Genomic DNA, 57671 nt, shown 5'->3' on the forward strand with positions numbered 1-57671 from the left:
AGTCAAGGACATGCCGTTGTACACCCTGTGAGACCTCCCGAGCGCTGAATCGTCGCGCGTCGCGCATGTGCGCCGCGCTCCTTTTTGCTGCGGACTTCTCACTGAAACCGGTGTACTTCTGTGCTCAAAAACTGGGTGGTCGTGCCCACCTGCCTGCCGCTCGTTCTCCGCCGTTGCCACGCGTGCGCGTCCGGGCACTTCCGGGCAAGCGGTAAATTCCGCGTCAACGCAAACCACAAGCTCATCGACGCCTGGCTCCTCGCGCTCTGTACCGCTTGCGGGGAAACCACAAAGCTCACGGTCCTGGAGCGGATGAATGTGCGTTCCGTACGACCTGAGCTGCTGGACCGGCTGCATGACAACGACCCTGGCCTGACAGCTGAACTGCTCCAGGATCCGGCCGTGCGGCGCCGCAATCGCATCGCCCTCGACTGGGACAACGCCTGGCGCCTCGACATCGGCGGAACGGATCACCTGGACCGCGAACTGATCCGCGAGGTGATCGACGTCTCGGTCCGCTTTGCGGCGCGGATCCCTGTCCGGCCGGTGCGACTGATCGCTGAAGGTTGCGGTCTTTCGCGGGCCGAGGTCGAGAGGCTGGTTACGGAGGGGAAACTCGTTTCGGCAGCCCGGCTGAGCGGCAAGCTCTCCGGCGACTTCACCTTCATGCTCAAGCGCTGAGCCCTCCTCGGGACCAGGGGCGAGCCTGTCCGGCAAGATTCGCCGGACAGGCCCAGCGCCAGCACTTCCGCCGCAACGCTCTCGAAGGGGCTCGGTGAATACCCGACAAAGGCGGTGCGCAGAATGTCGGGTGATCGGGACCGGTGTCGCCACACGATGGGGGCATGGACGACACGGCCTTGGTATCCCGCTTCCTCCGCGACGGCTTCGTGAAGTTGGAGGGCGCCGTCGCACCGGGCGTGGCCGCGGACTGCGCGCGGCTGCTGTGGCGAGAGACGGGCTGCGACCCGGACGATCCAGCGACGTGGACGCAGCCCGTGCACTGGGTGGCCGGTATGGCGCAGGGGCCGTTCGCCGCCGCACCCAACTCCCCGTCCCTGCAGCGCGCGTACGACCTGCTCGTCGGCGCGGGACGCTGGGAGCCGCGCTACTCGCTGGGCACGTTCCCGCTGCGCTTCCCGCACGAGGAGGAGCCGGACGACGCGGGCTGGCACATCGAGGGGAGCTATCTGCCGGAGGGCGAGAGCTGGTACTTCACCAATCTGCGCTCCCGGGGCCGGGCGCTGCTGATGCTGTTCCTGTTCAGCGAGGTCGGTGAGGAGGACGCCCCGACCCGGATCCGGGTCGGTTCACACCTCGACGTGCCTAAGGTGCTGGAGAAGTACGGGGAGGATGGGGCGAGCGGGCTGGCCCTTGCGCCCGATCTGGTGGCGGCGTCTGACCACCGGCCACTCGCCCTCGCCACCGGGTCCCCGGGCGACGTCTTCCTGTGCCATCCGTTCCTGGTGCACGCGGCGCAACCGCACCATGGGGTGCGGCCGCGCTTCATGGCGCAGCCACCGCTGATGCCGGCCGCGGCGTACGAACTGGAACGGGCCGACGGCGCGTACTCACCCGTGGAGATCGCGATCCGTCGGGGCCTGGGACAGGACACCCCCGGTCCGGACGGGGACGGCACCGACCGCAGCGCAGCGTAAACGTGCCTCACGGTCATCGCTGGCAAAGTGGCCGTGAGGGAAGAGGAAGGAGACCGGGCATGCTGGAGCGGCTGAACCAGGCCATGGAGCACATCGAGTGCCATCTTGACCAGGCCGTCGAGGTGGAGGAGCTGGCACGCATCGCGGCCACCTCGCAGTACCACCTGCGTCGGATGTTCTCCGCGCTCGCTGGCATACCGCTGTCGGAGTACATCCGGCGCCGTCGGCTCACCCTCGCGGGCGCCGAAGTACTCGCGGGGCGTGAGACGCTGCTGGACATCGCGGTGCGCTATGGCTACAGCTCCGGCGAGGCGTTCGCGCGGGCGTTCCGCGCCATGCACGGCATCGGACCGGGCGAGGCCCGGCGTACCGGCGCCGCACTCAACTCCCAGTCCCGGATGGCCTTCCGCCTCACCATCGAAGGGAGCAGCAGCATGCGATACCGCGTGGTGGACAAGCCGGACTTCACCGTCGTCGGGCTCAAGACCCGGGTACCGCTGGTGCACGCGGGGCCAAACCAGGCGATCACGGACTTTGTCCGCAGGCTCGACCCGCAGACCCTGGAGCGCCTGGAGGGACTGTCGGACCAGGAGCCGCACGGCATCGTCGCGGTCTGCGACGACCTGGACCCCAGCCGCGCCGAGGGCACCGAACTCGACTACCACCACGGCGTGATCACCTCCGTGGCCGCTCCTGAGGGCACGACCACGTTGGCTGTCCCGGCCGGCACCTGGGCGGTCTTCACCACCTCCGGGCCGGCGCCGCAGGCCATCCAGGAGCTGTGGCGGGACGTGTTCACCGAGTGGTTCCCGTCGAACCCGTACCGCACCCGCACGGGCCCTGAGATCCTGCGCACCCGCCTGTCGCCGGAGAAGACCGAGGCCGACGCCGAACTGTGGCTCCCCGTAGAGCCCGAGCACGGCTGAAAGAGGCAGCAGCCCCTGGAGGCAGGCGTGTATGAGCGCTTCGGTTGCCACCGAACCTTCGCTGCGACAGGTCAGCGGTCAGTGGCTGTCCTTTGACACGGAAGACTCATACGACGACGACCGGCCAGCCATCGACAGCACGGTGACAACCTCCGGAGAGCCGGACTCAGTTCCCTACGCCGAGGCTGGACATGAACGCGGACGGGTATCGGTCGCCGCGCGCCGCGCCCGGAGGCACCGCCTTCTCGATCTCGGCGAGGTCGTCCTCGGTGAGGTTCAGCTCCATCGCGGGCAGCGCCTCGGCCAGCCGCTCGCGGGTGCGGGCGCCGACCAGCGGCACGATGTCCTTGCCCTGTGCGGCCACCCAGGCGACGGCCAGCTGGGCGACGGTGCATCCCTTCGCCTCGGCGACCCGGTGCAGCGCCTCCACGAGGGCGAGGTTGTGTTCCACGTTGCCGCTCGAGAACCGAGGGCTGAAGGCGCGGGAGTCGCCGGGGCCGGCGGTGTGGTCGGCGGACCAGTGCCCGGAGATGAGGCCGCGGCTGAGGACGCCGTACGCGGTCAGGATCTCGGCCTCCACCGCGCGCAGGAGCGAGTACTCGATCTGCAGGTCGGCGACCGGGTGCACGGAGTGCGCCCGGCGGATCGTCGCCGCATCGACCTCGGAGAGGCCGAGGTGCCGCACGTACCCGGCGTCGATCATCTCCTTGACCGCGCCCACCGTCTCCTCGATCGGTACCGCCGGGTCCAGCCGGGCGGGACGGTAGATGTCGATGTGGTCGGTGCCCAGTCGGGTCAGCGAGTAGGCCAGGAAGTTCTTCACCGCCTCGGGACGGCTGTCATGCCCGCCGAACTCGGGCCCCGGCCCCCGCAGCATGCCGAACTTGACGCTCAGCCGGTAGCTGTCCCGATCCCGGCCGCGCAGCGCCTCGGCGAGCAGCAACTCGTTGTGGCCCATGGCGTAGAAGTCGGCAGTGTCTATCAGCGTGACGCCGGCCTCCAGCGCGGCGTGCACGGTGGCGGTACTCTCCTCGCGGTCGGCCGCGCCGTAGGCGCCCGACATGCCCATCGCACCCAGGCCCAGCGCGGAAACGGCCGGACCGGTGCTGCCCAGGGTTCGTGTCTGCATCGTGTTCTCCTTCGTCGTCGGTTCAGCACCCACCCTGGGCCTGCGCCGCGACGTACGGGAGCGGAGCGTTCATCATGGGAGCGCCGCTCCCTGGCTCGGCTCGCCCTCGCAAGGAACCATGGGGCCATGGAACGTGATCAGCTCGCCGACTTCCTGCGCCGCCGTCGCGAGGCGATCCGCCCGGCCGAGGTCGGCATCGCCGACGGCCCCCGCGCCGCATCACCGGCCTGCGCCGGGAAGAGGTGGCCATGCTCGCCGGCATGTCGGTGGATTACGTCGTACGCCTTGAGCAGGGTCGCAGCAGTCAGCCCTCGACCCAGCTGCTCGGTGTGCTGGCCCGGGCTTTGCGCCTGTCCGACGACGAGCGCGACCACCTGTTCCACCTGGCCGGCCACCGGCCCCCGCCCGCGGGTGGGGTGACCCGCCTGGCCCGCGCCGGCCTGATCCGCATGCTCGGCCTGCTCGGCGACACCCCGGCCCTGGTGCTGTCCGATCTGGGCGAGATCCTCGCCCAGAACCGGGCATCCGTCCTGCTGACGGGCGACCACACCGGCTTTTCCGGCGACCGGCGCTACGTCGTACACCGCTGGTTCACCGAGCCCCTTGCCCGCGCCGTCTGCCCGCCCGAGGAGCAGGAGTACCACGCGCGCCGGCTCGTGGCCGACCTGCGCGCGGTCGTCGGCCGCCGGTCCGGCGACCCCACGGTCGCCGGACTCGTCGACCGGTTGCAGGCCGCGAGCGCCGACTTCCGCCGGCTCTGGGCCGAGCAAGGTGGCGGTCCGGCGCGCCGACCGCAAGACCTTCCTGCACCCGAGGGTGGGTCGCCTGCTGATGGACTGCGAAACCCTGGTCACTCCCGACCAGGGGCAGCAACTGCTGGTGCTCACCCCGGCGGACGCCGAGACCCGCGAGCGGCTGGACCTGCTGCGGGTACTCGGCAGCCAGGAATTCCCCAAAGGGTGCACGCCGTCGGTGACCCACCAGACGCCGTCGGTGACCCACCAGAAGCCGTCGGTGACCCACCAGAACACGTAACCCGGGCGTCCAGTCCTCTCGAACCAGTCGTAACGCCTGTTGAGCGCCGCGCGGTGCGGACCGGCTGGCAAAGGACAGGCGGTCCGGGCATGACCGAATCGCGGGCATGTACTAGAGTTATCTCGACATCGAGATATCTGCCCAAGGCGTACCGCAGCCGCCGACCGGTAAGGGTGACCTAACTAAGTCTTACCTTAGCGGATGGCCAGGGGGTCGTGGCGGCAGGATGCGGTAGAAACGCGCACATTGAAGAAGGAGACTGTCGTGTCGGCGAACAGCTTCGACGCCCGCAGCACGCTGCGCGTGGGCGACGAGTCGTACGAGATCTTCAAGCTGGACAAGGTCGAGGGCTCCGCGCGCCTCCCTTACAGCCTGAAGGTGCTGCTGGAGAACCTGCTCCGCACCGAGGACGGCGCGAACATCACCGCCGACCACATCCGGGCGATCGGCGGCTGGGACTCGCAGGCCCAGCCCAGCCAGGAGATCCAGTTCACCCCCGCCCGCGTGATCATGCAGGACTTCACCGGCGTGCCCTGTGTCGTGGACCTCGCCACCATGCGTGAGGCCGTCAAGGAGCTCGGCGGCGACCCGGCGAAGATCAACCCGCTGGCCCCGGCCGAGCTGGTCATCGACCACTCCGTCATCGCCGACAAGTTCGGTACGGCCGGCGCCTTCCAGCAGAACGTCGAGCTGGAGTACGGCCGCAACAAGGAGCGCTACCAGTTCCTGCGCTGGGGCCAGACCGCCTTCGACGAGTTCAAGGTCGTCCCCCCGGGCACCGGCATCGTCCACCAGGTCAACATCGAGCACCTGGCCCGCACCGTCATGGTCCGTAACGGCCAGGCCTACCCCGACACCCTCGTCGGCACCGACTCGCACACCACCATGGTCAACGGCCTCGGTGTGCTCGGCTGGGGCGTCGGCGGCATCGAGGCCGAGGCCGCGATGCTCGGCCAGCCGGTCTCCATGCTCATCCCGCGCGTCGTCGGCTTCAAGCTGACCGGCGAGCTGCCGGCCGGCACCACCGCCACCGACCTGGTGCTGACCATCACCGAGATGCTCCGCAAGCACGGCGTCGTCGGCAAGTTCGTCGAGTTCTACGGTGAGGGTGTGGCGGCGACGAGCCTCGCCAACCGCGCCACCATCGGCAACATGTCGCCGGAGTTCGGCTCCACCGCCGCGATCTTCCCGATCGACGGCGAGACCCTGAAGTACCTGCGCCTGACCGGCCGCGACGAGCAGCAGGTCGCGCTCGTCGAGGCGTACGCCAAGGAGCAGGGCCTGTGGCTCGACCCGGCCGCCGAGCCCGACTTCTCCGAGAAGCTTGAGCTCGACCTGTCGACGGTCGTCCCCTCGATCGCCGGCCCGAAGCGTCCGCAGGACCGTATCGTCCTCGCCAACGCCGCGGAGCAGTTCAAGCGCGACGTACTCAACTACGTCGAGGCGGGCGTCACCGGCGGCGACGACCGCAAGCCGGGCGTGCCGCAGCAGGAGAAGCCGCACGGTGTCGCGTCCCCGGTCGACGAGGCGAGCTCCGAGTCGTTCCCGGCCAGCGACGCCCCGGCGTACGGTCACGACGACAACGGCGCCGGCGCTCCGCAGCACGACGACGCCACGGGCGACGCCGTCCCGTCCAACCCGGTCACCGTCACCGCCCCCGACGGTTCGACGTACGAGCTCGACCACGGCGCCGTGACCGTCGCCGCGATCACCTCCTGCACCAACACCTCGAACCCGTACGTCATGGTCGCCGCCGCGCTCGTGGCCAAGAAGGCGGTCGAGAAGGGCCTGACCCGCAAGCCGTGGGTCAAGACCACCCTCGCCCCCGGCTCCAAGGTCGTCACCGACTACTTCGACAAGGCGGGGCTCACCCCCTACCTCGACAAGGTCGGCTTCAACCTCGTCGGCTACGGCTGCACCACCTGCATCGGCAACTCGGGCCCGCTGCCCGAGGAGGTCTCCAAGGCCGTCAACGACAACGACCTGGCTGTTACGTCCGTCCTCTCGGGCAACCGTAACTTCGAGGGCCGCATCAACCCCGACGTCAAGATGAACTACCTGGCCTCCCCGCCGCTGGTCGTCGCGTACGCCATCGCGGGCTCCATGAAGGTGGACATCACCAAGGACGCGCTCGGCACCGACACCGAGGGCAACCCGGTCTACCTCGCGGACATCTGGCCCACCGAGGCCGAGGTCAACGACGTCGTCGCGAACTCCATCGGCGAGGACATGTTCAACAAGTCCTACGCCGACGTCTTCGCGGGTGACGCGCAGTGGCAGGCGCTGCCGATCCCGACCGGCAACACCTTCGAGTGGGACAACGAGTCGACGTACGTCAGGAAGCCCCCGTACTTCGAGGGCATGACGATGGAGACGACCCCGGTCGAGGACATCACCGGCGCGCGTGTCCTGGCCAAGCTGGGTGACTCGGTCACCACCGACCACATCTCCCCGGCCGGTGCGATCAAGGCCGACACCCCGGCCGGCAAGTACCTCACGGAGCACGGCGTCGAGCGTCGTGACTTCAACTCCTACGGCTCGCGCCGTGGCAACCACGAGGTCATGATCCGCGGTACGTTCGCCAACATCCGCCTGCGCAACCAGATCGCGCCGGGCACCGAAGGCGGCTTCACCCGCGACTTCACCCAGCCCGACGCGCCGGTGTCGTACATCTACGACGCCTCGCAGAACTACCAGGCCGCCGGCACCCCGCTGGTCATCCTGGCGGGCAAGGAGTACGGCTCGGGCTCGTCCCGCGACTGGGCGGCCAAGGGCACGGCGCTGCTCGGCGTCAAGGCTGTCATCGCCGAGTCGTACGAGCGCATCCACCGCTCGAACCTGATCGGCATGGGCGTCCTCCCGCTCCAGTACCCCGAGGGCGCCTCGGCGGACTCGCTGGGTCTGACCGGCGAGGAGACTTTCGAGATCACCGGCGTCACCGGTCTCAACGACGGCGGCATCCCGAACACCCTGAAGGTCAAGGCTGTCAGCCCCGCCGGCGAGACGGTCGAGTTCGACGCGAAGCTGCGCATCGACACGCCGGGCGAGGCGGACTACTACCGCAACGGCGGCATCCTCCAGTACGTGCTGCGGTCCCTGATCCGCAGCTAGTCGCCACCGCATGACGCAGAAGGGCCGCATCCCAGCGACGGGGTGCGGCCCTTCTGCGACTCCCGTGCGGCCGGTCCCCCCTGCACCTGAGTCACCCCAGGAGCTCCACCTCGGCGAGGGTCGCCGGTCCGTCCGGTACCAGCCGGTACTTCGCGTACCTGTGTGGGCGGGCGACGGTGAAGACGCGGGTCTGGCGGTCCCAGGCGAAGGACTCTCCCGTACGCCTGTCGAGGTCCCTCCACTTCTCACCGTCCCGCGAGCCCTGGAGCACCCAGCTCCGAGGGGCCTTGGCGCGGTCCGAGGAGGTGAGGGTGTACTGGAAGGCGCGGGTGTCCGGCTTCACCGGCAGGTCGACGCTCTCGAACTGCCCGTTCGTGTCCGAGGAGTTGTCGAAGAGCGGCCCGGTGGCGCTGATCGCGTCCGCCTGCGGCGCGGGCACCTTGTCGTCCTTCGTGAGGGAGACCGGGGCGGCCTTCTCGCCCGTACCCCATGAGGAGGGCTTCGGACCCATGTCGAACTCCAGAGTGCCGCCCCGTGCCAGCAGGTCGTGCGGCAGCGCCGTCGACTTCCAGGGCTTGCCGTTGACCTTCAGGCCCTGGACGTAGACGTTCTTCGCGCTGTTCTTCGGGGCCTTGACCACCAGGTCGCGGCTGTTCTCCAGGTGGACGGTGGTCTTCGTGAAGAGGGGCGAGCCGATCGCGTACTCGCCGCTGCCCATGACCAGCGGGTAGAAGCCGAGCGAGGAGAAGAGGTACCAGGCGGACTGCTCGCCGTTGTCCTCGTCGCCGTGGTAGCCCTGGCCGATCTCGCTGCCGGTGTAGAGACGGGAGAGGACCTCGCGGACCTTCTCCTGGGTCTTCCAGGGCTTGCCCGCCGCGTTGTACATATACGTCGCGTGGTGGGCCACCTGGTTGCTGTGGCCGTACATGCCCATCCGTACGTCGCGCGCCTCCGTCATCTCGTGGATGACGCCGCCGTACGAACCGGCGAACTCGGGGGCCGCCGTCTCCGGGGTGGAGAAGTAGCGGTCGAGCTTGTCGCCGAGGCCGGAGCGGCCGCCGTAGAGGTTGGCGAGGCCGCGGGAGTCCTGGGGCGCGGTGAAGGCGTAGCCCCAGCCGTTGGTCTCGGTGTAGTCGTAACCCCAGATGCGGGGGTCGTACCGGTCGGACGGGACCCGCCAGTCGCCCTTGAGGTCGCGGCCCTGGAAGAAGCCGGCCTTGTCGTCGAAGAGCTTGACGTAGTTGCGGGCGCGGTTGAGGAAGTACGCCGACTCCTCCTTGTAGCGCGCCTTTTTCATCTTCTTGTGGAGCGCCTCGCCCATCTTCGCGAGGCCGTAGTCGTTGAGGTAGCCCTCCAGGGACCAGGAGAGGCCCTCGTGGGTCTCGGTGGAGGCGTACCCGAGGAAGGGGGACGTCTTCATGCCCTTGCGGCCCACGCCGGAGAAGGGCGGCACGACGGTGGCATTTTTGAGCGCCGCCTCGTACGCCGCCTCGGCGTCGAAGCCGACGCCCTTGACGTACGCGTCGGCGAACGCCACGTCGGACGAGGTCCCGGTCATCAGGTCGGCGTAACCCGGCGACGACCAGCGGGAAATCCAGCCGCCGTCCTTGTACTGCTGGACGAAGCCGTCGACGAGCTTGCCCGCCTTCTTGGGAGTGAGGAAGGAGTACGCCGGCCAGGTCGTCCGGTAGGTGTCCCAGAAACCGTTGTTGACGTACACCTCGCCGTCGACGATCTTCGCGCCGGTGTGGGTCGGGGTGTCGGGGCCCGGCTGCTTCGAGAAGGGGCTCGCGTACTGCTGCCGGGGGCGGGCCTTGGTGCCCGTGTTCTCGAAACCGGAGTTCGGATACAGGTACAGCCGGTAGAGGCTGGAGTAGAGGGTCGTCAACTGGTCGCGGCTCGCGCCCTCGACCTCGACGCGGCCGAGGAGGTCGTCCCAGGCGTCCTGCGCGCGGTCCTTGACGCGCTCGAAGGACGTGCCTGCCGGGATCTCGTCGGCGAGGTTCTTCTTCGCCTGGTCCACACTGATGAGTGAAGTCGCCAGCCGCAGGGTCACCCGGCCGTCGGCGCCCGGTTTGAAGCGTAGGTAGCCGGTGACGTCATCGCCTCCACCGCCGCTGAGCTTGCCGCTCCCGGTGACGGGCGCGTCGAAGACGCCGTACACGAAGAGCCTGGTGGCGCCGGTGGACAGGCCGCTCTTGACGTCCGAGAAGCCGGTGAAGGAGCGGGTGGCGGGGTCGAGGGTGAGGCCGCCGTCGTTCGACACGTTGTCGAAGATGACGCTCGCGTCGTCACCGGGATAGGTGAACCGCATCATCGCCGCGTGATCGGTCGGGGTCATCTCGGCCTTCACACCGTTCTCGAAAGTGACCCCGTACTCGTGCGCCTTTGCCGTCTCCTTCTCGTGGCGGAAGGGCAGGGCGCGCGCCTTGCGGGCGGCGTCCGGGGTGCCCGCCACCGCGGACGGCATCAGCTGGAACGTCTGCCGGTCACCCATCCACGGGCTCGGCTCGTGGCTCGCGCTGAACGCCTGGATGGTGGGGAGGTTGTCGCTGTTGTTGCCGCGGGCGTAGTCGTACAGCCAACTGGTGGAGGCCGCGTTGGTCACCGGCGTCCAGAAGTTGAAACCGTGCGGGACGGCGGTGGCGGGGATGTTGTTGCCGCGCGAGAAGGCGCCGCTGGAGTGCGTGCCGCGGGTGGTCGAGACGTAGTCGGAGAGGTGCGCCAGGCGCTTCTCTGGGGCCTTGGGGGAGATGGTGATGTCATCGACCCAGCCGCTGAACTTCGCCGGACCCTTGGGGGAGTCGTACGCCACCAGGACCCGGTCGACGGTCTTGCCGGCCGCTACGGCGCCGATCCGCGACGCCTTGTGGTTCCACTGGTTGACGTACAGCGTCTTGGACGCGCCCTGGCCCTGCGGGGACAGGACCGCGCCGTGCTGGTCGAGGGCGCGCAGATCACTCAGATAGGTGCCGTCAGTGAAGGCCAGGTCGACCGACACGTTCGTGGCGGGGTAGTTGAGGTCGGTCTCGGGGAGGGACGGGAAGACCCGGTACGACAGCTCGGTGTCCCGCGTGACGCGGGTGTCGACGTCGAAGACCTTGTTGTACGAGTACGCCCGGCCCTCGGGCTTGTGCGTGCCGGCGTACCGCAGCGCACGCTTTCCCGTGAAGCCCGCGCCCGCCTTGGCGGTGGGGGAGCCGGAGGGGCCACGGTCGACCTGGCTGCGCATGTCGTCCGGGGCGGGCGTGGAGGTGTCACCGTTCGAGAACTGAACGTCCGCCAGCTGGGTGATGCCCGACGCGCCGTTGTTACGGGTGATGTCGAGCCGGTAATGCGCGTACGCCACTGAGTTCTCGAAGCCGTAGCTCTTCGTCTCGAACCGCTTCGCGAAGGTCTGCCCCTCGCGGGAGTCGAGGACCTTCCACTCCTTGCCGTCGGCGGAACCCTTGAGCGTCCAGTCCTTCGGGTCGCGCTCCGCGTGGTCGTTGGCCGAAGTGAGGGCGTACGTCACCACCTTGGCCGGTTCGTCCAGATCGAACTCGATCCAGCCCGACGGCTCGAAGGCGAGCCACTTGGTGGCCGGCTGGACATCGACGAGGTTCTCCTTCACCTCGCCGCCGCCGGTGTTCTCGCCGCTGGCGCGCAGCTCGACGACCCGGTCGGTCACATTGCCCGGAATTCCGGAGCTGTATCCGCCGTCGACCCCCGAGGTGCGCTTCTCGCCGCCGGGTGCGACTTCCACCGTATTGCGCCAGTCCGGCTGGGGTTCGTCCGCCTCGAACGAGGAGCTGAAGGACGAGGTGGCGGTCTGCTCCGGCGGCGCCGGGCGCTGGGGCTGGGCGGTGGCCGCCGAAGGGGCTGTGACGACGAGCAGGAGGGCGGTCGCCGCGACGGCGGCCGCACTGTGGCCTTGTCCGTACCGAGATCTGTACTGCATGCCGGGCGTTTCCTCCCCTTGGACAACGTTGTCATGAGCAGTGCAACGGGATCCAGTAGGGAGCCAAGTCGCCGATGGTGTCAAGGGTGTTGCATGCGCCAGGGGAGGCGTGGGGGGCGCGCCGTGTACGCGGAGCCGCGCGAGCGATTACGTGCGCGTTCCAGATATCCGCGAGGTCTCAACTCGGGAAAGCTTGCTGCCGAAACTCGCTTTCGATCTTGCTCAGTTGACCGTAAGTGGACTATACCTGTCGGCGTCTGCAACGCCGCTCCGTGGCCGCGGACCAGGGGGACGGGGATCGGTGCGGGGAGGCCGCTGCGGCGGTTGCCAGCACTGTTTGTCCGTACCATCTGCCCAACTCAGCACGACCCAGCGTCATTTGACTGCGGTGGCGGGGCCCTTCGCCTAGGCGAGATAAGTGCGGGCGACCGGTACACCGCCTGAGTCCTGGAGAAGGCGAGGACTTGAGCATGGGATCCACCTCCGCCCACAACAATGAGGGCCTTGGCCGTCGCGATCTGATCAAGCGGTCGGCCGCACTCGGTCTGATCACTGTTCCGACGATGAGCTTCCTGTCGGCCTGCGCGAGCGGTGACAGCGGTGGCGACGAGAAGGTCGAAAAGGGCAAGAAGACCGAGAAGAACCCGCTGGGTGTCAACGAGAGCGCGCCCCTCGAAATTGTGATTTTCGACGGCGGGTTCGGCACGAAGTACGCGGAGGACGCCAAGGCCGTCTACCAGAAGACGTATCCCAAGGCGGAGATCAAGTTCTCTTCGACGCAGAAGATCAGGTCGCAGCTCCAGCCGAGGTTCAACGGCGGAACGCCCCCGGACCTCATCGACAACTCGGGCGCCGAGCAGATGGACATGGGCGTCCTGGTCGGCAAGAAGCAGCTCACCGACCTCACCCCGCTGCTGGACGCGGCGTCCATCGACGACCCGGGCAAGAAGGTCCGCGACACGCTGCGGCCCGGCATCGTCGAGATGGGCCAGTTCGACGGCGACCCCGTCTGGATCATGTACTACGCGTACACGGTCTACGGCGTCTGGTATTCCGAGACCGCGCTGGAGAAGCTCGACGCGACGTACCCGGAGAACTGGGACGACATGCTCGCCCTCTGCGCCAAGGCGAAGAAGAAGGGCATCGCGGGCTGGACGTACGCGGGCAAGCACCCGTACTACCTGCCGTTCTCGCTCTACCCGTTCATCGCCAAGATCGGCGGCCGCGAGGTTCTCGACAAGATCGACAACCTGGAGCCGAACGCCTGGTCGGACCCGGCTGTGAAGGCCGCGTTCGAGGCGTACTACGAGCTCTACAAGAAGGGCTACATCCTCAAGGGCACCCCGAGCATCGACCACATCCAGTCGCAGACCGCCTGGACCCAGGGCAAGGCGCTGTTCATCCCGAACGGTTCGTGGGTGGAGAACGAGGCGTCCAAGACGATGCCGGCCGACTTCAAGCTCGCCGTGAGCGCGCCGTCCAGCCTCGACAGCTCGGACAAGATGCCCTTCGGCACGATCTGGGCGTCCGGTGGTGAGCCGTTCATCGTCCCGAAGTCGGCGAAGAACCCCGACGGCGGCATGGAGCAGTTGCGCATCATGCTCAGCGAGGCGTCGTCGAAGAACTTCACCCAGAGCGTGAAGTCCCTGACCGCCCTCAATGGCGGCACCGACGGCATCGAACTGACTCCGGGTCTGAAATCCGCCACCGCCGCCCTGGAGAAGGCCGGCGACAACGTGGTGAACCCGCGCATGCAGGACTGGTACGTAAAGCTCCAGAAGGAGCAGATCGGTGTCGCCGGTCTGGGCGAGATGATGGCCGGCCGAGCGACCCCGGCGGAGACCATCAAAAAGATCCAGGGCTTCGCCGACGCGGCGGCCAAGGACCAGTCCATCAAGCACTACAAGCACCAGTGAGCCGACCCGGAGGTCCGGGAGCGGACCTCCGGGAGATCACGGAACCAGCGGCGGCACACGCCGGAAGATCGGGGTCGGTAACCATGCAACACGGCAAGTACCGGTTCATCGTGGGGTTTTTGGCGGCCCCGTTGGCGTTGTACGCAATCTTCGTCATCTGGCCGTTCATCCAGTCCATCTACTACTCGTTCACGGACTGGACCGGCCTGAGCCCGGACTTCAAGATGGTCGGCTTCGCCAACTACAGCCGGATGCTGGAAGACCAGATCTTCTGGGATTCGCTGTGGCACAGCCTGTTGTTCGCGCTGTTGCTGCCGCTGGTGACGCTCGGCCTCGCGCTCTTCTTCGCCTTCATGCTCAACGTCGGCGGACGGCGCCGGAAGGGCGCGGCGATCGCGGGAGTGCGGGGCTCGGGCTTCTACAAGATCGCGTACTTCTTCCCGCAGGTGCTTTCGATCGCCATCGTCGCGGTGCTCTTCACCTTCGCGTACAACCCGAACGAGGGCGCGATCAACGGACTGCTGAGGGCCGTCGGCCTCGGCAGCGTCCAGCCGCAGTGGCTGGGCGACCCGGATGTCGCCCTGTGGGCGGTCATGGCGGTGCTGGTCTGGAGCACCGTCGGCTTCTTCGTGGTGCTCTTCTCGGCGGGCATGGCGTCCATCCCCAGGGACTTCTACGAAGCCGCCCTGCTTGACGGCGCGAGCCGGTTCACCACGTTCTTCAGGATCACCATCCCGCTGCTCTGGGACACCGTGCAGTCGGGGTGGGTCTACATGGGAATCCTCGCGCTGGGCGCGGAGTCCTTCGCGGTCGTCCAGATCATGACCGTGGGCCCCGGCGGCCCCGACTACTCGACGACCGTCCTGGTGCTGTACGTCTACCAGACGGCGTTCCGGGACGGCCAGGCAGGCTATGCGACAACGATCGGCGTGGCCCTGCTCGTCATCACCCTGGCCCTCGCGGCCCTCGTGATGCGGGTGGGCCGGCGTGAGCGGCTGGAGTTCTGATGAAGACCACTGACACCCCGCCCGCAGGCATCACCGAAGACCGCCCGCCCGCCCCGAAGGTCTCCGGCCCGGCTCCGGCGAAGCCGAAGAGGGACGTGAGCGGCAGCACGCTCAACGTCTTCTCGCACGGCATCCTGATCCTCTGGGCCTTCATGGTCGTCATGCCGCTGCTGTGGGCGGTCATGACGTCGTTCAAGGACGACGCGTCGATCTTCGAGTCGCCGTTCTCGCTGCCGGACCGGCTGCATTTCGAGAACTGGTCGCGGGCCTGGTCCGAAGCCCACATGAGCGACTACTTCTTCAACACCATCATCGTGGTGGGCGGCTCGCTCATCGGCACACTCCTGCTGGGCTCCATGGCGGCGTACGTCCTCGCGCGCTTCGACTTCCCCGGCAACCGCTTCATCTACTTCCTCTTCGTCGGAGGAATGAGCTTCCCGATCATGCTGGCGCTGGTCCCGCTGTTCTACGTACTGAAGAACATCGGCATGCTGGAGACGCTCCCCGGCCTGATCCTGACGTACATCGCCTACTCGCTGCCGTTCACCGTCTTCTTCCTCACCTCCTTCTTCCGTACGCTGCCGAGCTCGGTGGCGGAAGCGGCGATGATCGACGGCGCCTCGCACACCAGGACCTTCTTCCAGGTGATGCTGCCGATGGCGAAGCCCGGCCTCATCAGCGTGGGCATCTTCAACTTCCTCGGGCAGTGGAACCAGTACATGCTGCCGACGGTGCTCAACAACAACCCGGACAACCGGGTGCTCTCGCAGGGCCTGGTCGAGCTCGCGACCAGCCAGGGCTACAAGGGCGACTGGTCGGGACTCTTCGCCGGCCTGGTGATGGCGATGCTGCCCGTTCTCGCGGCGTACATCATCTTCCAGCGCCAGGTCGTCCAGGGCCTGACCGCGGGGGCCGTGAAGTAGCGAAGCAGCGCCGCGGGCCCCGCCCCGCGACCGTACGAACCGCCCGCCGGCGTCCATGCCGGCGGGCGGTTCGGCGTGCTGTGACGTTCCACCGCCAGGCTCAAGGTCTTGACGGGGGGCAACCCGAAAGGCTCATCTTAGAGTTCACATGTTGGAGAAAGAGGAGAGTCAATGGAGACTCCGGGGTCGCAGACATCCCTGCACCGGGCCAATCTTGAGCGGGTCGTACGGGCCGTACGCATGGCGGGCTCGCTCACCCAGGCAGAGATCGCCAGGGCCACAGGGCTCTCGGCAGCCACGGTCTCCAATATCGTGCGCGAGCTGAAGGACGGCGGGACCGTCGAGGTCACCCCGACCTCCGCGGGCGGCCGCCGGGCGCGCAGCGTCGCGCTCAGCGGCGACGCCGGCATCGTCATCGGCGTCGACTTCGGCCATACGCACCTGCGCGTCGCCGTCGGCAACCTCGCCCACCAGGTGCTCGCCGAAGAGTCCGAGCCGCTGGACGTCGACGGCTCCGCCGCCGAGGGCTTCGACCGGGCGGAACAGCTGGTCAAGCGGCTGATCGCGGCGAGCGGCATCGGCCAGGACAAGGTGATCGGCGTCGGCCTGGGCGTACCCGGACCGATCGATGTCGAGTCCGGAACGCTCGGCTCGACCTCGATCCTGCCGGGGTGGAAGGGCATCAATCCCAGCGAGGAACTGGCCGGGCGCCTCGGCGTGCCCGTGTACGTCGACAACGACGCCAACCTGGGCGCGCTCGGCGAGCTGGTGTGGGGCAGCGGGCGCGGGGTCAAGGACCTGGCGTACATCAAGGTCGCGAGCGGTGTCGGCGCCGGTCTGGTGATCAGCGGCCAGATCTACCGGGGACCGGGCGGCACGGCCGGCGAGATCGGGCACATCACGCTCGACGAGTCGGGCCCGGTGTGCCGCTGCGGCAACCGCGGCTGCCTGGAGACCTTCACGGCCGCCCGGTACGTCCTGCCGCTGCTCCAGTCCAGCCACGGCGCCGATCTGACCATGGAGCGCGTGGTGCAGCTGGCCCGCGAGGGCGATCCGGGCTGCCGCCGGGTGATCGCCGACGTGGGCCGTCACATCGGCAGCGGCGTGGCCAACCTCTGCAACCTCCTCAACCCCAGCCGGGTGGTGCTGGGCGGCGATCTGGCGGAGGCCGGTGAACTGGTCCTGGGGCCCATCCGGGACTCCGTCTCGCGGTACGCGATCCCGAGTGCGGCCAGGCAGCTCTCGGTACTGCCCGGCGCGCTCGGCGGGCGGTCCGAAGTCCTGGGCGCGCTGGCCCTCGTACTCAACGAAATGGGCGATTCGACCCTTCTCGACAGTGCCCTGCCCGCGAACACGCCTGCCTTCACTTAGATAACGAATGGCACCGTTGTCATCTCGTTAAGGATTTACTCCTTGACGCTGCCATCGGGGCGGAGTTGACTTCCAGCCACCTCGGCCGCAACGACGCGGCCTCGTCAGGGAGGTTTCTGAAGTGAACACGCGTATGCGTCGTGCCGCCGTGGCCGTGGCCGCCACCGCAATGGCCGTATCCCTCGCCGCCTGTGGCAGCGCCAAGGAGTCCGGAGACAAGGCGAAGGAGTCGGAGGGCAAGAAGACCGACGCCCTCAAGATAGGCCTGCTGCTTCCGGAGAATCAGACCGCTCGTTACGAGAAGTTCGACAAGCCGCTGATCGAGAAGAAGATCAGCGAGCTGACCGGCGGCAAGGGCGAGGTCGTCTACGCCAACGCCAAGCAGGACGCCACCGTCCAGACGCAGCAGATCGACACGATGATCACCAACAAGGTCGACGCGCTCATCGTGGACGCGGTGGACTCCAAGGCGATCGCGGGCGGCGTGAAGAAGGCCAAGGACCAGGGCATCCCGGTCGTCGCCTTCGACCGCCTCGCCGAGGGCCCGATCGACGCGTACACCTCCTTCGACAACGAAGAGGTCGGCCACGTCCAGGGCAAGGCCCTGCTTGAGGCGCTGGGCGACAAGGCCGACGGCGGCCAGATCGTCATGATGAACGGCGCCATCACCGACCCGAACGCCGCGCTCTTCAAGAAGGGCGCGCTGGCCGAGCTCAAGGGCAAGGTCAAGATCGGCAAGTCGTACGACACCAAGGAGTGGAAGCCGGAGAACGCCAACCAGAACATGGAAGGCGCGCTCTCCGCACTCGGCAAGGACAAGATCGACGGCGTCTACTCCGCCAACGACGGCATGGCGGGCGGCATCATCACCGCCCTCAAGGGCGCCGGCCTCTCCAAGCTCCCGCCGGTCACCGGCCAGGACGCCGAACTCGCCGGTGTGCAGCGCATCGTCGCCGGTGAGCAGTTCATGAGCGTCTACAAGCCGTACGCCCCCGAGGCCGCTGCCGCCGCCGAGATGGCCGTCGCGCTCGCCAAGGGCGAGAAGCTCGACTCCATCGCCAAGGACACCGTGGACAGCCCCACCACGAAGGGCATCCCGACCGTGCTGGTGCCGGTCGTCTCGCTGACCAAGGACAACATCAAGGACACCGTCCTCAAGGACGGCGTCTACACGGTCGCCGAGATCTGCACCCCCAAGTACAAGGCCGCCTGCGACAAGCTCGGGCTGAAGTAGGTCCCCGAAGTCCCCTGCTCCGCAAGGGACTTGCCCGCGGCAGAAGCCTGTCCGGTGCCCCGCCCTCCACAGCCCCGCAGCTACTCGGGCCGGGCACCGGACAGAACACCCCCGCACCCCCCACTTTCTTGCTCGACCTCCGCGCCGCCTTCCCCCGGCGCGGCATCCCCGCCGGTCAGGCGGCGAAGGAGATGGTTCACGTGTCCGCTACGCCCGTGCTGGCGTTGCGAGGGGTCTCAAAGCGGTTCGGTGCCGTCCAGGCGCTCACCGACGTAGAGCTTGAGGTCCACGCCGGTGAAGTGGTCGCCCTGGTGGGCGACAACGGCGCCGGAAAGTCCACGCTGGTCAAGACGATCGCCGGCGTGCACCCCATCGATGACGGTGTCATCGAGTGGGAAGGCAGCGCCGTACAGATCAACAAGCCCCACGACGCCCAAAACCTCGGCATCGCGACCGTCTACCAGGACCTCGCGCTGTGCGACAACATCGACGTCGTCGGCAACCTCTACCTCGGCCGGGAGATCCGCAAGCGCGGCATCCTCGACGAGGTCGAGATGGAGCGCCGCGCCCGCGAGCTCCTCACCACGCTGTCCATCCGCATCCCGAGCGTGCGCATCCCGATCGCCTCGCTCTCCGGCGGTCAGCGCCAGACCGTGGCCATCGCCCGGTCGATGCTCGGCGAGCCCAAGCTCGTGATCCTCGACGAGCCGACCGCGGCCCTCGGTGTCGAGCAGACCGCACAGGTGCTCGACCTCGTCGAGCGGCTGCGTGACCGCGGCCACGCGGTCATCCTCATCAGCCACAACATGGCGGACGTCAAGGCTGTCGCGGACAAGGTGGCGGTCCTCAGGCTGGGCCGTAACAACGGCGTCTTCGACGTCAAGTCCACCTCGCAGGAAGAAATCATTTCCGCCATCACCGGTGCCACGGACAACGCCGTGACCCGCCGTGCGGCGCGCAACGTGGAGGCCCAGAAGTGAGTACCGACAAGACCTCCCCGGCCGTCGGCAAGACGCCCGCCGCACCCGCCGACACGGCCCCTTCGGACACGGCCCCCGCCGACACGGCACCCGTGGACGCGCCGGCTCCCGCCCCCGCCGCCGTCACCGCCGTCGACCCGCGCCTGCTCGTCCGCGAGCAGGGCTTCGCCGGCTACCTCGGCGAGTTCAAGCGCAAGATGCGCGCCGGTGACCTCGGCTCCATCCCGGTCGTTATCGGCCTGCTCGTCATCTGCGTGATCTTCCAGGGCCTGAACGAGAACTTCCTGTCGGCCGGCAACCTCAGCAACATCGCCGTCTCCATGGTCGCCACCGGCATGATGGCCGTCGGCATCATCTTCGTGCTGCTGCTCGGCGAGATCGACCTCTCCGTCGGCTCGGTCAGCGGCGTCTCGGGCGCCATCGTCGCCGTACTCAGCGTCACCAACGGCATCAACGAATGGCTCGCGATCGTCGCCGCGATCACCGGCGGCGCCCTCATCGGCGCCATCCACGGCTTCTTCTTCGCCCGGATCGGCGCCCCCGCCTTCGCCGTCACCCTGTCCGGCCTGCTGTTCTGGCAGGGCTTCATGCTCCAGCTCCTCGGCAGCAACGGCACGATCAACCTGGACTCCGACGGCCTGGTCGGCCAGCTCACGACGTACTACTTCTCGGACGTCGCCGCCGCCTACGGCCTCGCCCTCGTCGCCGTCGTCGCCTTCTTCCTCTCCTCCTTCACCGACAGCCGCCGCCGCGAGGCAGCGGGCGTCCCGTCCCGGCCGCTCAGCGAGATCGCCCTGCGTACGGGGCTGCTCGCCGTGATCGCGTTCGCCGCCGCCGCCACGTTCAACCAGTACAAGGGCCTGCCGCTCGCGGTGCTGCTCTTCCTGGTGGTCCTGGTCGCGTCCGACTTCGTCCTGCGCCGGACCGCGTACGGCCGCAAGATCTTCGCGCTCGGCGGCAGCGTCGAGGCGTCCCGTCGTGCCGGTATCAACGTCACGGCGGTGCGGATCTCGGTCTTCGCCATCGCCGGTACGTTCGCGGCCGTCGGCGGCCTGTTCTGGGCCTCCAAGATCGCCGCCGCCAACCAGAGCGCCGGCGCCGGTGACCTGCTGATGAACGTCATCGCAGCGGCCGTCATCGGCGGCACCAGCCTCTTCGGCGGCCGGGGCCGCACCTGGAACGCGCTGCTCGGCGTGATGGTCATCACCTCGATCCAGTACGGCCTGGCACTCGAAGGCATCGCCACCCCGATCCAGTACATGATCACCGGTGGTGTCCTCCTGGCGACCGTCGTGATCGACTCCGTCACCCGGAAGACGCAGAAGACCGCCGGCCGCGCCTGACCGCGCGGCCCCGGCGTGCCCGGCACCGGATCCCGGTGCCGGGCACGGCCGTGCGTACGCCCGGCCGTAGCCGACGCGTGACGCAGAACGCACCGCCCGATGACCAACGCCGGTGGCGGAACATTAGACTCGACAGACCGGCAAGCAGACAGTTCAACTGCAAGGAGGCACGGGTGGCGCTGCTGACCCGCATTACGGGACCGCGCGATCTGGACCGGCTCACCCCGGAGCAGCTGGACCGGCTGGCCGCCGAGATCCGGACATTTCTCGTGGACGAGGTCTCCAAGACCGGCGGACACCTGGGCCCCAACCTCGGTGTGGTCGAACTGACGATCGCTCTGCACCGTGTCTTCGAGTCGCCGAAGGACAAGATCCTCTTCGACACCGGGCACCAGAGTTACGTCCACAAGCTGCTCACCGGCCGCCAGGACTTCACGAAGCTGAAGATGAAGGGCGGCCTGTCCGGCTACCCGTCGCGCGCCGAGTCCGAGCACGACGTCATCGAGAACTCGCACGCCTCGACCGTCCTCGGCTGGGCCGACGGCCTCGCCAAGGCCAACGAGGTCCTCAAGAAGGAGGACCACCACGTCGTCGCCGTCATCGGTGACGGAGCCCTCACCGGCGGCATGGCCTGGGAGGCGCTGAACAACATCGCCGTCGCCAAGGACCGCCCGCTCGTCATCGTCGTCAACGACAACGAGCGTTCGTACGCCCCGACCATCGGCGGCCTCGCGAACCACCTCGCCACCCTGCGCACCACCGACGGTTACGAGCGTTTCCTCGCCCGCGGCAAGGACCTCCTGGAGCGCACCCCCGTCGTCGGCAAGCCGCTCTACGGAACGCTCCACGGCGCGAAGAAGGGCCTCAAGGACTTCATCGCCCCGCAGGGCATGTTCGAGGACCTCGGCCTGAAGTACGTCGGCCCGATCGACGGCCACGACATCGAGGCCCTGGAGTCCGCGCTCCAGCGCGCCAAGCGCTTCGGCGGCCCCGTCATCGTCCACTGCCTCACCGAGAAGGGCCGCGGCTACCAGCCGGCCCTCGCGGACGAGGCGGACCGCTTCCACGCCGTCGGCAAGATCCACCCCGACACCGGCCTGCCGATCGCCTCCTCGGGCGTCGACTGGACCTCGGTGTTCGGTGAGGAGATGGTCAAGCTCGGCAAGGAGCGCGAGGACATCGTCGCGATCACCGCCGCGATGCTCCAGCCCGTCGGCCTCGACCGGTTCGCGAAGGCCTTCCCCGACCGCGTGTACGACGTCGGGATCGCCGAGCAGCACGGCGCGGTCTCCGCGGCGGGCCTGGCCACCGGCGGCCTGCACCCCGTGTTCGCCGTGTACGCCACCTTCCTCAACCGGGCCTTCGACCAGGTCCTGATGGACGTCGCCCTGCACAAGTGCGGCGTCACCTTCGTCCTGGACCGGGCGGGCGTCACCGGCACCGACGGCGCCTCGCACAACGGCATGTGGGACATGTCGATCCTCCAGTGCGTCCCGACCCTTCGCATCGCCGCCCCGCGCGACGCCGACCAGGTCCGCGCCCAGCTTCGCGAGGCCGTCCAGGTCGACGACGCGCCCACCGTCGTCCGCTTCTCCAAGGGCGCGGTCGGCCCGGCGGTCAAGGCCGTGGGCAAGGTCGGCGGCATGGACGTCCTGCGCAAGCCGGACGACGGCACCGCCGATGTCCTGCTCGTCTCCGTCGGCGCGCTCGCGCCGATGTGCCTGGAGATCGCCGATCTCCTCGACAAGCAGGGCATCACCACGACCGTCGTCGACCCGCGCTGGGTCAAGCCGGTCGACGAGGCGCTCCCGCCGCTCGCCGAGCAGCACCGCGTCGTCGTCACCGTCGAGGACAACAGCCGCGCCGGCGGCGTCGGCTCCGCCGTCGCCCAGGCGCTGCGGGACGCGGGTGTCGACGTACCGCTGCGCGACTTCGGCATCCCGCCGCGCTTCCTCGACCACGCCTCCCGCAAGGAGGTCATGGCCGAGATCGGGCTTACGGCGCCGGACATCGCCCGCCAGGTGACGGGTCTGGTCGCCAAGCTGGACGGGCGGCTGGAGGACGAGCCGGCCGAGGCCGCGCGCGACTGACGTCCCGCCACCTACGAGGAACGGCCCAACAGGAGCTCACGCTCCCGGCGGGCCGTTTTTCGTTTCGATCCGCCAAAAGGGTCAACTCGCAGGGCCAGTACGCATACCGGTCCGTGCCTCCCATCGGGTGAAACCGGGCGGCGGTCCTCGTGGGGACTGACCGGTTCACTCACGATCATGACTGAAACTCGCTCACTTCAAGGTTGGGCGACAGCCGACAGTCGGAGGTACGCCGGTGAGTACGCAGCACGATCCAGGACCGGCCAAAGAGGGCATGTTCCGGACCAAGACGGTCGAACAGTCGATCCGCGACACGGAGGAACCGGAGCACGAGCTCAAGAAATCCCTCTCCGCGCTCGACCTGACGGTCTTCGGAGTCGGTGTCATCATCGGTACCGGCATCTTCGTCCTCACCGGCAAGGTGGCCAAGGAGACGGCGGGCCCCGCGACGGCCTTCGCCTTCATCGCCGCCGGTGTGGTCTGCGCCCTCGCCGCGCTCTGTTACGCCGAGTTCGCCTCCACCGTCCCGGTGGCCGGTTCGGCGTACACCTTCTCGTACGCCTCGCTCGGCGAGCTGGTCGCCTGGACCATCGGCTGGGACCTGGTCCTCGAATTCGCGCTGGGCACGGCGGTGGTGGCGGTCGGCTGGTCCGGCTATGTCCGCTCGCTGATGAGCAACGTCGGCTGGGACATGCCCGAAGCGCTCTCCGGACCCGAAGCGGCCGAAGGATTCGGCTTCGACCTGCTGGCGTTCCTCCTGGTGCTGCTGCTCACCGCCATCCTGGTGGTCGGCGTGAAGCTGTCCGCGCGCGTCACCGCCGTCGTGGTCGCCATCAAGGTGACCGTGGTCCTCATCGTGATCATCGCGGGTTCCTTCTTCATCAAGGCCGACAACTACTCGCCCTTCATCCCCGACTCCGTGAAGCAGCCCGCCGGATCGGGCTGGGACGCGCCCCTGGTCCAGCTGCTGTTCGGTTACGAGCCCACCAACTTCGGCATCATGGGCATCTTCACCGCCGCCTCCGTCGTCTTCTTCGCCTTCATCGGATTCGACGTCGTGGCCACCGCCGCCGAGGAGACCAGGGTCCCGCAGCGGGACATGCCGCGCGGCATCCTCGGCTCGCTGCTCATCTGCACCGTGCTGTACGTCGCCGTGTCGCTCGTGGTCACCGGCATGCAGCACTACAGCCAGCTCTCGGTCAGCGCCCCGCTCGCCGACGCCTTCAAGGCCACCGGGCATCCCTTCTACGCCGGCACCATCAGCTTCGGTGCCGCGGTCGGTCTCACCACCGTGTGCATGATCCTGCTGCTCGGGCAGACCCGCGTGTTCTTCGCGATGAGCCGCGACGGGCTGCTCCCCCGGTTCTTCTCCGTCACGCACCCGAAGTTCCGCACGCCGTACCGCCCGACCATCCTGCTCGGCGTGCTCATCGCGGTCATCGCCGGTTTCACCAGCCTCGAAGAGCTCGCGACGCTGGTGAACATCGGCACCCTCTTCGCGTTCGTCGTCGTCGCCCTCGGCGTGATCGTCCTGCGCCGGACCCGGCCCGACCTGCACCGCGCCTTCCGCACTCCGCTGGTGCCGCTGGTCCCGATCCTCTCGGTGGCCGCCTCGTTCTGGCTGATGCTCAATCTGCCCGCCGAGACCTGGCTGCGGTTCGGCATCTGGATGGCGATGGGCTACGTGCTGTACTTCGCGTACAGCCGAAGCCACAGCCGCCTTGGCCGCGTGGGCGACGACGCCAAGTACTGAGTGAAATCCGGCCACTTCCGGCCGGCACGGTTTCCCCGGCACAGCCCCGGCTCCGTTTGTCCCGTTTCGGCGCGGACCGCGGAGCCGGATAGCTTGGCGCGCATGCTCACGCGGCCGCCGATCCCGTCACCTTCCGCGTCCCCGCCGGTCCTGCCATGCCCGAGGCCGGCCGCCGGCGCCCGGACTGCCGCGCCGCCCTACTGGCGGACCCTGCTGCCCGCCCTCGCGCTGCTGGCGCTCCTCACCCGGCTCCCGTCCCTCCGGCGCCCCCTGTGGAACCCGGACGAGGGCTATCTCGCCGTACAGGCAAGGATGCTGGCCGACGGGGGAGTGCTCTACGACACGGTCGTGGACCGCAAACCGCCCCTGCTGCCGTGGCTCTACGAGACGGCCTTCGCCGTCTTCGGTGACGAATCGCTGCTGCCCCTCCAGCTCTGCGCGGTCGCCGCCCAGCTACTCACCGCCGCGCTGCTCGCCTCGGTTGCCCGCCGCCGCTGGGGCGACGCCGCCGGCCGCACGGCGGGCGCCCTCTACCTGCTCATCTCCATCGGACTCAACCCGGAGGACGCGCAGGCGGCGACGTTCGAGGTCTTCATACTGCCGTTCACCGTGGCGGCCGTCTGGTGCGCCGACCGCGGCCGGTGGTGCGGCGCGGGCGTGGCGGTCGCGGCGGCGTTCCTGACGAAGCAGACGGGCGGCGCGGTCCTAGCCCCGGTCCTGTGGCTGCTGTGGCAGAACGCACCGGCCCGAAGCGCGCTCTTCCGTACGGCCTTCGGCTTCTGCCTGCCGGTGCTGTACGCCGCGCTGCTCACCGGACCCCACCGCTTCCTGTTCTGGACGGTCACCGGTTCGGGGGCGTACGCCACCTTCACCGGCTCCGAACTCCACGTCCTCTTCCGGGGACTGGCGAACACCCTGATCCTGGCCTTCGCCTGCGCCGGACTCATCCCGCCCGTCCTGCGCGTCCTGCGGGTCGCCAGAACCGGAGCGGCCGACCTGTGGCTGTGGTTCCTCACCGCGGCCGGCGCGGTGATCCTCGGATTCCACTTCTTCGGCCACTACTACCTCCAGCTCATGCCGCCGATCGCCCTGCTGGCCACGGCGGCGCTCCAGGTCCTCCCGGCCCGGCGGGCGACCAGGGCAATCCTCATCTCGGCGTGCACGTGCGCGGTGTTCCTGGCCTGGGGCCTGCTGGCGCCCCGGCCCGAGCTCGCGCACGTACAGAAGGTCGCGAAGGCGGTGAAGGTACGGACGGAGCCCCGGGACCGGGTTCTCGTCTGGGGGATACACCCCGAGGCGTACTGGCTCGCCGACCGGGCCCCCGCCAGCCGCTACCTCACAGCGGGCCTGCTCACCAACTACAGCGGCGGCCGCAACGGCCCGCAGGTCGGTGAGAAGTACGCGATGGCGGGCGCCTGGCCCGTCTTCCGCACCGAAATGGCGGCGCGCCCCCCTGCCCTGATCGTCGACGACTCACGCGGGAAACCCTTCGCGCCGCAGCGCGTGCCGACGCTGCGAAGACTGCTGGCGGGCGGGTACGAGGAGCTGACGACGGTCGACGGGGCGGTGCTCTACGTACGTTCCACCCCGGCGTCGTCCGCGTCACCGCGCTGAGGCCGGACGGTACGCGGCCCCGCGCACTGGGCGCCGTACGTCTCCACGCGCCGCCTGAGCTCCCGGTCGGCGGTGACGACGAGCACGGCCGCGCCCCTGCCGGTTTCCTCCGCGACCACCTCGACGATACGGTCGTCGCCGCTGCCGGGCGCGGACTCGACCCGTACGCCGGGCACGGAGACGACGCCACGGGCGGCGCCCTCGACGACGAGGACGACCGTGAGGGGACCGGGGTGGCCGGGGAGGCCGGGAAGGCCCTCCTCGGCGTAGACCTGGAGGCGGTCGCGCAGGCGCTCGGCGGCTCCGTGACGGTCGCGCCACCAGCCGTCGGGCACGGATCCGACGACATTGGCAGCGTCCACAACGACCAGAGTTCTCATACCATCCTCATAGCACGAGCGGGGCGCGTGAAGCAGGCGCGACCAGGCAAAACGCTATGCTTGTTCGATATTCCGGAGATCCGAAAAGCCGATGTACAGAAGGTTGGCCTGACGCCATGAGGCCGCGGAGCGCGCGTAAGACCGAGCGAATTTCCCCGTCCCCCTCGGGCCCACCGCCCGCGACCGGCCCCGCGACCAGCCACTGGCTTCTGCGCGGCAAGGACCACCGGCTCACCGCCTACGCCCCCACCGAGGGCGGACTGCTGCGCTGGACGGAGACCACTCCGGGCGGCCCGGACTGGACGGGCCCGCTGTTCTTCCCGGCCCCCGGCATCGAACACCTCACCCTCGCCCAGGGACCCGACGGTTACGTGCACTTCATCGGCCGGCGCCACAAGGGCGACGCCGTGGACCTCGTGCACGCCATCCAGTACCAGACCGGCCGCCCGCTGACCGCCTGGCACTCCCTCGGCAACCCCTACAAGGAGGCCGAGCGCGGCCTCAGAGTCGGTATCCCGGCCGCCACCGTGAACACGGCGGGCGCGGTGCACGTCTTCGTGCGCAACGCGGGGCGCGGCATCCAGATGCGCCGCCAGGCCGCGAACGGCAAGTGGGAGGGCTGGAAGGACCTGAAGGGCAGCAAGGCCCACGACGGTCCGGCGGCGGTGGCCATGTCCTGCGGCACGGTGGAGCTCCTGGTCCCGGCGGAGGGCAAAACCCTGCGCTGGACGCAGGAGAAGCCCGGCGGCGAGCTGACGCAGGCCGAGGACATTCCGTACACCCCGGCGGTCCGCACGGTCACCGGCCTGGAGACCGCCGACGACCGCGTCACGTACTACTGGAACGACAGCGACTCCAAGGGCATCACCGCCCACCGCCCCGGCGGGGAAACCGTCGCCCTCTCCGGCACGCCCGCACACAGCCCTGTCGCCGCCCTGCGCGCCGGCATAGGCGGCCACGACTGTACGGTCCTCGCCCACCGCGGCCTCGACGGCCGGCCCGTGCTGGCGGCCTGTGTGACGCAGGCCGAGGGCGACGGCGTGTGGTGGACCGCCACGGGCGAGGAATGCGTGGGCGCACCGGCGCTCGCGGTCGACGCGACGGGCCGCGTGGTCCTCGCGGTGATCGGCCGGGACGGCGCGCTGCACGTGGCCCGGCAGAAGCCGGAGGAGACGGGCCTCGCCCTGGCGGCCTGGACCCGTGTCTGACCCGCCCGCGCCCCGACGGACTGAGCCCGGCACACCGATCGGTGTACCGGGCTCAGTCGCGTACAGCAGGGATTACGCGGGGACGCTCGCCACGCCCTGCGGCAGGAACTTCTTGCCGTTCACACGCTCCGAGTAGCCCTCGCGGTCCAGGTACGGCGTGATGCCGCCCAGGTGGAAGGGCCAGCCGGCGCCGGTGATCAGGCAGAGGTCGATGTCCTGCGCCTCGGCGACGACACCCTCCTCCAGCATGAGCCCGATCTCCTGCGTCACGGCCTCCATGACGCGGGTGCGGACCTGCTCCTCGGTCAGGACGGTGTCGCCCTGCTTGAGGAGAGCCGCGACCTCCGGGTCCAGCTCGGGCTTGCCCGAGTCGTACACGTAGAAGCCGCGCTTGCCCGCCTTGACCACCGCCGCCAGGTTCGGCGACACCGTGAAGCGCTCCGGGAAGGCGCGGTTCAGGGTCTCCGAGACGTGCAGACCGATGGCCGGGCCGACCAGCTCAAGGAGCACCAGCGGGGACATGGGCAGACCGAGGGGCTCGACGGCCTTCTCGGCGACCTCGACCGGGGTGCCCTCGTCGATGGTGTTCTGGATCTCGCCCATGAAGCGGGTGAGGATGCGGTTCACCACGAACGCCGGGGCGTCCTTGCAGAGCACAGCGGTCTTCTTGAGCTTGCGGGCGACGCCGAAGGCGGTGGCCAGCGAGGCGTCGTCGGTCTGCTCGCCGCGCACGATCTCCAGGAGCGGGAGAATCGCGACCGGATTGAAGAAGTGGAAGCCGACGACCCGCTCGGGGTGCTTGAGCTTCGACGCCATCTCGCTCACCGAAAGCGAGGAGGTGTTGGTGGCGAGGATCGCGTGCGCCGGGGCGACCGCCTCGACCTCCGCGAACACCTGCTGCTTGACACCCATCTCCTCGAAGACGGCCTCGATGATGAAGTCGGCGTCGGAGAAACCCTCGGCCTTGTCCAGCACACCGGAGACCAGGCCCTTGAGACGGTTGGCCTTGTCCTGGTTGATGCGGCCCTTGCCGAGCAGCTTGTCGATCTCGGCGTGGACGTAGCCCACACCCTTGTCGACGCGCTCCTGGTCGATGTCCGTCAGTACGACCGGCACCTCCAGGCGGCGCAGGAACAGCAGCGCGAGCTGCGAGGCCATCAGGCCCGCGCCGACGACGCCCACCTTGGTCACCGGACGCGCCAGCGACTTGTCCGGCGCACCGGCCGGGCGCTTGGCGCGCTTCTGGACCAGGTTGAAGGCGTAGATGCCGCTGCGCAGCTCGCCGCCCATGATCAGGTCCGCGAGGGCGGTGTCTTCGGCGTCGAAGCCGGCGCTCAGGTCGCCGTCCTTCGCCGCCGCGATGATCTCCAGCGCGCGGTACGCCGCGGGGGCCGCGCCGTGCACCTTGGAGTCCGCGATCGCCTTGCCGCGCGCGACGGCCTGATCCCAGGCCTCGCCGCGGTCGATCTCCGGCCGTACGACCTGAAGCTCGCCGCGCAGCACGGAAGCGGTCCAGATCAGCGACTGCTCCAGGAAGTCCGCGCCCTCGAAGATCGCGTCGGCGATCCCGAGGTCGTAGACCTGCTTGCCCTTGAGCTGCTTGTTCTGGTTAAGCGAGTTCTCAATAATGACCGAAACCGCTCGGTCGGCGCCGATCAGGTTCGGCAGCAGCGCGCAGCCGCCCCAGCCCGGAACGAGGCCGAGGAAGACCTCGGGCAGCGAGAAGGCGGGCAGCGCGGCCGAGACCGTGCGGTAGGTGCAGTGCAGGCCGACCTCGACGCCACCGCCCATCGCCGCGCCGTTGTAGTACGCGAAGGTGGGGACGGCCAGAGCCGACAGCCGGCGGAAGACGTCGTGCCCGCCCTTGCCGATCGCCAGCGCGTCCTCGTGCCGCTTCAGCAGCTCGACGCCCTTGAGGTCGGCGCCGACCGCGAAGATGAACGGCTTGCCGGTGACACCGACGCCGACGATGGAGCCCTCGGCGGCCTCCTTCTCGACCTGGTCGATGGCGGTGTTCAGGTTCGCCAGGGACTGCGGTCCGAAGGTGGTCGGCTTCGTGTGGTCGAAGCCGTTGTCCAGCGTGATCAGCGCGAACAGGCCGGCGCCGCCGGGCAGTTCGAAGTGCCGTACGTGGGCGCTGGTGACGACCTCGTCCGGGAACAGCTCGGCCGCACCCTTCAAAAGCTCAACGGTCGTGCTCACTTGCTGCCTCCGGCGTCCTTGTGGTTCGGGTTCTCCCAGATCACGGTGGCGCCCATGCCGAAGCCGACGCACATCGTGGTGAGGCCGTAACGGACCTCCGGCTGCTCCTCGAACTGGCGGGCGAGCTGCGTCATCAGACGCACACCGGAGGAGGCCAGCGGGTGACCGTAGGCGATCGCGCCGCCGTACTGGTTGACGCGGGCGTCGTCGTCGGCGATGCCGTAGTGCTCCAGGAACGCCAGGACCTGAACGGCGAACGCCTCGTTGATCTCGAAGAGGTTGATGTCCTCGATCGACAGACCGGCCTTCGCGAGGGCCTTCTCGGTCGCCGGGATCGGGCCGTAGCCCATGACCTCGGGCTCCACGCCGGCGAAGGCGTACGAGACGAGGCGCATCTTCACCGGGAGGTCGTTCTCGCGGGCGAAGTCCTCGGAGGCGATGATCGAGGCGGTGGCGCCGTCGTTGAGACCGGCCGCGTTACCGGCGGTGACGTTGCCGTGGACGCGGAACGGCGTCTTCAGGTTCGCCAGCGACTCCAGGGTGGTGCCCGGACGCATCGGCTCGTCGGCGGTGACCAGACCCCAGCCGGTCTCGCCGACCGCGGGGTCGGTGCGGCGCACCGAGACCGGCACCAGGTCCTGCTGGATCTTGCCGTCGGCGTACGCCTTGGCGGCCTTCTCCTGCGAGCGCACGGCGTACTCGTCGGCACGCTGCTTGGTGATGCTCGGGTAGCGGTCGTGCAGGTTCTCGGCGGTCATGCCCATGAACAGGGCGGACTCGTCGACGAGCTTCTCCGACACGAAGCGCGGGTTGGGGTCGACGCCCTCGCCCATGGGGTGGCGGCCCATGTGCTCGACACCACCGGCGATGACGGCGTCGTACGCGCCGAAGGCGATCGAACCGGCGGTCGCGGTGACGGCGGTCAGCGCGCCGGCGCACATGCGGTCGATGGAGTAGCCCGGAACGGACTGCGGCAGCCCGGCGAGGATGCCGGCGGTACGGCCGAGGGTCAGGCCCTGGTCACCGATCTGCGTGGTCGCGGCGATGGCGACCTCGTCGATCTTCGCGGGGTCGAGGCCGGGGTTGCGGCGCAGCAGCTCCCGGATGGCCTTCACGACGAGATCGTCGGCGCGGGTCTCGTGGTAGATGCCCTTCGGGCCCGCCTTGCCGAACGGGGTGCGGACGCCGTCGACGAAGACGACATCCCTGACGGTACGAGGCACGATTGGCTCTCCTCCAGGGTGCGGGGTGGCACTGCTGCACTGCAGCACGCCGCATGGGGTGCTGCGTACCGCCATGCTACTTGCGGGTAACCAAGCTGCCCAGCCCCCACGGCCGGAGCGGCGAACGTCACACGACGAAACCCCCGGCCGAGCACGGCCGGGGGCTCGGATTCGGGGACGCTCAGGTCGCGGCCGTCACGGCCAGCGCCTTGGTCAGCAGCGGCGACACCAGCTCCACCTGCCACTGGCGTGCGCCGTAGGACTCCAGGGAGGCCGCCACCGCGTCCGCCGTCGCGTCCTTCGGCGGCTCCCAGCAGACCCGCCGCACCGTGTCCGGGGTGATCAGGTTCTCCTGGGGCATGTTCAGCTCCTCCGCGAGCGCGGACACAGCGGCCCGCGCGGCCGACAGACGGGCCGCCGCGGCCGGGTCCTTGTCCGCCCAGGAACGCGGCGGGGGCGGGCCGGTGACTGCCGCACCCGGCTGCGGAAGCTCCGAGTCCGGCAGCGCCTTGGCGCGGTCCACGATCCCTTGCCACTGCTCCAGCTGCCGGCGCCCCATGCGGTGGCCGAACCCGGGCAGCACGGACAGCGCCTGTACGTTCGCCGGCACGGCCAGCGCCGCCTCGACGATCGCGGTGTCGCTCAGCACCTTGCCGGGCGACACGTCACGCCGCTGGGCGATCCGGTCCCGCGCGTTCCACAGCTCCCGAACGATCGCCATCTGACGGCGGCGGCGCACCTTGTGCATCCCCGACGTACGGCGCCACGGGTCCTTGCGGGGCGGCGCGGGCGGGGCCGACGCGATGGCGTCGAACTCCTGACGCGCCCACTCCAGCTTCCCCTGCCGGTCGAGCTCCTTCTCCAGCGCGTCCCGCAGATCGACGAGCAGCTCCACGTCGAGCGCGGCGTAACGCAGCCAGGGCTCGGGCAGCGGGCGGGTGGACCAGTCGACCGCGGAGTGGCCCTTCTCCAGGGCGTACCCGAGGACGGACTCGACCATCGCGCCCAGGCCGACGCGCGGGAAACCCGCGAGCCGGCCCGCCAGCTCGGTGTCGAAGAGCCGCGTCGGCGTCATGCCTATTTCGCGCAGGCACGGAAGGTCCTGCGTGGCGGCGTGCAGGATCCACTCGCTGCCGGCGAGGGCTTCGCCCAGGCCGGAGAGGTCGGGGCAGCCGACCGGATCGATCAGCGCACTGCCCGCGCCCTCACGGCGCAGCTGCACGAGGTAGGCGCGCTGCCCGTACCGGTAGCCGGACGCGCGCTCGGCGTCGACGGCTACGGGTCCGGTGCCACGGGCGAAAGCCGCGATGACTTCATCGAGGGCCTCTTGCGAGGCAACCACCGGCGGAATGCCGTCGCGAGGCTCCAACAAGGGGATCGGCGCCGTCTCGACGTCGACCGGGGGGGCGCCCCCGGGGTTTCGCAGGTCTGGCTCTGCTGCGGTCTCTTGGGCGTCGGTCACGTGTAAAGGGTATCTGTACGAGCGAACGCCTGACCTGCACTCGTGCTCGGAACTGCGGGTGACCTGCGAAAACCAGTCGCGGTCCGATGTCTCCCGAATGTGGCCTTTCCGGGCGCCGCAATGGAGTGCGCCCGCCGGCGGAACGTTCCGCCGACGGGCGCATGAGGGGAAGAACCGGTCAGTGAATGATTCCGGTTCGCAGGGCCACCGCGACCATTCCGGCACGGTCGCCCGTGCCGAGCTTGCGTGCGATGCGGGCGAGGTGGCTCTTGACCGTCAGGGCGGACAGCCCCATCGAGACGCCGATCGCCTTGTTCGACTGGCCTTCCGCGACCAGCCTGAGCACCTCGACCTCCCGGCCGGAGAGCTCTCGGTAGCCGCCCGGGTGGCTCGGGGCACCCGGGGGGCGGCGGTGCATTCGTGCGGCCGCGGCGCCGATGGGGGCGGCGCCGGGGCGGGTGGGGTGCCCGATGTTGTTGCGCGTACCGGTGACGACGTAGCCCTTGACGCCGCCCGCGAGGGCGTTGCGTACGGCGCCGATGTCGTCGGCGGCGGAGAGGGCGAGCCCGTTGGGCCAGCCCGCGGCGCGGGTTTCGGACAGCAGGGTCAGCCCGGAACCGTCGGGCAGGTGGACGTCGGCAACGCAGATGTCGCGCGGGCTGCCGACGCGGGGGCGTGCCTCCGCGATGGACGACGCCTCGATGACGTCACGTACTCCAAGGGCCCACAGATGGCGGGTGACGGTGGAGCGGACGCGTGGGTCGGCCACGACGACCATGGCCGTCGGCTTGTTAGGGCGGTAGGCGACCAGGCTTGCGGGCTGCTCGAGGAGAACGGACACCAGGCCTCCTGGGGGAGTGGCGGAACTCGCCGGCTGGGGGTGAAGCCGGGGGGAACCGTGCTGAAGGGTCATCAACCTCTTCGGCAGCAGGGGCGCTCGCCTTTAGGGAAAGATCACGATTTGGTGAGTAACAATTCGGGCAATTCGGACGAGTGATCGATCATGTGAAGAATTGGCGGCCAGGACACACGAAAGGGGGCGCGCCCCCGTCCGTGCGCCCCCACGTCTCCTGCTAAGGCGCCTGCGGGCCCCGCCGCTGCGGCAGCGACACCACACCGGCGTCCACCGGACCCGGCCCGTGGCCGGTCACCGGAGGCAGCCCGGCGATCTGCGCCAACAGATCGCACCAGGCCGCCAGATGCGCCGCCGTGTCCGGCACCCCGACGCGCCCCTCGCGGGGCGTCCACGACGCCCTGATCTCGATCTGCGTGGCGGGCCTGCGCTCGGCCAGGCCGCCGAAGTAGTACGAGCCGGCCCGCGTCACGGTGCCGCTCGCCTCCGCGTACGACAGACCGCGTGCCTCCAGCGCGCCCGTCAGCCAGGACCAGCTCACCTCGGGAAGCAGCGGATCGGCCGCCATCTCCGGCTCCAGTTCCGCCCGTACGAGCGTCACCAGCCGGAACGTTCCGTGCCAGGCGTCGTGCCCCGCCGGGTCGTGCAGCAGCACCAGCCGGCCGTCCGCCAGGTCCTCGTCGCCGTGCACGACAGCCGCCTCCAGCGCGTACGCGTACGGCGCGAGTCGCTGGGGGGCGCGGGTGGGGTCCACCTCCACCTCGGGACGCAGGCGCGCCGAGCGCAGGGCCTCGACCGCCTGACGGAACGCGGGCGGGGCGGAGTCGCCCCCCGCGCCGCCCCTGCCGTCAGCCTCATCCTCATCCGAAAGTCGTCCCTGAGCCGGAGCCATGCGGGGAAGAGTAGGCGGAACGCGAGCCTCGCGCAGGGAAGGACACCCGCCCCGCGACAACCGCTTCGGCCCGCGTGCGAAGATTTGGGCGTGAGTGCCAATGACCGCCGCCCCGTGGGCAGCCCGCAGAGCCAGACGTACGACTCGGCCTTCCTCAAGGCGTGCAGGCGCGAGCCGGTGCCGCACACGCCGGTCTGGTTCATGCGGCAGGCGGGGCGCTCGCTGCCGGAGTACCTGAAGGTGCGCGAGGGCATCCCGATGCTGGAGTCGTGCATGCGGCCGGAGCTGGTCACCGAGATCACGCTGCAGCCGGTACGCCGTCACGGCGTCGACGCGGCCATTTTCTTCAGCGACATCGTGGTGCCGCTGAAGGCGATCGGTATCGACCTCGACATCAAGCCGGGAGTCGGCCCAGTCATCGCCGAGCCGATCCGTACGCGCGCCGACCTGGCCCGCCTGCGCGACCTCACCCCGGACGACGTCGCGTACGTCACCGAGGCGATCGGCATGCTCACGCGCGAGCTCGGGTCCACTCCGCTCATCGGATTCGCGGGCGCGCCTTTCACTCTCGCGAGTTACCTCGTCGAGGGCGGCCCTTCGCGCAACCACGAGCACACCAAGGCGCTGATGTACGGCGACCCGCAGCTGTGGGCCGATCTCCTCGACCGGCTCGCGGAGATCACCGGCGCCTTCCTGAAGGTGCAGATCGAGGCCGGCGCGTCCGCGGTGCAGCTCTTCGACTCCTGGGTCGGCGCGATCGCCCCCGCCGACTACACGCGCTCGGTGATGCCCGCTTCCGCGAAGGTCTTCGACGCGGTGGCGTCGTACGGCGTACCGCGCATCCACTTCGGGGTGGGCACGGGCGAGCTGCTGGGCCTGATGGGCGAGGCCGGTGCGGATGTCGTTGGCGTCGACTGGCGCGTCCCGATGGACGAGGCGGCGCGGCGCGTCGGCCCCGGCAAGGCGCTCCAGGGCAACCTGGACCCGGCCGTCCTCTTCTCGACGCCGGACGCGGTCATGGCGAAGACCGACGAGGTGCTGGCCGCGGCGGCGGGCCTCGAAGGCCACATTTTCAACCTGGGCCACGGTGTCCTGCCGACGACCGACCCCGACGCCCTGACCCGACTCACGGAGTACGTCCACACGCGCACGGCGGCGCGCCAGGGCTGACGCCTGCGGCGGGCTTTCCCCTACCCGCCCCTTCCCGAACCGGGGGCAAGCCCCCGGACCCCTGGACGCCCTCAAACGCCGGGCGGGCTGGATCGCGCTGAGCGCGGCTCAACGAGCCGCGCTCAGCGAGCCCGCGGCCCTGCGGGCCGGCCCGAGCCCCGGCGGGCAACTCCAAGCCTGGCGGGGAACCCCGAGCCTGGCGGGCGGTCTCGAGCCTGGGCGGCGACGCCAGCCCTGGCGGGAACCCCCAGCCCTGTCGGGCAACCCCGAGCCTGGGCGGCGATCCCAGCCCTGGCGGGCAACTCCAAGCCTGGCGGGGAACCTCCAGCCCTGGCGGGCAACCCCGAGCCTGGCGGGGAACCTCCAGCCCTGGCGGGCAACCCCAAGCCTGGCGGGGAACCCCCAGCCCTGGCGGACAACCTCGAGCCTGGGCGGCGATCCCAGCCCGTCGGACAACCTCGAGCCTGGGCGGCGATCCAGCCCTGTCGGGCAACCCCAAGCCTGGCGGGCAACCTCGAGCCTGGGCGGGGACCCCAGCCCTGGCGGCGACCCCAGCCCGGCGGGGACCCCAGCCCGGCGGGGACCATCAGCCCCTGCGGGGACCCCCAGCCCCGGCGGGCGGTCTTCGGCCGGGAAAGCCCCGCAGGGCATCGGGCCCTACGCGCCCGCCTCCCGCACCGCCGCCACCGCCTTGCGCGCCGCGATCAGCACCGGATCCCACACGGGGGAGAACGGCGGGGCGTAGCCCAGATCCAGGGCCGTCATCTGCTCCACCGTCATGCGGGCGTGGAGAGCCACCGCCGCGATGTCCACTCGCTTGCCCGCCCCCTCCCGGCCCACGATCTGGACGCCGAGCAGCCGCCCCGTACGCCGCTCCGCCGTCATCTTCACCGTCATCGGCGACGCGCCGGGGTAGTACCCCGCACGGCTCGTGGACTCGATCGTCGCCGTCACGAACTGCAGGCCCTCCGCCCGTGCGTCCTTCTCACGCAGCCCGGTCCGCGCGATCTCCAGATCGCACACCTTGCTGACCGCCGTACCGACGACACCGGGGAACGTCGCGTAGCCGCCGCCCACGTTCGACCCGATCACCTGACCGTGCTTGTTGGCGTGCGTGCCGAGCGCGATGTGGCGCCGGCGGCCCGAGACGAGGTCGAGCACCTCCACGCAGTCGCCGCCCGCCCAGATGTTGTCGTGGCCCACGACGCGCATGGAGAGGTCGGTGACCAGCCCGCCGTACGAGCCGACCGGCAGGCCCGCGTCCCGCGCCAGAGTGGTCTGCGGTTCCACGCCGATGCCCAGGACCACGACGTCCGCCGGGTAGGTCTCCCCGTCCGTGGCGACCGCCCTGACGCGGCCGTCGTCGCCGGTGAGGACCTTGGTCACCTCGGCGCCCGAGACGGTCGTGATGCCCATGCCGTTCATCGCCTCGTGGACGAGGCGGCCCATGTCCGGGTCGAGGGTGGCCATCGGCTGCTCGCCCCGGTTCAGGACGGTCACCTCGTACCCGCGCCCGACCAGCGCCTCCGCCATCTCCACGCCGATGTACCCCGCCCCGACGACAACCGCGCGCCGCCCCTTCGTCCGCTCCAGCGTGCCGATCAGCGCCTGGCCGTCGTCGAGGGTCTGCACGCCGTGCACGCCCGGCGCGTCGATGCCCGGCAGGGGCGGGCGTACCGGCCGGGCGCCGGTCGCCACCACCAGCTTGTCGAAGCCGGTCCACGACTCGGCGCCCGATTCGAGGTCACGTGAACGGACCCGGCCGCCCGCCACGTCGATGCCGGTGACCTCGGTGCGGATCCGCAGGTCGATGTCGCGCGCGCGGTGCTCCTCGGGTGTACGGGCGATGAGGTCGTCCCGGTCCGGGACGGCTCCACCGACCCAGTACGGGATCCCGCAGGCCGAGTACGACGAGAAGTGGCCGCGCTCGAAGGCCACGATCTCCAGCTCGTCCGGGCCCTTGAGCCTGCGGGCCTGCGATGCGGCGGACATGCCCGCCGCATCGCCGCCGATGACCACCAGTCGCTCCGCCGCTGCCATGCGTGTCCGTCCCCTCGTCAGTGGATACTGCCGTCAGGACACGCTAAGGGTTACTCCTGCGGCCGCGGCCTCTCCTGCGGCTCCCCGGCGGGCGCGAGCACCGGTGCCCCCCCGCTGCGGCAGGCGGCCCCGCAGCAGTCGCCACAGGGCGTACAACAGCGCGAGCGCCGCCGCGAACGGCGCCACCGCGCCGAGCCCCATCGCGACCCACTTCAGGGTCGCGGTGAACGCGTCCCAGCCGCCACCGAGCGCGTCCAGGAAACCGGGGTCGTCGTCCTCCCGCGCGGTCTCCTTCGCTTCGGGCTCGGAGAGTTCGACGGTGATGGTCGCCATGGTCGTACGGTCCTTCAGCGACGCCTGCTGCGCGAGCAGCGCCTCCAGCTCGGTCTGACGGGTGCTCAGCTCGCCCTCCAGCATGACCACATCGCTGAGATCGGTCGCCCGGTCCATCATGTCCCGCACCCGCGCGACGCTCGTCCGCTGCGACTTGACGCGGCTGTCCACGTCCACCACCTGGCCGGTGACGTCCTTGGCGTCGGCCTTGCGGCTGAGGAGCTTGCCGGTGCCGGCGAGCTCCTTCAGTACGGCGTCGTACTCCTCCTGCGGGACGCGCAGCACGATGCGCGAGTAGACGTGGCTGTCGTCGATCCGCTCGGTGGTCTCGTTGCCGACGACGCCCCCGGCGATCTCCGCCGCCGTACGGGCCGTGGCCAGCGCCTTGGTGGCGCTCTCGACCTCGACGGAGAGGGTCGCGGTACGGATGACGTGGGCCCTGGCGAGCGGTGGCTTCCTCGCCCCGGACTGATCGGCGGGTTTCTGTGCCCCCGCCCCGGTCCCGGCCGCCGCATCGGTGTCGGCGCCGCTGCCGGCCGCCCGCTCACCCTGCCCTCCGCCCTTGCTGTCGGCCGCCGCGCCCCGGGCGCTGTCCCTGGCGGCGCCGTTGTCGCTCGCGCCGCATCCGCCGACCGCGAGCGAAGCGGTGAGCAGAGCGGCCGCCAGGACCTTGAGTGACCGGTGCCCGGACGTACGTGCTGCACGCATGTCGGTTCCCCCCGAACGTCGTTGTGGTGTTGCGGGTTCGACGTACGGGGCGGCGGAGGGGGTTGCCGGTTTCCGGTCCCGAAGCGGTCACGGTCAGGACTCGTTCCGGGTTTGAGAGAGTGGACCCCATGAACGTGGAATCTCGTACGGGCCATGTCGTCGTCATCGGCGGTGGCATCTCCGGGCTCGCCGCCGCCCACCGGCTGGCCGGCGCCGGCGCGCGCGTGACCCTGCTGGAGGCGACGGACCGGCTCGGTGGCAAGCTCCTGGCGGGCGAGATCGCGGGCGTGCCCGTCGACCTGGGTGCCGAGTCGATGCTCGCCCGGCGGCCCGAGGCGGTCGCCCTCGCGCGCGAGGTGGGGCTCGGGGACCGGCTCCAGCCGCCCGCCACCGCCACGGCGTCGCTGTGGAACCGGGGCGTGCTCACCCCCATGCCGAAGGGGCACGTCATGGGCGTGCCCGGCGACCCGTCGGTGCTCGGCGGAGTCCTCTCCGCCGACGGCCTCGCGCGGATGCGGCGCGACCACGAGCTGGCACGTACCGAGGTCGGCGACGACATCGCGCTCGGCGAGTACGTCGCGGCCCGCCTCGGCCGTGAGGTCGTCGACCGGCTGGTCGAACCGCTGCTGGGCGGCGTGTACGCCGGTGATGTGTACCGCACCTCGATGCGCGCCGCCGTACCGCAGCTCTTCGAGACGGCGCGGACGTACGACTCGCTCCTCGACGGCGTACGGGAGATCCAGCGCAGGGCCGCCGCGAACCAGCGGACCGGCCCCGTCTTCATGGGTATCGAGGGGGGCGTGGGCACCCTGCCCGACGCCGTCGCGGACGCGGTACGGGCCAAGGGCGGCGAGGTTCTGCTGCGGACCCCCGTGCTCGGGCTGACGCGCGGCGCCGACGGCTGGCAGGTGCGTACCGACGAGCGGGTGATCACGGCCGGCTCCGTCGTCCTCGCGGCCCCCGCCTGGGCCGCCTCCGCGCTGCTCGCCGCCGAGTCACCGGCCGCGGCCGCCGAACTGGCCACCGTCGAGTACGCGTCGATGGCCCTGGTCACCATGGCCTTCCGGCGCCGGGACGTGCAGTCGTCGCTGCCGGAGGGCTCCGGATTCCTCGTGCCGCCCGTGGACGGGCGCACCATCAAGGCGTCGACGTTCTCGACCCGCAAGTGGGGGTGGGTGGACGCCGCCGCGCCCGACCTGTTCGTCCTGCGCACCTCCATCGGGCGCTACGGCGAGGAGGACCACCTGCACCGCGAGGACGAGGAGCTGGTGGAGGTCTCACTGCGCGACCTGGGGGCGGCCACCGGGCTCGCCGCCCGGCCCGTCGCCACCGAGGTCACCCGCTGGATCGGCGGCCTGCCGCAGTACCCCGTCGGGCACCCCGACCGGGTCGCGCGGGTGCGTGGCGAAGTCGCGAAGCTGCCCGGACTGCGGGTCTGCGGGGCGGCGTACGACGGCGTGGGCATCCCCGCGTGCGTCGCGAGCGGGTGGCGCGCCGCCGACGAGATCATGCTCACCCCGGACCCGGCGCGGGGCACGGATCAGGGCGCGGGAGAATAGGGACATGACTGATGCTCCGGAGACTGTGACATCCCCCCGAGGCCCGAACGCCGGCAAGAAGGCCAAGGACCTCAACGACGTCATCCGCTACACCCTGTGGTCCGTCTTCAAGCTGCGCGACGTCCTCCCCGAGGACCGGGCCGGGTACGCGGACGAGGTGCAGGAGCTGTTCGACCAGCTCGCCGCCAAGGACGTCACCGTGCGCGGTACGTACGACGTGTCGGGGCTGCGCGCCGACGCGGACGTCATGATCTGGTGGCACGCGGAGACCGCCGACCAGCTCCAGGAGGCGTACAACCTCTTCCGCCGCACCCGGCTGGGCCGCGCGCTGGAGCCGGTCTGGTCGAACATGGCGCTGCACCGCCCCGCCGAGTTCAACAAGTCGCACATCCCGGCCTTCCTGGCCGACGAGATGCCGCGCAACTACGTCTCGGTCTACCCCTTCGTGCGCTCGTACGACTGGTACCTGCTGCCCGACGAGGACCGTCGCCGCATGCTCGCCGACCACGGCAAGATGGCGCGCGGCTTCCCGGACGTGCGCGCCAACACGGTCGCCTCGTTCTCGCTCGGCGACTACGAGTGGCTGCTGGCGTTCGAGGCCGACGAGCTCTACCGCATCGTCGACCTGATGCGCCACCTGCGCGCCTCCGAGGCCCGCATGCACGTGCGCGAAGAGGTGCCTTTCTACACTGGTCGGCGTAAGTCGGTCGCGGATCTGGTCGCCGGGCTCGCGTGACGCCCTTCGGCCGGGGGTCCGGGGGGTGTCCTCCGGGAGATGCGGCACTGGTCGGCGCAAGTCGGTCGCAGACCTGGTGGCCGGGCTCGCCTGAGCGGCGGCCCGCCACCCCCGACCCGGAAGATCAGACGGTGGGCGCAGGCTTCTTCGCCACTGCCCGCTTGTCCAGCGACACCGGGTTCGGCTCCCGGTGCGGCGCGCATTGCGCGCGCCGCACCGGCGTCCGACCGGTCAGGAGATACGTCTCCAGGTGACCGTTGACGCACTTGTTCGCGCCGCCGCCGATACCGTGCGTCCCCGCGTCCCGCTCCGTGACCAGCGCGGAGCCCGCCAGCCGCCGCTGAAGTTCCAGCGCGCCCGGATACGGCGTCGCCGCGTCCCGCTCGGCGGCCAGGATCAGCGTCGGGGGCAGCTCACCCGGCCGCGTACCGACGTCCAGGGGCTCCTGGCGCGGAGCGCTCCAGTACGCGCACGGCAGGTTCATCCACGCGTTCGCCCACGTCTCGAAGGGCGCGCGCTCCGCGAGCAGGCTGTTGTCGCGGTCCCACACCCACCACTCGGTCGGCCAGGGCGCGTCATTGCACTCGACGGCGGTGTAGACGGCCTTGCTGTTCTCGTCGTCCTTCGCAGACTCGGGCCTCGGTGACGCCTGCTCGATCAGCGGCTTCGGGTTGCCCTTCAGGTACTCCGACAGGGCCGTGGCGCGCATCGCCCAGTAGTCGTCGTAGTAACCGGCGCTGAGCAGCGCCGACTGGAGCTGGGCGGTGCCCACCCTGCCGCCCGCCGGCTTGCGGGAGAGCCCCGCGCGCACCTTCTCGTAGCTGGCGAGGACCGCTTCGGGCGTGGCGCCCAGGTGGTACGTCCTGTCGTGCTTGGCGACCCAGGTGCGGAAGTCCTTCCAGCGCCCCTCGAAGGCGAGCGACTGGTCGAGGTTGTTGCGGTACCAGATCTGTCCGGGGGCGGGGTTGACCGCCGAGTCGAAGACCATGCGGCGTACGTGGGAGGGGAAGAGCGTCGCGTACAGCGCGCCGAAGTAGGTGCCGTACGACGCGCCCATGAAGGTCAGCTTCCTCTCGCCGAGCGCCGCCCGCAGCACGTCCAGGTCGCGGGCGTTGTTGAGCGACGTGTAGTGGCGCAGCGCGCTGCCCGCCGTGCGGGCACAGCCGTCGGCGTACGCCTTGGCGCGGGCTTTCCGCTCCTCCTTGTACGCGGAGGAAGGGTGCGCCGGGGCATGGCTGGGCGCCTGGACGAGTTCCGACGGCTTCTGGCAGGACAGCGGGGCCGAGCGGCCGACGCCACGCGGTGCGTAGCCGACGAGGTCGTACGCCGCGCCGATCCGCTTCCACTCGGGCAGGACGCCCGCCATCGGGAAGAACATGCTGGACGCGCCGGGGCCGCCGGGGTTGTAGACGAGCGCGCCCTGGCGTGCGGCGGGCTTCCCGGTCGCGCGGGCGCGGCTGACGGTCAGTGAGATCTGGCGGCCACCGGGGTCGGCGTAGTCGAGGGGGACCTTGACCGTGCCGCACCTGACGTGTTTGGGCAGGCCCTCGGACGCGGGGCAGGCGCCGAAGGCGATGCCGGCGGCGGCCGCGCGGTGGGCGGCGAGCGCGGTGCCGCGGGCCTCGGGGGAGGCGGCGGACTCGGCGCTGCCGGCGGGGGCGGCGACGAGGGCGGTCAGGACCAGGGAGCCGACGGACGCCAGGGTCCCGTACATGGCCAGTGCTCTCATCGCGTTCCCTTCGCGTGCGGTGCAGGACAAAAGGGATACTTGGCGGGGGAGTTGGCGAAGTAAAGCACCGGTGGGCGGTGTCGGGGTCAATGACCCCGACGAGCCGCGAGGGCGGCACGCAGGTGCGGATCGTCGACAGCGCGTACGCCGAGACGGGCGACGGCGGTCAGGAACGCGCGCTCCCCGGTGCGGTGGCCGGGCGCGAGCGCGTCGAGCACCCGCCGGCCGGCGGGGGAGGCCCAGCCGGTGTACGTATGGATCTCGAACCGGGCGATGGCGAGGCAGCCCAGGCTGAGGCCGAGCGGGAGCGCGAACCAGGCGGCGACCAGGCCCCGGCCCGCGGCCTGCTCCTGGCCCGGCAGCAGCAGGGACGCGGCGGCCAGGGCCAGGACGAGCAGGGTCGCGGCCCGCACGGACCGTACGGCGGAGGTGAGGGGGGCGCGTACGGCGTCGGGGACGGCGAGGCCCGCGGAGACCAGGCGGTCGGCCACGGCCCGTACGGCGTCGGCGGTGGTCGTGGCGGTACGTATCGCCGCTACCGGGGACTGGCCGGCCGGGCCGATTGCGCCCAGCACCGAGCGCTCCACATCGTCCTCGCCCCGTGGGTCGACGACGACGGTCGCCCAGCCGGTGTGCGCGAGCAGCAGCCGGCGGCGGCGGTGCATCGACACGAGGGCCAGGTCCGCGACTCTCACCGGGCCGCCGGCGAGGAACGCCGTCTCGTAGAGGCTCAGTTCGTAATCCTGGGGCGCGGGCGCGGGCCGTGCGGCGTCCACGGGCCGTTCCGGGTGGCCGGCGGCGACGGAAGCGGCGAGGCAGAGCCGGGCGCAGGAGACCGCGGCCGCGACACAGGCCACGATGAGGAAAAGAACCCAGAACATGGCGGAGTTCTACGCGACAAGCCCACCGGAAAGCCATGGCCGGCTCACGATGTGGACCATTCCGTCGTGGCTTCGTGGCGTCGTGGCTTCATGACCGAATGGTCCGCCGCGACCTCGCGGAAGTGATCGGCGGGTCGCTCCGCCACCCGTCAGGAGCTGCTGCCGCAGCTTGAGCCCGAGCTGCAACTCGAACCGGAGCTCGAACCGCAACTGGATCCGCTGCCGCTGCCGCAGCTCGACCCGCCGGAGCTGCTTGAGCAGCCGGAACCGCCCGATCGGGAGCCCGAATCCCCCGAGCTGCTGCCGCAGCTCGAAGCGCCGGAGGCGGAGCCCGCGCACCACACCATGGCGGCGGCCGCGTAAGTGGTGCTGGTGCCGCTGTCCGTCGACGGCGTACGGGACGTGGTGCGGGACGTGGTGCGGGAGCCGCCCGGTGTCAGCCGCGCCGCCGTGTGCAACTGCTCCCACAGGGCGCGGTCGGGCAGCGCCCGCAGGCCGCGCACCGCGACGAGGTGGCCGGAGGCGGTCCGGTCCGCGTGCGAGGCGGCGTACGCGGCGGCCGCCGCGCGGCCCGCCGGGGTGACACGGGCGGCCGCCCTGCCCGCGTTGACGGCGCCGCACACGATTCCCCAGACCAGCGCGGGCAGCACCAGGGTGATGAACGGGACGGCGGAATGCCCCGCGACGCTCACCGCGATCGCAGTCACGATGCACGCGGGCAGACCGAGTATGCAGGTGATCAGCAGGACGATACTGCCGGTGCGCCACTTGCGGCCGGCCTGCGGCGGCACCATCAGGCCGCGGAACGCGAGGCTGTCGCCGATCTCCTGCACCGCCTCGCCGCGCATGACGGCGTACCGCAGGTTGTGCAGCGCGCCGTTGGGTGCGGCGGCGAGTTCGGCGTACACGCTCCGCTCCACCGGGCCGTGGGCGACGGTGCTCCGTGCCGAGACGATGCCGGGGCCGCCGATCGCGAGGCGGCCGTCGGAGTGCATCGTGGCGAGTGCGGTGTCCACGACCCTGGAGGGGCCGCCGTTCAGGAACGCGACCTCCATGAGGTCGTGGAGGGGGACGGGCCCGGTGCCGGCCGGGCCGCGGCGGAGGGCGGAGGTGCCCCGGAACAGGATGATCGAGACCGCCACGATGGCGAGTGCGATGAGCAGGGCGAGGACGGTCGTGGTCATCGGCGCGTCACTTCCTGACGAGTGCGGCACGCGCCGCACGGACGAATCGGGTCGTACGGCGGGGAGGGCGCGGGCCCGCGCGGTCCTGCCACCAGACGGTCAGTTGCCTGCGGGCGGCCTCGTCCCCCGGCCGGCCGGTGGCCAGCAGGTGCTCGGCGAAGTCAAGTGCGTCACGCCGGTAACCGGCCGACATGGGCCGGGACTTGGCGTACGCCAGGAACGCGTCGCGGTAGGCGGCGGCCCCCAGGAGCTGCGGGAGCTCCGGGGCGACCTTGGCCACGACGTCGGCCCGCTTCCCGGCGAGCGCACGGCTTTGGACGCGCAGGCGCGCGGAGTCGAAGCCGGCGGGGACGGGGGTTCCGGCGACGAGGGCGGAGAGAAGCGCGGCCTGCGCGAGCGCGACCCGGATACGGGCGTCGTCACCCCGCCGAGCACCCGCCGGCACCCCGACGACGGGGTCTTCGCCGCGCTCGGGAGCTGCGGGGGGCGTGGCCTGCGGCCGCTCGGCGCGCTGTGCCGGGGGCGTCAGGGCTGTGCGGATTCTGGTCAGTTCCCTGGCCAGGTCCTCCGTGGGCGGGAAGTTGTCGTCGCGCTCCAGGAGGACGCCCGGCGGGTCCGTGCGGGAGCGCAGGTCCGTCAGGATGTCGAGGACCGGCCGGGACACGGGGTGGGCGTGCGTGTCGTGCCAGACGCCGTCCTTTTCGATGCCGCCCGCCACGTGGACGTACGCGATCGCCTCCACCGGGAGCTCGTCGAGCGCCGCCGAAGGATCCTCGCCGCGGTTCACGTGGTTGGTGTGGAGGTTGGCCACGTCGATCAGGAGGCGGACGCCGGTCCGTGACACCAGCTCCGCCAGGAACTGACCCTCCGTCATGTCCTCGTCCGGCCAGTTGATCAGCGCCGCGATGTTCTCCAGCGCCAGCGGCACCGGCAGCGAGTCCTGCGCGATGCGCACGTTCTCGCACAGCACGTCGAGCGCGTCCCGGGTGCGCGGCACCGGCAGCAGGTGCCCGGCCTCCAGAAGCGGGCTTGCCGTGAGGGGGCCTCCCGCCCGTACGAACGCGATGTGCTCCGTGACGAGAGGGGCGCCCAGCGCCTCGGCCGTCGCCGCCAGGTCCGCCAGCCGGGCCGCGTCCGGGCGGTCCGCGCCGCCCAGGCCCAGCGAGACGCCGTGCGGGATCACCTTCGTACCGCGGGCGCGCAACCGGAGGATGGAGTCGGGAAGGTGGCCGGGGCAGAGGTTCTCCGCCACCGCCTCGACCCAGTCGATGCCGGGCAGCCCCTCCACCGCGTCGGCGATCTCCGGGCGCCAGCCGATACCCGTACCGAGACGTCCAAGACGTTCCATGTGTCCCCCTCCTCTGCTTCGTGCAGGGGTAATGGCCCCGGCGCGCCGCGCCGAATCCAGAGGAGGGGACGTTCAGAGGTTGATTTGAGGTTAGGGGGAAGGCTCGGGGCGGTTCGTGTTGACCGCCGGGCTGCCGATCTCGCCCTCCGGCTGCGCGGACGGCCGGGAGGTGAAGGTCTGGTCACCGGTCGGTACGGCGGCCGGCGGCGACGGGACCGTCACCGAGCCGTCGGGCGGCGGGGGCCCGGTCGGGCTCGCCGTGGTGTTGCCCGCGGCCTCGTTCGCCAGGGCGTCGAAGTCGACCAGACCGGTGGCCTCCAGCATGGTGATGTGGTCGAGGACGGTCTGGTTCGCGTCGGTCGCCAACTGCCGTATCAGCGCGTTGCGCGTGGTGTGCCGCACCTGGGCCACGAGGGAGAAGACCTTGCCGTGCGCGTTGCGCAGGAGGTTGGCGAACTTGCGCTCGTACTCCGGACCGCTCGCCGCCGACAGCTCCCTGAGCCACCCCTGCTGCTGCTCGTTGGGCTGGTTCGGCAGCGGAACGTTGAGCTGCGCGGCCACCGAACGGGCCCGCTTGTCGAGGTCCGCGTGACCGACGACCAGGTGGTCACCGGCCTCCTTGATCGCCTCACTCGGGGCGCGCTCGATCGCCTGCTGTCCGGCCGGCAGCTCCCACAGGCCCGCCAGCCGCACCTTCACCAGGAAGTCCCGGTCGGTGGCGGACAGCGGGCCCCACTGGGTGGCGACCGTGGAGGCGTTGAGGTTGGCCTGGCCGGTGCCCGAGCGGTCCGCGTAGGACCACACCGGGAAGGCGAGTGCGCCGATGGTGGCGACAAGTGCCGCGATGATGAGTGCTGTTCCGTTGATGCGTCGCAACAAAGTGTCTCCCGAGCCGATGCGTTACACCGTCGAACCAACCGCCTGCCGAGCGGCCGGACAACCTACTTGCAAGTATTCGTAGGTACGTGTGACGCAGCCGACGCGTTCAACGCCGCGCGGCGAAAATCCGGTTCAGGCCCCGCGCCGCCCGGCGACGCAGCGCGGTGACGCGGACAGCTCGGTGGTGTGCAGGTCGACGATGAGCAGGCCAGGAGCAGCGTCGAGCTGGTGCCGCACTTCCCCGGATGGCGAAACGGCCATGCTGCGCCCGATCCCCAGGGGTTCGGTGCCAGGGTCCCGGCCAATGGACCGCGGTGAGGCCTGATCGCAAGCGAGGACCCAGGCACCACTGTCCAGTGCGCGGGCGCGGACCAGAACGTCCCACTGGTCCGCCTTCCCCGGGCCGTCGGCCCAGGAAGCGGGCAGCAGGATGGCCTGCGCACCCCGCGCGGCCAGCTCGTGGAAGAGGCTGGGGAAGCGGACGTCGTAGCAGGTGGCGACGCCGAAGGTCAGGCCGTTCAACTGGAAGGTCACAGGCTGTCGGCCGGGCGCCACCGTCTCCGACTCGGTGTAGCCGAGCGCATCGAAGAGGTGGATCTTGTCGTAGTGGGTGTCGACACCCGGCCCTGTGATCAGCAGGGTGTTTCTGACCCGGCCGCCGTCGCCCGGAGTGAACATGCCCACGACGACGGTGAGACCGGCTCTGGCCGACATGGCGCGTACGGCCTCTGCCCACGGCCCCTTCAGCGGCTCGGCCACAGCGGCGAGCGGGGTCCCGAAGCGGGCCATGGCCGCCTCCGGAAACACCACGAGGTCTGCCTGGTGCCCGGCCGCCTCGGCGATACCGGCCTCGATGATCTCGAGATTCCGCCGGGGATCGGAGTCGGACAGCATCTGGTTCAACGCTATGCGCAACGGCGTGCCCTCTCTACGGCGCAAGCGCGGCCCGCGTACCGGCCCATGTGCTTGCAGGCACTGACGGGGGTCATCGCAGAGTTCCCTGTTCGAGTTCCGCGGCCATATGGGTACGGGCGGGCTTTCCGCTCGCCGTCCGGGTGACGGCGCTGTGGGTCACCTCGATCACGCGCTCCGGAGCCATACCGAAGTCGGCAGCCACACGGGTGGCGACCTGGGCGGTGTCGATGTGCCGGGCCCGCTCCGGCACGACGACGACGGCGAATGACTCGCCGGACGGCAGGACCACGCACTCGGCGACACCGGGAACCGTTGCGGCCACCTGCTCGATGTCCGTGGCGAAGACATTCACGCCGTTGACAGAGATACGGTCGCCTCTGCGGCCGCTCAGATACAACCGGCCCGACCGCAGACACCCCAGGTCGCCCGTGTCGAACCAGGTGGTGCGATGGTCGGTGCCCCCGTCGTAGCCGTCGAACAGCGTGGCTCCGCGCAGCTGTACCGAGCCGACCTCCGCCTCCGCGCAGTCGAGTCCCGACTCGTCCACGATGCGCAGGTCGAGGCCGGGCATGGTGCTGCCGAGACACGCGGCTGTGGTGGGCCCGTCCGCTCGGAAGCTGGCGCCCGCGTCCACATAGCGGTGCGAGGTGGCCATCAGCGCCGCCTCGGCGAGTCCGTAGCAGAACACCAGTGCCGTCGAGTCGAATCCCAGGGGCCCGGCGGCGTCGAGGAAGGTGCGCACCGACTGCGGGCGGATGGGTTCAGCCCCGCAGAACACGGTGCGCCAGGCGCTGAAAAGCTGCCGATCGGGTGCTTCCTGTCCCTCCGCTGCCTCCCCGATCCGGGCTGAGAGATAACGGAGCATGAAGTCGGGGAAGGCGCTGTGCACACCCTCCGCGTCCCGCACCAGCCGCAGTGCCGCCATGGGCCTGCGCAGGAAGGTGCCCGGGTCCTCGACCACCAGGTCGATTCCCTGGACCAGGGAGGTCAGTACCCCGATGAGGCCCATGTCGTGATGGAGCGGCAGGGCGATCAGCCCGGCGTGGCCCGGCTTCATGCCTGCGACGGTTCGGATGGCCTCGATATTGCCGAGCACGGCACGGTGGCTGAGCGGTATGGGACGCGGCATTCCGGTGGAGCCGCTCGTGTACTGGATGAACGCGAGGTCGTCACGGTCAGCCGGGGCGGGCTCGGGCGTGGCCTGCGGACGGAGCACCAACTGGAGCTCGTTCAGGCCGTGTCCGGTGATGCGGAAAGCATGGCGCACGCGCTGCTGCCGCATCACCATCGAGAAGTACTGCCCGGTGATCGCCCCTGGAACGCGCGGCTTTACGGAGACGGGGATCGCGCCCAGATGCATCAGGCCCAGGAAGGCAAGCACACCCTCACGGGAGCTGCTGATGCGGAGCATCACCCGGTCTTTCGGGCGTACCCCTTGCTGCGCGAAGCCACCGGCTGCCGCCGCGATCTGCTCGGCGAACACCGGGTACGTCAGGCACTCCCGCTTGGCGGAGGTACCGAAGGTGACGGTGGCGTCGTGCCGGCAGGCCTGTCCGGCGATGGCCTCCTGCAGCGTGCTCGCGGTCATGCCGCCCTTCCCGGAACGTTCAACAGGGACCGCAGGTCGGCCCGGTGAATCTGTTTGGTGTCACGGTCGACGAGCCCCAGCCGGACCCGGCCCCGGGCGACAACGGTGCCGTCGCTCCGCTCGATGTCCTGGGTGAGAGTGAAGCTGTACGTGGACTGCCCTGCCAGCGACGTACGGACGAAGAGACGGCCCACCGGGTCCCAGTCGACCGCCTTCAGGTAATCGAGCTGGAGCTGCAGGACCACGGCCACCAGAGAGCTGTCCCGCAGGTCGACTCCCAGGGCGAGCCCCCACTGCCAGCGGCCCGACTCGAGAAGCTGGACATGCACACTGTTGTTCAGATGTCCGGCCCAGTCGAAGTCGTTGGGGCGCAGGGCGACTTCACAGGTGTGCTCGAATTCCTGTGGTGTGACGGTGTTCATGAGGCCGGCCCTCCGCTTCTCGCCGGCTCGGCCAGGAGTACGACCACCGCACCGGCCAGATCACCGGTGTGGCTGATCGACACTTCCATGGCGAGGCGTTGCTGCCGGTGCCACTGGGCGATCTGCCCGTGCAGTTGTATCCGGGGCTGCCCCGCAGGGCCGTGTACCACCTCCACCTCGGGAAAGGTGTGGGCCGGTGCGCCGCCCAGGGAGCTGAGCGCCTTGACGAAGGCCTCCTTGGCCGAGAACAGCCCGGCCAAGGAGGTGTACGGGTCAGGGCGGGAGTGGCAGTGCGCGCGCTCGCCGTCGGTGAACAGGACGCCGCTATCGAGCAAGTGCGGCTTCGCGCGCAGCTCCGTTACGGACTGCAGATCGAATCCGGTCGACATCGTTCGTCCGCAGGCTGGCGAAGTAGGCACGCTTGAGATCCTCATACGACTGGGTGTGGATTCCGGTCACCTCGCGGACCAGGGCGAACACGCTGGTCAGCTTCTTCGCGTGCACCGAACCCTCGTGCAGCGCCTCGTCGCCGAGGCCGAACTCCTCCTCGGCGGTGCGGGTCCGCTCCCACCAGTTCACGAAGCCCTCGCGCTCGGTCTGGGCGTCACGGGCCGAGCCGAACGTCTCGCCGCCGTCGGGACGGACCCAGGTGTACGCCATCGACAGGACGTCCTTGATGGGGTAGACCCCGGACTCCACGAGCGCCTTGGCGAAGGAGGCGAAGTACTGCCGGTGCTGCACCTCGTCCTTCATGACCGTGTGGAAGACGTCACGCACCAGGCCGTCCTTGGTGGTGCGGGACTGCCAGCCGTACGACACACACGCCTCGATCTCGACACACGCCTGGAGAATGCAGACCCGCGCGTAGTTGTCGGTGGGGAAAGGGCCCCGGTGCTCGATCACCTCGCCCTCGTCGATCGGGTCGATGCCCGCCATCTCCATGAGCCGGCCGAAGGCGACCTCGTGGTGCGCCTCCTCCTCCAGCCAGTAGCGCGCCGACCAGGCCGCGGCGATGTGCAGGACGTCGGCCCCGAGCGGGTTCGACTCGCGTATTTCGCCGGCCAGCTTGACGCCGTCCACGGCGAGCCGGATACCGGCGGGCTGGGTGGTCAGCTCGGCGCGGGAGGCGTGCCACAGCGCGGCCTTGTCGCCGGGGGCCGGACGGGACAGCCGGCGGCCGTCGAAGAGGTTGTCCGTGCCCCAGCGGCGCTGCTCGTGGTAGCTCTGCTGGACGCGCAGCACATCGCTGATGGTGGCCCCCGCGCGGAGCTCCTTGACGATGTCGGTCATGATCAACATGGGTCGGGACGCCCTTCCGTTCAGGAGGAGGTGGTGGCGAGCTGCTTGCCCAGCGCCGTGACGACGTCCTCGGCGGTGTGGTCGAGGGTCATCGTCGGCAGTTCCACGTCGTCGTCGACACCGACGTCGGCGAGGCCGCCCGCGAACGCGTCAAGCAGGTCGATGGAGTTGATCGCGTGCGGCGAGGCGACCAGGACGGCGGAGAGCGGCCGCCCGTCGAACACCTCTTCCTGCGGCAGGCCGAGCCGGCGCGCGATGTTGGTCCTGAGTTCGGTGAGCATGGATGTCTCCCTGTGGGTCAGTGCTGCGGTGATGTCGCGGGGGCGGCCGGAGGCGTCCAGCCGGGCGTGCGCCCGAGCGCCGCCAGGACGAGGTCGAGCGTGGGCGCTCCACGGACCGGGGCCAGGGCAGGTGCGAACAGTGCGGCGGGGCCGAGCCTGCGGTCGTCGTCGGGCACACGCAGGGCGAAGACCAGGGCGGCCTCGGCGATGTCGTCGTCCGGCTCCGGGTTCAGGCCGAGGGTCCGGGCCACATCCCAGCCGTGCACGACGTAGTCCAGGAAGTGGAACCCGATCGCGACCGAGGCGGGGAAGGTGGTCGTCGTACTGATCTCCGGGAGGCTGAACTCGCGGGTGAGGGTGCCCGGTCGGGCGAAGGCGTCGAGGACCGCCTCGGCGGCGGCGCGATAGGTCTTCACCGGGTCGTCACCGAGTTCGGCGGGCTGCCACGCACAGAGGTCGGAGCCGCCCCCGGCCGCGGCGGCCGCGAAGCCGTGGTGCTGGCCCGTCATGTGGGCCACCAGCTCACGGAGGTTCCAGTCCGCGCACGGAGTGGGGGCCTCCCAGGTGTCGGCTGTCGCCTGTTCCAGTAGGCGTACGGTCTCCAGCACTGCCGTCCGGTCTAACTTCCGGATATCCATGCGGATCCTTTCGGCGAGTGGACAGTAAAACAATAGCACGACCGTACGTTTAGTTAGTTAGCCGGTAAGAAAAAGCCGTGGGGCCCGGTCCTGACCGGCCGGGCCCCACGGCCTCGTGCTCCCGCTCCGCGCGCACCCGGGTCGTTACGCGAGGGCCTCCGCCGCCCGCTCGGTGATGAAGGCGGCCAGCCTGCCCACGCCTTCGGCGATCCGCTCCGGGGGCAGGGCGCTGCAGGACAGCCGGAGTTGGTGGTCTCCGCCGCCGTCGAGGTAGAAGTCGCTCATCGGCGTCCAGAGCACGCCGAAGGCGCGTGCCGAGTGTTCGAGGGCCTTGGTGTCGGCCACGAACGGTACGCGGACGACGAGGAAGAAACCGCCGTCCGGCTGGTTCCAGTCGACCCCCAGCTCCTGGCGGCGTCCGGCGGGGAAGTGCCGCTCCAGCTCCGCGAGGAGGGTGTTGAGGTTGGTGCGGTAGAAGTCGATGGCGTCGGCGTTGGCCTCGCGGAGCCGGCAGCCGGACTCGATGAGGAGTCCTCCGATGACGGCCTGGCTGATGGCGGAGGTGTTGACCGTCGTCATGCTCTTGATCTTGGATAGCTGGTCGGCGAGCAGGGTCCGCTCGCCGGCGGGGCCCACGACCTCCTGATCGGCCACCACATAGCCGACGCGCGCGCCGGGCAGTGCGGTCTTGGCGAACGACCCCAGGTGCAGGACGCGGCGTTCGCGGTCCAGGGCCTTGAGCGTGGGCCTGGCGGACCCGACCCGGACGAAGAACCCGTACGGATCATCCTCCAGGATCAGCAGGTCCTCCTGTACGGCGATCTCCAGGAGCCGTTCGCGGGCGGCGACGGTCATGCTCGCGCCGGACGGGTTGGCGAAGTCCGGCACCACATACAGGGCGCGCGGCCGCCGCCCCGCCGCCCTGGTCTCCCGTACGGCGGCCAGGACCGCCTCCGGGTCCGGACCATCGGCGCCCTCCCCGACGGGGCGCACCGCGATGTCGAGCAGCCGTGCCGCCCCGGTGACCCCGACGTAACACGGTGAACTGACCAGCAGCGTGTCCTCGGGGCGCGCGAAGAGGGCGCGCAGGGTGAGCAGCATCGCTTCCTGGCAGCCGGTCGTCACGACCACCGACTCCGGGCTCACGGAGATGCCCTCGTCGTTGGCCAGGGTGCGGGCGATGAGGTCGTGGATGACGCCGTTGGTGCGCCCGTACTGGAAGAGCAGGGTCCGCACCTGGTCGCGCGACCAGCCGAGCTCCCGCTCCAAGTGGTCCGCGTAGGACCGGAGATGGCGTGCGATGTCCTCCGGCTCGAAGGTGCCCTCGGAGGGCCTGCCGGGCGCGAAGGAGATGGCCTCGGGGAAGCGTGCGACGACTTCGTTGAGGAAGTTCATCGCGTCGAGCACCGGATCCGTCAGCGAGGCGTGCAGCTCGCCCAGGTCGAGGGCCCCGGCGGGCGCTCCGGGCGCTGTGGTGTCTGCCATGGGATCAGCCTCTCGTCGTGGCGCCGGCGAAGGCGGTTCGCAGGTATGCGGCGGCCTGCTCGATGGCGCGGCGGCCGGCGTCGAGGGTCCCCGCCATGGCGAAGAAGCCGTGCGCCACGCCCGGATAACGGGTGGCCTCAACGGGTACGCCGCTCTCCCGCAGGCGCTCGGCGTACTGCTCGCCCTCGTCGCGGAGCGGGTCGTACTCGGCGGTGATCACCAGCGCCTGCGGCAGCCGGGAGTGATCGGCTGCCCGCAGCGGGGAGACGAGGGGGTTGGTGCCGTCCGCGGGCGTGGCCAGGTAGTTGTCCCAGTACCACTGCACGGACTTGTCGTTGAAGAGCAGCGGATCGGTGTTCTCGCGACGCGACGGCGTGTCCGCCAGGTAGTCCGTGTTGGGGTAGACGAGCAGTTGGGCCAGGATGTCCGGGCCTGCCGCGTCACGCGCCATGAGGGTCACCACCGCGGCGAGGTTGCCCCCCGCGCTGTCCCCGCCGACGGCCACGCGCGTGCCGTCGCCGCCGAACCGCCCGGCGTTCTCGACGGCCCACCGCACGCCCGCGAGGCAGTCCCGCGGCGCGGCGGGGAACTTGTGCTCGGGCGCGAGGCGGTAGCCCACGGCGACGGTGAGGCACACGGCGGCATTGGCCAGGCTCCGGCAGATCGCGTCACTGGTGGCGATGGAGCCCAGCGTCCAGCCGCCGCCGAAGAAGTAGACGAGTACGGGCAGCGGGCCCTCGCCGGCGGGCCGGTAGACGCGGACGGGGAGGGGTCCTGCGGGGCCGGGTATCGACTCGTCGATCACCTGCTCCACGGGTTCGGGAGTCCCCGAGTCGGCCTGGACGGCGGCGAGATCGGCTGCCCGCGCCTCTTCCAGGGACATGGTGTACAAGGGCCGGACGCCCTGCGCCGAGCGCTGGTCGTACAGCGCCTGGAGTTGTGGATCGAATGCCATGGTGCCTCCGGACCAGGGCCGCGGTCCGGTGGACCGCGGGCGGTGTCAAGGTGTGTCGGGCAGGAGCGACGGCTTTGTCGAGACGCCGCGGAGGCGGTTCAAGATGCCCTCGGCTGCCCTGGAGTAAGAGGTGAAGTTGTCGTGCAGTACGGATTCGGCGTTGGCCATCTCCAGCAAGGCGACCAGTTCGAAGGCGAGTTGGGGGATGTCGGTGTCGTCACGGACCTCGCCCGCTTTCCTCGCGTCCTCGATCGCCTGCTCAAGGTAGGTGAACCAACTGCCGTGGGCACCGGCGACCGTGTCGTGCACCTTGCCCTCGCGTGCGTCGTACTCGGCCGAGACCGAGTAGAAGAAGCAGCCGCCGGGGAAGACGCGTTGCTGGGAGTAGGTGAGCCAGCTCGTGCAAATGCTCCACAACTGGTGTATCCCTGGCGGCAGTTCGCGGTTCGGCTGCACCACGTACTCGATGTAGATCTTGATGGCGGTGCGTACGGTCGCGAGCTGTAGCTCCTCCTTCGAGCCGAACAGGGCGAACACTCCGCTCTTGCTGAGCTTGAGTTCACCTGCCAGACGGCCCAGCGACAGCCCTTCGAGGCCTTCCACCGATGCGATCTCAACGGCGCGCCGCAGAATCAACTGGCGGGTCTGGTTTCCGCGCGCGATCCGCCCATCGGTGCGGGTCGTGGTCACGCACCACCTCCTCAATCTCCCTGTGCGGGAAGGTCGGTGTCCCAGCGGTCGGACTCCTCACCCTACTAAGTGGACGACCGTGCGGACAGTGTGCAAGAGTACAGTTACTGTACGGCCGTGCGTTTAGTTTGGTGCACGGGTCACGTGAGTACGGGGGGACGAAGAGTGGCAGCGCTGACGCTGTACGAGTACCGGGCCGCGGCAAAGGAGCGCCTGGACGGGCCTGTGTGGGACTTCCTCGAAGGGGGCAGCGGCACCGAGTCGATGCTCTCGGCGGGACGTGCCGCGCTCGACCGGCTCCGCCTGCGCCCGCGTTGCCTCGTCGATGTCTCCGCGTGCGACCCGAGCGTGTCCCTGCTGGGTTCGCGACTGGCCGCCCCGCTGGGCATCGCCCCCATGGCGTACCACCAACTGGCGCATCCCGAGGGCGAGGTGGCCACCGCGCGTGCGGCCGGCGCGGCGGGTGCGCTGCTTACGGTCAGCATGTTCGCGAGCCGCACGCTGGAGGACATCGCGGCGGCGGCGACCGGGCCCCTGTGGCTGCAGCTCTACTGGCTCAGGAGGCGGGAGTCGCTCGTCGACCTGGTCCGGCGGGCGGAGGACGCCGGCTACGAGGCGCTGGTGCTGACCGTCGACGCACCGAGGGTGGCGCACCGTCCACGGGACGCCCGCAATGGGTTCGCGGTGCCCGCGGGGATCCGCGCGGCGAATATGGACCCGTCCGTCATGTCCACATCCCATGGCGGCACGGCGGGCGAGTCCGCCATCGCGCGGCATTCGAAGGAACAGTTCGACCCTTCCATTACCTGGGAGGATCTCGCGTGGCTACGGGAGCGCACTTCTCTGCCGCTCGTATTGAAGGGCGTGCTCGCACGCGAGGACGCCGAGCTCGCCGTGAAATACGGCGTCGACGGGCTTGTCGTCTCGAATCACGGAGGTCGTCAGCTCGATTTCGCGATCCCGGCCGTCGATGCTCTTCCCGAGATCGCCGAGGCCGTGGACGGACGATGCCGTCTGATCCTTGACGGGTCCATTCGGCATGGCGCGGATATCGCGAAGGCGCTGTGCCTGGGGGCCGATGCGGTATTCATCGGCCGCCCGGCCCTATGGGGACTGGCCCATTCCGGAAGTGCCGGCGTCTCGTCCGTCCTCCAGGTGCTGCTGGATGAGTTCGAAGAGGTGATGGCGCTCATGGGTGCCGCTCACGTGCGGGACTTCGGGAATTCGGCAATTGTTCATTATTGAACTGGACGTTTCAACGAATCGGCTAATTCTCATTCATCGGATTCGTCGGGTGGGTGGGGCCTTCGGCATGCCAAAAAACGGAAATGTGGGCCGGATCGACCGGCCTACTTGCAAGTAGTAATTTAACAGAAATCTTCCCTTGATTACTCAGTGGTAGTAAGTAACGATGGATCTGTCGCCGGGGGAATACGGCTGACGCCGAGGGGATGTTTCAGACGGGTGGGGATTCTAATGGGGGAAACGGCGCCGAAAAGGTGCACCGAGGGCGCCTGGGTCGATGACATATTGCTCCAGGGTGAGGGGAGGCAGGTCGCCCTGCACCTGGGCGAAGCAGTGAGCCGGGCGGAACTCCGCCGGCTCGTCGCGGCCGAACAAGCCTGCTTCGAGGCGGCCGGGCTGGCCGCGGGAGGAGTGGTCGCGTTGCGGCTGCCGCCCTCTCTCGGCTGTATCGTCGCGATGCTCGCCGGATGGCGTACGGGAGCCCAAGTGGCCCTTCTCGACTACCGGTTGACGACGCACGAGGTGGGCAAGGCCATCGCGCGGCTGGCGCCGCAACTGGTCGTCGAGCCGGTGGCCGAAGTGAGCGGAACGCTCCGCGGCTTCTTCGACGTCAGCACCCGGATCACCCCCCTGCGCGGCGGCCGCCAGGCCGAATCGCCGCACGTCCTGCTCCAGCTCAGCTCCGGTTCGACCGGCCCCTCCAAGGTGATCGGCCGCACCGCCGGCAGCCTCCTCGCGGAGATCGACCGGTACGGACGACTCGACGGATTCCCCCACCGGGGCGAACGCACCGTGGTCCTGGCCTCCATCGTCCATGTGCTCGGCCTGGTCGGCGGACTGCTGTACGGCCTCGCCAGTGGCACGCAGGTGGTCCTGCCCGCGCGCCAGAGTGTCGACGGCATCCTCAAGGCCGTCGCGGCAGGCGACGAACCGACCACCATCCTGGGCGTGCCGTCCCAGGCAGCGGTCCTCGCCGCCGCCCAGACACCGCCCCGACTGCCCCAGCTTCGCCGCATGATCACCGGCGGCGAACTCGTCAGGGAGGACGTCAGGGAGCGGTTCACCAACGGCTACCGCGCCGAGCTCGGCGTCATGTACGGCATGACCGAAGCCGGTGTCATCGCCGCCGACCTCACCGGCTCCACCCACCCCGGCCTGACCCCCGCGCCAGGCATGCGGGTGCGGGTGGAGGACGGCCAGATCCTGCTCGGCCTGCCGGCGTCACCGTACGTCGGACAGACCGACCCCTCCCGCTACGTGGACGGCTGGCTGCGCACCAAGGACGCGGGCAGCTTCGACGACGCCACGGGTCTGCTGACCGTGCTCGGCCGGCTCG

General features: G+C 69.9%; 45 protein-coding genes and 2 pseudogenes (1 of these 47 running past the window's edge). 21 read left to right on the forward strand and 26 right to left on the reverse strand.

Annotation, left to right across the window (positions count from 1 at the left end; genetic code table 11):
- Window positions 1-120 precede the first annotated feature (120 nt).
- From G412_RS0120225 to G412_RS0120235, 3 genes are all read left to right on the forward strand, one after another.
- Window positions 121-681, forward strand: a complete 561-nt coding sequence (locus G412_RS0120225; RefSeq protein ID WP_028813666.1) for a DUF1062 domain-containing protein — start codon at window positions 121-123, stop codon at window positions 679-681.
- Window positions 682-845: 164 nt separating this feature from the next.
- On the forward strand, window positions 846-1658 hold the full coding sequence (locus tag G412_RS0120230; RefSeq protein WP_028813667.1) for a phytanoyl-CoA dioxygenase family protein: 813 nt from the start codon (window positions 846-848) through the stop codon (window positions 1656-1658).
- A 59-nt stretch (window positions 1659-1717) separates the two neighbouring features.
- Window positions 1718-2584 carry an AraC family transcriptional regulator gene (locus tag G412_RS0120235; protein WP_028813668.1) on the forward strand — a complete coding sequence of 289 codons (867 nt, stop codon included), beginning with the start codon at window positions 1718-1720 and terminating at the stop codon, window positions 2582-2584.
- 166 nt (window positions 2585-2750) lie between these two features.
- Here G412_RS0120235 and G412_RS0120240 read toward each other — a convergent pair whose 3' ends face one another.
- On the reverse strand, window positions 2751-3713 hold the full coding sequence (locus G412_RS0120240; protein ID WP_028813669.1) for an aldo/keto reductase: 963 nt from the start codon (window positions 3711-3713) through the stop codon (window positions 2751-2753).
- A 126-nt stretch (window positions 3714-3839) separates the two neighbouring features.
- Between G412_RS0120240 and G412_RS35310 the strand changes: the two are divergent.
- Window positions 3840-4748 (forward strand): annotated as a pseudogene (locus tag G412_RS35310) (helix-turn-helix transcriptional regulator).
- On the opposite strand, the pseudogene G412_RS38335 reads toward G412_RS35310, so the two are convergent.
- Window positions 4724-4810 (reverse strand): annotated as a pseudogene (locus G412_RS38335) (DUF3291 domain-containing protein); the annotation flags it as partial. The pseudogenes G412_RS35310 and G412_RS38335 sit on opposite strands and share 25 nt — an antisense overlap.
- Window positions 4811-5012: 202 nt before the next feature.
- On the opposite strand from G412_RS38335, the gene G412_RS0120255 reads away from it, so the two are divergent.
- On the forward strand, window positions 5013-7859 hold the full coding sequence (locus G412_RS0120255) for an aconitate hydratase (RefSeq protein WP_028813672.1): 2847 nt from the start codon (window positions 5013-5015) through the stop codon (window positions 7857-7859).
- Between the two features lie 91 nt (window positions 7860-7950).
- Here G412_RS0120255 and G412_RS0120260 read toward each other — a convergent pair whose 3' ends face one another.
- A complete protein-coding gene (locus G412_RS0120260) occupies window positions 7951-11799 on the reverse strand; it encodes a GH92 family glycosyl hydrolase (protein WP_028813673.1) in 3849 nt (1282 codons plus the stop codon).
- A gap of 470 nt (window positions 11800-12269) precedes the next feature.
- Between G412_RS0120260 and ngcE the strand changes: the two genes are divergently transcribed.
- The 10 genes from ngcE to G412_RS0120310 all read left to right on the forward strand — a co-directional run bounded on the left by ngcE (window position 12270) and on the right by G412_RS0120310 (window position 26030).
- Entirely contained in the window at window positions 12270-13715 is a 1446-nt protein-coding gene (gene ngcE, locus G412_RS0120265) for an N-acetylglucosamine/diacetylchitobiose ABC transporter substrate-binding protein (protein WP_028813674.1), read from the forward strand.
- Between the two features lie 83 nt (window positions 13716-13798).
- Window positions 13799-14722: a carbohydrate ABC transporter permease gene (locus G412_RS0120270; protein ID WP_028813675.1), complete on the forward strand. Its 924-nt coding sequence runs from the start codon at window positions 13799-13801 to the stop codon at window positions 14720-14722.
- Window positions 14722-15645 (forward strand): carbohydrate ABC transporter permease, encoded by a 924-nt coding sequence (locus G412_RS0120275; RefSeq protein WP_028813676.1) that lies wholly within the window; start codon window positions 14722-14724, stop codon window positions 15643-15645. Before G412_RS0120270 ends, G412_RS0120275 begins: the two co-directional genes overlap by 1 nt.
- 171 nt (window positions 15646-15816) lie before the next feature.
- Window positions 15817-17016 (forward strand): ROK family transcriptional regulator, encoded by a 1200-nt coding sequence (locus G412_RS0120280; protein ID WP_028813677.1) that lies wholly within the window; start codon window positions 15817-15819, stop codon window positions 17014-17016.
- 133 nt (window positions 17017-17149) lie between these two features.
- Window positions 17150-18250: a sugar ABC transporter substrate-binding protein gene (locus G412_RS0120285; protein ID WP_208857914.1), complete on the forward strand. Its 1101-nt coding sequence runs from the start codon at window positions 17150-17152 to the stop codon at window positions 18248-18250.
- 191 nt (window positions 18251-18441) lie between these two features.
- Window positions 18442-19230, forward strand: a complete 789-nt coding sequence (locus tag G412_RS0120290) for an ATP-binding cassette domain-containing protein (protein WP_028813679.1) — start codon at window positions 18442-18444, stop codon at window positions 19228-19230.
- 92 nt (window positions 19231-19322) lie between these two features.
- Window positions 19323-20573: a sugar ABC transporter permease gene (locus G412_RS0120295; protein ID WP_037649357.1), complete on the forward strand. Its 1251-nt coding sequence runs from the start codon at window positions 19323-19325 to the stop codon at window positions 20571-20573.
- Window positions 20574-20746: 173 nt separating this feature from the next.
- The gene (gene dxs / locus G412_RS0120300; RefSeq protein ID WP_028813681.1) at window positions 20747-22663 is read left to right on the forward strand and encodes a 1-deoxy-D-xylulose-5-phosphate synthase; all 1917 of its coding nucleotides are present in this window, start codon (window positions 20747-20749) and stop codon (window positions 22661-22663) included.
- A gap of 274 nt (window positions 22664-22937) precedes the next feature.
- Window positions 22938-24416: an amino acid permease gene (locus tag G412_RS0120305; protein ID WP_208857915.1), complete on the forward strand. Its 1479-nt coding sequence runs from the start codon at window positions 22938-22940 to the stop codon at window positions 24414-24416.
- 102 nt (window positions 24417-24518) lie between these two features.
- Window positions 24519-26030, forward strand: coding sequence for an ArnT family glycosyltransferase (locus tag G412_RS0120310; protein WP_028813683.1), 1512 nt, complete (start codon window positions 24519-24521; stop codon window positions 26028-26030).
- Here G412_RS0120310 and G412_RS0120315 read toward each other — a convergent pair.
- Entirely contained in the window at window positions 25988-26410 is a 423-nt protein-coding gene (locus G412_RS0120315; protein WP_028813684.1) for an NYN domain-containing protein, read from the reverse strand. The genes G412_RS0120310 and G412_RS0120315 overlap by 43 nt on opposite strands.
- Before the next feature lie 116 nt (window positions 26411-26526).
- Between G412_RS0120315 and G412_RS0120320 the strand changes: the two genes are divergently transcribed.
- The gene (locus G412_RS0120320) at window positions 26527-27618 is read left to right on the forward strand and encodes a PLL family lectin (protein WP_028813685.1); all 1092 of its coding nucleotides are present in this window, start codon (window positions 26527-26529) and stop codon (window positions 27616-27618) included.
- A 72-nt stretch (window positions 27619-27690) separates the two neighbouring features.
- Here the strand turns inward: G412_RS0120320 and G412_RS0120325 are convergent, their stop codons facing one another.
- From G412_RS0120325 to G412_RS0120345, 5 genes are all read right to left on the reverse strand, one after another.
- Window positions 27691-29820, reverse strand: a complete 2130-nt coding sequence (locus tag G412_RS0120325) for a 3-hydroxyacyl-CoA dehydrogenase NAD-binding domain-containing protein (protein ID WP_028813686.1) — start codon at window positions 29818-29820, stop codon at window positions 27691-27693.
- Window positions 29817-31043 carry a thiolase family protein gene (locus G412_RS0120330; RefSeq protein WP_028813687.1) on the reverse strand — a complete coding sequence of 409 codons (1227 nt, stop codon included), beginning with the start codon at window positions 31041-31043 and terminating at the stop codon, window positions 29817-29819. Before G412_RS0120330 ends, G412_RS0120325 begins: the two co-directional genes overlap by 4 nt.
- Before the next feature lie 181 nt (window positions 31044-31224).
- Window positions 31225-32505, reverse strand: a complete 1281-nt coding sequence (locus tag G412_RS0120335) for a ribonuclease D (RefSeq protein WP_028813688.1) — start codon at window positions 32503-32505, stop codon at window positions 31225-31227.
- Between the two features lie 178 nt (window positions 32506-32683).
- On the reverse strand, window positions 32684-33346 hold the full coding sequence (locus tag G412_RS0120340) for a helix-turn-helix transcriptional regulator (protein ID WP_028813689.1): 663 nt from the start codon (window positions 33344-33346) through the stop codon (window positions 32684-32686).
- A 232-nt stretch (window positions 33347-33578) separates the two neighbouring features.
- Window positions 33579-34250 (reverse strand): DUF3000 domain-containing protein, encoded by a 672-nt coding sequence (locus G412_RS0120345; protein WP_028813690.1) that lies wholly within the window; start codon window positions 34248-34250, stop codon window positions 33579-33581.
- Window positions 34251-34340: 90 nt separating this feature from the next.
- On the opposite strand from G412_RS0120345, the gene hemE reads away from it, so the two are divergent.
- Window positions 34341-35420 (forward strand): uroporphyrinogen decarboxylase, encoded by a 1080-nt coding sequence (gene hemE, locus G412_RS0120350; protein WP_028813691.1) that lies wholly within the window; start codon window positions 34341-34343, stop codon window positions 35418-35420.
- A gap of 657 nt (window positions 35421-36077) precedes the next feature.
- On the opposite strand, the gene G412_RS0120355 is transcribed toward hemE, so the two are convergent.
- Entirely contained in the window at window positions 36078-37460 is a 1383-nt protein-coding gene (locus G412_RS0120355) for an FAD-dependent oxidoreductase (RefSeq protein ID WP_037649326.1), read from the reverse strand.
- A gap of 33 nt (window positions 37461-37493) precedes the next feature.
- Window positions 37494-38501 carry a DUF4349 domain-containing protein gene (locus tag G412_RS35315; RefSeq protein ID WP_078607194.1) on the reverse strand — a complete coding sequence of 336 codons (1008 nt, stop codon included), beginning with the start codon at window positions 38499-38501 and terminating at the stop codon, window positions 37494-37496.
- Between the two features lie 26 nt (window positions 38502-38527).
- Here G412_RS35315 and hemG point away from each other — a divergent pair, with 26 nt between their 5' ends.
- Entirely contained in the window at window positions 38528-40060 is a 1533-nt protein-coding gene (gene hemG / locus G412_RS0120365) for a protoporphyrinogen oxidase (RefSeq protein WP_341860596.1), read from the forward strand.
- 4 nt (window positions 40061-40064) lie between these two features.
- Window positions 40065-40796 (forward strand): hydrogen peroxide-dependent heme synthase, encoded by a 732-nt coding sequence (gene hemQ, locus G412_RS0120370; protein ID WP_028813694.1) that lies wholly within the window; start codon window positions 40065-40067, stop codon window positions 40794-40796.
- 124 nt (window positions 40797-40920) lie between these two features.
- Here hemQ and G412_RS0120375 read toward each other — a convergent pair whose 3' ends face one another.
- The 15 genes from G412_RS0120375 to G412_RS0120445 all read right to left on the reverse strand — a co-directional run bounded on the left by G412_RS0120375 (window position 40921) and on the right by G412_RS0120445 (window position 55090).
- Window positions 40921-42525 (reverse strand): alpha/beta hydrolase, encoded by a 1605-nt coding sequence (locus tag G412_RS0120375; protein WP_028813695.1) that lies wholly within the window; start codon window positions 42523-42525, stop codon window positions 40921-40923.
- 86 nt (window positions 42526-42611) lie between these two features.
- A complete protein-coding gene (locus tag G412_RS0120380; protein WP_028813696.1) occupies window positions 42612-43406 on the reverse strand; it encodes a TIGR04222 domain-containing membrane protein in 795 nt (264 codons plus the stop codon).
- Between the two features lie 149 nt (window positions 43407-43555).
- The gene (locus G412_RS0120385; RefSeq protein WP_028813697.1) at window positions 43556-44590 is read right to left on the reverse strand and encodes a TIGR04222 domain-containing membrane protein; all 1035 of its coding nucleotides are present in this window, start codon (window positions 44588-44590) and stop codon (window positions 43556-43558) included.
- Window positions 44591-44597: 7 nt separating this feature from the next.
- Window positions 44598-45938 carry an MbnB/TglH/ChrH family RiPP precursor modification enzyme gene (locus tag G412_RS0120390; protein ID WP_028813698.1) on the reverse strand — a complete coding sequence of 447 codons (1341 nt, stop codon included), beginning with the start codon at window positions 45936-45938 and terminating at the stop codon, window positions 44598-44600.
- 90 nt (window positions 45939-46028) lie between these two features.
- Window positions 46029-46814: a DUF4142 domain-containing protein gene (locus tag G412_RS0120395; protein ID WP_208857912.1), complete on the reverse strand. Its 786-nt coding sequence runs from the start codon at window positions 46812-46814 to the stop codon at window positions 46029-46031.
- Window positions 46815-46949: 135 nt separating this feature from the next.
- Window positions 46950-47756, reverse strand: coding sequence for a carbon-nitrogen hydrolase family protein (locus tag G412_RS0120400; protein WP_341860597.1), 807 nt, complete (start codon window positions 47754-47756; stop codon window positions 46950-46952).
- 46 nt (window positions 47757-47802) lie between these two features.
- Window positions 47803-49320, reverse strand: coding sequence for an AMP-binding protein (locus G412_RS0120405; protein ID WP_028813701.1), 1518 nt, complete (start codon window positions 49318-49320; stop codon window positions 47803-47805).
- Window positions 49317-49742 (reverse strand): acyl-CoA thioesterase, encoded by a 426-nt coding sequence (locus G412_RS0120410; protein ID WP_028813702.1) that lies wholly within the window; start codon window positions 49740-49742, stop codon window positions 49317-49319. Before G412_RS0120410 ends, G412_RS0120405 begins: the two co-directional genes overlap by 4 nt.
- On the reverse strand, window positions 49739-50077 hold the full coding sequence (locus G412_RS35320) for a holo-ACP synthase (protein WP_051338493.1): 339 nt from the start codon (window positions 50075-50077) through the stop codon (window positions 49739-49741). Before G412_RS35320 ends, G412_RS0120410 begins: the two co-directional genes overlap by 4 nt.
- The gene (locus G412_RS35325) at window positions 50067-51032 is read right to left on the reverse strand and encodes a ferritin family protein (RefSeq protein WP_157839143.1); all 966 of its coding nucleotides are present in this window, start codon (window positions 51030-51032) and stop codon (window positions 50067-50069) included. Before G412_RS35325 ends, G412_RS35320 begins: the two co-directional genes overlap by 11 nt.
- Before the next feature lie 29 nt (window positions 51033-51061).
- Window positions 51062-51322 carry a hypothetical protein gene (locus G412_RS0120425; RefSeq protein WP_028813703.1) on the reverse strand — a complete coding sequence of 87 codons (261 nt, stop codon included), beginning with the start codon at window positions 51320-51322 and terminating at the stop codon, window positions 51062-51064.
- 17 nt (window positions 51323-51339) lie between these two features.
- Window positions 51340-51960 (reverse strand): TIGR03086 family metal-binding protein, encoded by a 621-nt coding sequence (locus tag G412_RS0120430; RefSeq protein WP_028813704.1) that lies wholly within the window; start codon window positions 51958-51960, stop codon window positions 51340-51342.
- 144 nt (window positions 51961-52104) lie between these two features.
- Window positions 52105-53445 carry an aminotransferase-like domain-containing protein gene (locus G412_RS0120435; RefSeq protein WP_028813705.1) on the reverse strand — a complete coding sequence of 447 codons (1341 nt, stop codon included), beginning with the start codon at window positions 53443-53445 and terminating at the stop codon, window positions 52105-52107.
- A gap of 4 nt (window positions 53446-53449) precedes the next feature.
- Entirely contained in the window at window positions 53450-54400 is a 951-nt protein-coding gene (locus G412_RS0120440; RefSeq protein WP_028813706.1) for an alpha/beta hydrolase, read from the reverse strand.
- Between the two features lie 45 nt (window positions 54401-54445).
- Window positions 54446-55090: a TetR/AcrR family transcriptional regulator gene (locus G412_RS0120445; protein ID WP_028813707.1), complete on the reverse strand. Its 645-nt coding sequence runs from the start codon at window positions 55088-55090 to the stop codon at window positions 54446-54448.
- 165 nt (window positions 55091-55255) lie between these two features.
- On the opposite strand from G412_RS0120445, the gene G412_RS0120450 reads away from it, so the two are divergent.
- Window positions 55256-56335: an alpha-hydroxy acid oxidase gene (locus G412_RS0120450; protein WP_028813708.1), complete on the forward strand. Its 1080-nt coding sequence runs from the start codon at window positions 55256-55258 to the stop codon at window positions 56333-56335.
- A gap of 231 nt (window positions 56336-56566) precedes the next feature.
- Window positions 56567-57671, forward strand: the 5' portion of a protein-coding gene (locus tag G412_RS0120455; protein WP_037649332.1) for a class I adenylate-forming enzyme family protein. Its footprint extends 302 nt past the window's final position; only the first 1105 of its 1407 coding nucleotides appear in the window; its start codon is at window positions 56567-56569; the stop codon falls past the right edge of the window.

Origin of the sequence: Streptomyces flavidovirens DSM 40150 (assembly GCF_000429085.1) — a bacterium.
Taxonomy (GTDB): Bacteria; Actinomycetota; Actinomycetes; order Streptomycetales; family Streptomycetaceae; genus Streptomyces; species Streptomyces flavidovirens.

What these genes read in the sequence shown, in the direction of transcription:
- G412_RS0120230 (WP_028813667.1), top strand. Translation starts at nt 846, where the DNA reads ATGGACGACACGGCCTTGGTATCCCGCTTCCTCCGCGACGGCTTCGTG.
- G412_RS0120235 (WP_028813668.1), top strand. Translation starts at nt 1,718, where the DNA reads ATGCTGGAGCGGCTGAACCAGGCCATGGAGCACATCGAGTGCCATCTT.
- G412_RS0120240 (WP_028813669.1), bottom strand. Translation starts at nt 3,713, where the DNA reads ATGCAGACACGAACCCTGGGCAGCACCGGTCCGGCCGTTTCCGCGCTG.
- G412_RS0120260 (WP_028813673.1), bottom strand. Translation starts at nt 11,799, where the DNA reads ATGCAGTACAGATCTCGGTACGGACAAGGCCACAGTGCGGCCGCCGTC.
- ngcE (WP_028813674.1), top strand. Translation starts at nt 12,270, where the DNA reads ATGGGATCCACCTCCGCCCACAACAATGAGGGCCTTGGCCGTCGCGAT.
- G412_RS0120270 (WP_028813675.1), top strand. Translation starts at nt 13,799, where the DNA reads ATGCAACACGGCAAGTACCGGTTCATCGTGGGGTTTTTGGCGGCCCCG.
- G412_RS0120275 (WP_028813676.1), top strand. Translation starts at nt 14,722, where the DNA reads ATGAAGACCACTGACACCCCGCCCGCAGGCATCACCGAAGACCGCCCG.
- G412_RS0120280 (WP_028813677.1), top strand. Translation starts at nt 15,817, where the DNA reads ATGGAGACTCCGGGGTCGCAGACATCCCTGCACCGGGCCAATCTTGAG.
- G412_RS0120285 (WP_208857914.1), top strand. Translation starts at nt 17,150, where the DNA reads ATGCGTCGTGCCGCCGTGGCCGTGGCCGCCACCGCAATGGCCGTATCC.
- G412_RS0120290 (WP_028813679.1), top strand. Translation starts at nt 18,442, where the DNA reads ATGGTTCACGTGTCCGCTACGCCCGTGCTGGCGTTGCGAGGGGTCTCA.
- G412_RS0120305 (WP_208857915.1), top strand. Translation starts at nt 22,938, where the DNA reads ATGTTCCGGACCAAGACGGTCGAACAGTCGATCCGCGACACGGAGGAA.
- G412_RS0120310 (WP_028813683.1), top strand. Translation starts at nt 24,519, where the DNA reads ATGCTCACGCGGCCGCCGATCCCGTCACCTTCCGCGTCCCCGCCGGTC.
- G412_RS0120315 (WP_028813684.1), bottom strand. Translation starts at nt 26,410, where the DNA reads ATGAGAACTCTGGTCGTTGTGGACGCTGCCAATGTCGTCGGATCCGTG.
- G412_RS0120320 (WP_028813685.1), top strand. Translation starts at nt 26,527, where the DNA reads ATGAGGCCGCGGAGCGCGCGTAAGACCGAGCGAATTTCCCCGTCCCCC.
- G412_RS0120345 (WP_028813690.1), bottom strand. Translation starts at nt 34,250, where the DNA reads ATGGCTCCGGCTCAGGGACGACTTTCGGATGAGGATGAGGCTGACGGC.
- G412_RS0120355 (WP_037649326.1), bottom strand. Translation starts at nt 37,460, where the DNA reads ATGGCAGCGGCGGAGCGACTGGTGGTCATCGGCGGCGATGCGGCGGGC.
- G412_RS35315 (WP_078607194.1), bottom strand. Translation starts at nt 38,501, where the DNA reads ATGCGTGCAGCACGTACGTCCGGGCACCGGTCACTCAAGGTCCTGGCG.
- hemQ (WP_028813694.1), top strand. Translation starts at nt 40,065, where the DNA reads ATGACTGATGCTCCGGAGACTGTGACATCCCCCCGAGGCCCGAACGCC.
- G412_RS0120375 (WP_028813695.1), bottom strand. Translation starts at nt 42,525, where the DNA reads ATGAGAGCACTGGCCATGTACGGGACCCTGGCGTCCGTCGGCTCCCTG.
- G412_RS0120380 (WP_028813696.1), bottom strand. Translation starts at nt 43,406, where the DNA reads ATGTTCTGGGTTCTTTTCCTCATCGTGGCCTGTGTCGCGGCCGCGGTC.
- G412_RS0120385 (WP_028813697.1), bottom strand. Translation starts at nt 44,590, where the DNA reads ATGACCACGACCGTCCTCGCCCTGCTCATCGCACTCGCCATCGTGGCG.
- G412_RS0120390 (WP_028813698.1), bottom strand. Translation starts at nt 45,938, where the DNA reads ATGGAACGTCTTGGACGTCTCGGTACGGGTATCGGCTGGCGCCCGGAG.
- G412_RS0120405 (WP_028813701.1), bottom strand. Translation starts at nt 49,320, where the DNA reads ATGACCGCGAGCACGCTGCAGGAGGCCATCGCCGGACAGGCCTGCCGG.
- G412_RS0120410 (WP_028813702.1), bottom strand. Translation starts at nt 49,742, where the DNA reads ATGAACACCGTCACACCACAGGAATTCGAGCACACCTGTGAAGTCGCC.
- G412_RS35325 (WP_157839143.1), bottom strand. Translation starts at nt 51,032, where the DNA reads ATGACCGACATCGTCAAGGAGCTCCGCGCGGGGGCCACCATCAGCGAT.
- G412_RS0120425 (WP_028813703.1), bottom strand. Translation starts at nt 51,322, where the DNA reads ATGCTCACCGAACTCAGGACCAACATCGCGCGCCGGCTCGGCCTGCCG.
- G412_RS0120430 (WP_028813704.1), bottom strand. Translation starts at nt 51,960, where the DNA reads ATGGATATCCGGAAGTTAGACCGGACGGCAGTGCTGGAGACCGTACGC.
- G412_RS0120435 (WP_028813705.1), bottom strand. Translation starts at nt 53,445, where the DNA reads ATGGCAGACACCACAGCGCCCGGAGCGCCCGCCGGGGCCCTCGACCTG.
- G412_RS0120440 (WP_028813706.1), bottom strand. Translation starts at nt 54,400, where the DNA reads ATGGCATTCGATCCACAACTCCAGGCGCTGTACGACCAGCGCTCGGCG.